The organism is Thioalkalivibrio sp. (genome assembly GCF_041685615.1).
Lineage (GTDB): Bacteria > Pseudomonadota > Gammaproteobacteria > Ectothiorhodospirales > Ectothiorhodospiraceae > Thioalkalivibrio.
Window position 1 is genome coordinate 1 of record NZ_JAWLFK010000011.1, and the last position, 54,576, is coordinate 54,576.

Here is a 54,576-nt window from a genome sequence, read left to right on the forward strand (position 1 = left end):
GGTGAACTGCTGGGGTTGCAGGCGTTCGATCTCTTCGCGGTCGATGATGGTCACCGAAGCGAGCGTCTCGTCCACCGTCTGCGCGATGCGCGCGGCGGTGACCTGGACGGTCTCCAGCGTCTGGGTATCGTCGGTATTCGGTGTGTCCGCCAGGGCGGGACTGGTGGCCAGCAGGATGGCCGCGGAAAGTGCTTTGCGTTTCATGTTGTAGAGTCTCCCGGCGAGCCGCCCGCACGCCGTTGATTCGTCGGGATCGCGCAGAAGGGGGGAGACAGACACGAGGGGGATCGGCCGAGACCGGCGAGCGGCTTGGCACGATCATCCGCCTCGCATGCCCGCCGCATGCCGCGCGATCATTCCCTGGCCGGTCTCCGGGCTGACGAGCGTTCCGGCGCGGCGCCTTCCCGAACCTGGGGTTCAGTGGCACTGGCCGCGACCATCAGAGACCGACTGGCAGTCTCTCGCTCAATCACCGTTGCGGGGGCAGCGTCGGAATCGTCTCCGGGCCTTGCGGCCGCTGGAGGCTCACCGATCTTCCCGTTTAACCCGCCAAGCCAAGCCTGGCCGGGCACCGAGGAACGGAGCGAACCCTACACAATTGGGCGCAAAATTACCAGCCGGGCCCGCCATGCGCGGACGATCCTGACGGGCGCCGTTATGCCCGCGTACACCCCCTATCGCCGGCGGCGACGTTCTTCGGCGTACAGGTAGCGAGCCCCACGCTTGAGCAGCAGGCCCCAGGTCTTGTCCTGCAGCATGGCGTCGAACTCGGGGGAGCGTTCGGCACGCAACGCCACCGGGTGTGACTCGTCTCCGGCATGTGTCGCCAGCATCTCCAGGCGCTCGCGGTTGGCACCGTAGTGATCGACCAGGAAATCGCGCATCGAATCGCTCAGCGGCAGGTGATAGATCCGCGTGAGCCGCAGCGCCAGCCATTCGGCCATGCGCCCGAGGTCCTGCCGCACCTTGCGCACCATCGCCGAGCCCAGACCCGCCTTCGCATCCGCGCTCATGCCCACGTAGAGCCCGCCCAGATAGGCGGCCGGGTTGGCGTAGATCGCGCGCTGGATGCTCGGGTTGGTGAGGTCCACCAGTGGCTCCATGATCAGGGCCAGCTGGATGCCGATGCGCTTCGCCGTCTCGGCGTCCAGTGCCGAGCCGCCAAAGTAGAACAAGTCACCCTCGCGCTGGATCTTCAGTTCCTTGAGGAAGTTGCAGAAATCATTGGCCAGCTTGAGTTTCTGATCGTCGGTCAACTCGATCAGTTCTTCGCTGACACGGATGCCACGCACACTTCGCTTGAACCAGCGCTTCTCGCCCCGCTTCTCCACCTGGGCCCGGCGCAGGGCCTCCCAGCGCTCCACCGCGTTGGCATAGCGGCTTTGCGCCTGCATCAACTGATCGCGGGCCTCGCGCAGATCCTCCACCCGGCGCAGCGCGAGGCCGAGGAGCTGCCCATCCGGCGAGTTTTCCGACGGCGCGTGATCCTCCAGCTGGCGCAGCGCGTCCAGAACCTGGCGGCCCAGGCTGGCGACCGGCTCGCGCAGGGCCTGCGGGTCCAACCCCGAGGCCTCGCTCTGGGAGAGCAGAATGCCGAGCGAACGCAGACGGCTGACCACGCCCGCCTGGGCCACACGAAAGCGGTTGCCCTGGGATTCCAGCCGGTCCAGCGCGGCCCCGAGCTGCCAGCCACCGGACCACTCGAAGCTCAGGCGCTTGATCTGGCGCCCGTTCACCAGCTCGAAGGCGAGCACGAAGATCGCCTGCACATCGTCGAGGGTGCAGCGCGCCAGATCGTCGGCGTCGGCGGCCGAGAACAACCGGTCAAGGAACTGGTCCACGCGCCGCACACCATCCTCCTGGGTGGGCGCCATGCCGCGCAGGCGATCGCGCAACAGGTCGGCGACCTCCGGAGCCTCATGGTGCAGCTTCTCCAGGGCCGCCAACCGGGCATCCTCGGTCGCATCCACCAAGTCACCCACGCGCGAACGCAGCCCCAGGCGACGGTAGATCTCGATCTGCTCCGCTGCGGTCGCCAGGCTGGTGTCCCCGGTCATCTCGCGCACCGCGACCGCGACGCCCTCGGGCGAGATATCCACCTCGTGCAACAGCACTTCGGCGGCCTTGCGCCGACGCATGTCCGGAGCCAGTTGGCCCATGGCCAGGTCGCGGGTCACGAACAGCAGGTCCGGCAGCAGGTCGATGGTGTTGCGCAGCTGGTCGCGCGACTGTTCCTGGCGCTTGCCGCGCGTGGCATCCGCCACGAAGCGCGCCACCAGGCCGATCACCCCGAACAGCAGGGTGTAGACGGCAAAGAAGATGAAATTCTGCGCCGGGGCGGCATGGCCGAACCCGAGGAAGTACCCGCCCTGCATTGCCAGGAACGTGACGGGCCCCGCTGCCCACAATAGCTGCAGGAAGTTCAGCGACCAGGGGACCCGCCGCGCGGTGGCCGCCACCTCGGTGATGCGGCTGCGGCCGGCCGCCTCGATCAGGACGTTTTCCTGCGACGGACCGACGGCCTGCGGGCCTTCCTGGCCCTGTGCCTCCCTGCGTTTACGAAAGCGACCGAACACGCGCCCCTGCTCCGGAATGGACGGTTACCACCGGCATGGCGGAAACGTGCCCATTAGTGTAGGGAAACCGTGTTCGGTTCGCGCGCGCCGGGCGGTATTTTCGCGACCGGTCGCCGCGCGCCTGGTACGCCCTCAGGCGGCGTCGCTGCGCTGTGCCCGCGCGTCGCCGGGCGGGGTGGAAACCACTTCGGGGGCATCGTCACGATAGAGGTAGTCGCGGGTCAGCGGCACCGCGTCCTGCTGCTTGGCCATCTGCACGTGGAAGACCACCTGGCCCCACCAGCGGAAGGTGCCCTCGCAGCTGGCCAGGTAGAACTCCCACATGCGACAGAAGCGCTCGTCGAAGCGTTCCACCGCCTCGGAACGAATCTTCTGGAAGCGTCGATACCACTCGGCCAGGGTCTCGGCGTAGTGCAGGCGCCAGAACTCGATATCGGTGGTGTATAGCGCGGTGGGCTCCAGCGCACTCATCACCTCGGACAAGGCCGGGGTGTAACCGCCGGGGAAGATGTACTTGTTCAGCCAGGGGCTGGATGTACCCGGCGGCCCCTGGCGGCCGATGGTATGCAGCACGGCAATGCCGTCCGGCTTCAGCAGGTCGTGCACCCGCTGGAAGAACGTACCGTAGTTGGGCGTACCGACATGCTCGAACATGCCAACGCTGACGACCCGGTCGTACTGGTCGTCGTGCTCGCGGTAGTCCTGGTAGAGGAATCGCACCCGGTCCTCCAGTCCCCGGCGTCTGGCCTCGTCCCGGGCGACGCGCAACTGCTCCTTCGACAGCGTCACGCCGTCCACCTGCGCACCGGCGTGCTCCGCGAGATGAAAGGCCAGACCGCCCCAGCCGCAGCCAATGTCCAGTACGCGCATGCCGGGTTCCAGCAGGAGCTTCTTGCGCAGCATCGCGCACTTGGCCTGCTGCGCCTCTTCCAGTGTCATGTCCGGGCGCTCGAAGTAGGCACAGCTGTAGAACATGCCCTCGTCCAGGAACTGGCGGTACAGCCACTCGTCGACGTCGTAGTGATGGGCGATATTCTGGTAGGAGCGCGCGACCTTGTTGCCCTGTTCGATCAGGGCACGCAGCATCCGCACGGCCGGGTTGACCCGCTGCTTGAACATCGGCGCGAAATTGCGCATGGCCACGTCGAGAAAGACCTGCAGGCCCTCGGGCCCAGGTGTCCAGAGGCCCTCCATGTAGGTCTCGCCCAGCTGGTACCCCGGGTCGCGGCCGATCTTGCGCAGAGCACTGGAGTCGTGCAGCTGCATCGTGATCTCCGGCGCGCCCTGCCCGAAACGCTGCTCTCGCCCATCCGGGTGCCGGAGCACGAACGTTCCATACCGGATGTACTGCTCGAGTAATCGCTCGACCATCTCTACCCCTGTCCCTGTACTGGTGGTCGGGTCTCGCAGCTCTGTGATGCAATCCCGGCCTGAAATTCGTTATCCCGGATGTAGAATTAGTCTAAAAAGTGGATGGTGGCGTTGTCCACTTGGCCAGAGATGCGGCGTTGTCCGCTCAGCCAGCCCGGCGGCGGCGATTGCACACCCACGAAAAACCCTCTACAGAAAGGGACAGTATCGTATTCCCGACGCGGATGGCAGACCCCCGAAATCCCTTTCCCCAACCTCGAGAAACCGGCTACCCTGCACCCATGACGCTACGACCCACCCAAGCCTGCCAGCACTGCACCCTGCGCCAGCTCTGTCTGCCCGTAGGTCTGCCCCAGGACGAACTCTGGCAGCTCGACGAAATCGTCCAGCAGCGCCGGCCGATCGCCAAGGGTGCGGCCTTGTTCACCATGGGGAGCCAGTTTCTCGCCCTGTACGCAGTCCGCACCGGCGCCCTGAAGACGGTACTGATCTCCGACGACGGCACCGAGCAGATCACGGGATTTGCCCTGGCGGGTGACCTTCTGGGACTGGACGCGATCCATTCCGGCAAGCACCCGGTCAGCGCCATCGCTCTGGAATCCACCAGCGTTTGTGCCGTGCCCTACGGGCACGTGGATGACCTCGCCGGACGCCTGCCGACATTCCGCCAGCACATGATGAGCGTGATGAGCCAGGAACTGGCGCAGGACGACAGCCTGCACGCCCTGCTCGCCCAGCGCACTGCGGAACAGCGCCTGGCGACGTTCCTGATCACACTGTCGGAACGCCATCGAGCCCGTGGCCTCTCCCCCGAACGCTTTTACCTTCCGATGTCACGGGCGGAGATCGCCAACCACCTGGGTCTGACCCAGGAGACCATCAGTCGCCTGTTCACCCAGCTGCGCAACCAGCGCGTGATCAGCCTCCACACCCGCGATCTCGAGATCCTCGAGCCCGACACCCTGCGCAACACCGCCGGGGTCAGTTTCACCCCTGCCGCGAGCAGTGCCTGAACCCGGGGACACTGCGGAGCCGGCCACGGACTTCAACGCCTTCTGGGCATTCGCCAGCGCCCTATGGGCCGATCCCGCCGCCCGCGGACGCCTGATGCACTGGCAGGACAGCTTCGACGTGGACGTGATGCTGGCGCTGTTCGCGCTGTGGTATCCGCACCCCCTGGGCGCGTTGCAATGGCGGGCACTGCGACAAACAGCCCGCCAAGAGGCTACATCCAGGACCGCACGCATCCGCGCACTGCGCCGGCGCCTCCACACCCCCGACCGGAACCCTCTTTACCGCGCGGTGCTGGGACTGGAGTTGCAAAGCGAGCGCCTGGCCGGGCTCCAACTACTCGCACACGCCGGCCGCCTGCCGGGCCCGGCGCACCGAGCCGCGGTGATCAATTCCAAACGCCGGCTGCACAGTCTGTTCCCCGACCTGCCGGCAGCCGAGATCCGCGACGGGCTGCGCGAGTTCAGCTTTGCGTGATCGCCACGTGCTGCATGCAAGGGCGCATTCCGGCTATCCTCTCGGGGAACACTCGTCCATGTACACGCTCGCGTGTTTTCCCCAACCCATTGACCGAACACGGCAGGATTCATGTCGGATGATCTGCGCAGCCAACTCCTGAAGACGGGGCTGGTGGACGAAAAACAGGTTCGCAAGGCCAAGGCACAAAAGCACAAGGCCCAGAAAGGCAACGCGAAAAAGAAGAAGGACCGCAGCAGCGGGCCCGAGCCGGGCGTGGCCGAGGCACGCAAGGCCGAACAGGCCGAGCGTTCGCGACAGAAGAACCGCGAACAGCAGGAGCGCGCCGAGCGCCGGGCCCGCCACGCACAGATCCGCGAGCTGGTCAGCACCCACCTGGCGCCGATCCCCACCGGCGAGGCCGCGCTGGATTATCACTTTCAGCAGGGCGGGCAGATCCGCCACCTCCCGGTGACGGCCGATCTGCAAAAGCGCCTGGCCGATGGCCGGGCCGCGATTGCCGGGCTGGATATCCGGCCCGAGAAGGGGTTCCGGGTCATCCCGCGGGAAACCGCGGACCGCATCCGCGAACGCGACCCCGAGTGGCCACTGGTGATCCCGGACGAAGTCGACGCCGCATCGGCGCCCGACCCGGACGATCCGTACAGGGACTACGTGATACCCGACGACCTCATGTGGTGAAGCCGATCCGGTCGAACCGGAGAACCGCGACGGTTTTCAGTCCGTCGCGCGCTTCACATCCGCGGCGGGCATCCCGCCTTGCTGCGGGCGCCGCGCCTCGTCGCCGGACATGTCCTGCGGTGTGATGCCGCCCTGTTCCAGGCCCTGGACAGGCTCCGCCGACTGCTCCTCGGGGCCGCCGTTTCCGCAACCCAGTGCCAGCAAGCCGACGGCCGTCAGGGCAATCACCAGGGGGGTAGCTCGCTGAATCTCTCGCATCGTCGTCACTCCTGGTCCATACGCAGTGAAAGCCTGCGACCTCCGCGCCCGCGGTGCAAGCTCCGCCCTCCGTGCCGCGGGCTTCAGGCCGCCCCCGTCGGCAGGATCCGGGTCCCGGCCTGGCCGCCAAGGATGGCGGTGGCATCACCCAGCGCACCGATTCCAACCCGGATCCCTTCGCCCGCCGCGCGGCGTGCCGCCTCCATCTTCGGCCCCATGGAGCCGGCCGGGTACGCCGCCGGGTCCACCGCCGTGACGAGGAGCACCTTGAGACGCCGGGCCTCCGCTGTGCCCCAGCCCATGTAGACCCCGTCGACATCGGTCAGCATCAGCAGCCAGTCGGCCTCGACGTGCGCGGCCAGGCGCGCGGCCGTCAGGTCCTTGTCGACCACGGCCTCGATGCCCTGGAGGCGCCCGGCCGCGTCGCGCGCGACCGGCACGCCCCCGCCCCCGGCGCAGATCGCGACCGATCCGCCATTCACGAGACTGCGCACGGCGTCCATGCCCAGCAGCCGCTGCGGCTCGGGCGAGGCCACCACGCGTCGCCAGCCCTCGCCATCCGGCGCCACTTCCCAGCCGCGCTCGTCAGCCAGCGCCCGGGCACGGGCCTCGTCCCAGGTCGGGCCGATGAATTTCTCCGGATGGTCGAAGGCGGGATCGTTGGGGTCGACCTCGGTCTGGGTGAGCAGGCTTGCCACCCCGTCGTGCCCCAGCGCGTTGTGCAGCTCCCGCGCCAGGACATAGCCGATCATGCCGTGACTCTCGGCGCCCACCACGTCCAGTGGCCAGACGATGCGATCGCATTCCGCCTGGTTCGCAAGCAGACCTACCTGGGGGCCGTTCCCGTGGGTGACAACCACCTCGTGCCCGCGGGCCACGGCCGCGATGGCCGCGGCCGCCTGTCGTGCGTTGCGTTGCTGGGCCTCGGCCGACAGGGTCTCGCCGCGTTGCAGCAGGGCGTTTCCGCCCAGTGCGATCACGATGCGCATGGCGGGGCCTCCTCCCGGGGAACGATCAGGTACGGGGCAGTGTGACGCCGCGCTGGCCCTGGTACTTGCCGCCACGATCCTTGTAGGAGGTCTCGCAGACCTCGTCGGACTGCAGGAACAGCATCTGCGCCACACCCTCGTTGGCGTAGATCTTGGCCGGCAGCGGCGTGGTGTTGGAAAACTCCAGGGTCACGTGGCCCTCCCATTCGGGCTCCAGCGGGGTCACATTGACGATGATGCCGCAGCGCGCGTAGGTCGACTTGCCGAGGCAGATGGTCAGCACGTCGCGCGGGATGCGGAAGTACTCGACCGTGTGCGCCAGGGCAAAGGAGTTCGGCGGGATGATACAGACGTCGGACTGCACATCCACGAAACTGCCCTCGTCGAACCCCTTGGGGTCGACGATGCTGGAATTGATGTTGGTGAAGATCTTGAAGTGATCCGAGCAGCGCACGTCGTAGCCGTAGCTCGATGTGCCATAGGACACGATGCGCTGCTCGTCGCGATAGCGGATCTGGCCGGGCTCGAAGGGCTCGATCATGCCCTTCGTCTCGGCCATCTCCCGGATCCAGCGGTCCGCCTTGATGCTCATTGGCCCTGTCCCTGGTGCCCCATGGATCAGCTGTCCTGGATCACGATGTTGGGGAACTTGCTGCTGTAGTCCTTGGACTGCTCGGCCAGCTTGGCCCCGGTGCGCCGCGCAATCTCGCGGTAGATCTCGGTGATGCGGCTGTCGGGATCGGCGATCACGGTCGGCTCGCCACCATCCGCCTGCTCGCGGATGCGGATATCCAGCGGAAGGGCTCCCAGCATGTCCACGCCGTATTCTTCCGCCATGTTCTCCGCGCCACCCTGGCCGAAGATGTATTCCTCGTTCCCGCACTTCGAGCAGATGTGGATGCTCATGTTCTCGATGATCCCGAGCACCGGCACCTCGACCTTCTCGAACATGCGCAGGCCCTTGCGCGCGTCCAGCAGCGCGATGTCCTGCGGCGTGGTCACGATGACCGCGCCGGACACCGGAATCTTCTGCGACAGGGTCAGCTGGATATCGCCGGTGCCCGGCGGCAGGTCGATGATCAGGTAATCGAGCTCCTTCCAGTTGGTCTCGTTCAGGAGTTGCTCCAGCGCCTGGGTGACCATCGGGCCCCGCCAGATCATCGGGGTATCCTCCTCGATCAGGAAGCCGATCGACATGGCCTGCACGCCGTGACGTTCGAGCGGCTCCATGCTCTTGCCATCCTTGGACTCCGGATTGCCCTTGATGCCCAGCATGCGCGGCTGGCTGGGGCCATAGATATCCGCGTCCAGGATACCGACCTGGGCGCCTTCAGCCGCCAGGCCCAGCGCCAGGTTCACCGCGGTGGTGGACTTGCCCACACCGCCCTTGCCCGAAGCGACGGCGATGATGTTCTTGATACCGGCCATCGGCTTCAGGCTCTTCTGCACCGCGTGGGTGGTGACCTTGGTGCCGATCATGACCTCGGACGATTCGAGGCCGGGCACCGCAGCCAGCGCACCCTGGATCGCGGCGCGCAGTTCATCGTGATAGCCGTTCGCAGAATATCCCATCTCGATCGTGATGGAGGCGCGGGCGCCTTCCACCTGGATATCCTTGACCGCGCCGGCGGCCACCAAATCCTGCTCCAGGTACTTGTCCTGAACAGTCTTCAGGGCGTTTTCGATCTGCTCGCGCGAGAGTTCGGCCATGGTGTTCCTTCCATCCAGCAATTGTGGGGTGACCGCGCGATTCTACTGGCCCCGCTGGACCACGCCAATGGCACCACGCACCGCCAGTCCTTTTCCGGACACCTCGGCGCCGGCCGAAGGGGCCGCTATCGGACAGGTGTCAACCCCCTGGCACCATTTTTATGCACAAAGGGCGTGCAGATGGGGCAAACGAGCGGAGATAGGCGCAAAAGCACCCAAGATACTGCACAATAGTTATGTATCCATTTGTTATTTTTACTTTTTTTATAGTTGGACGATTTTTAACCAATCTGTCACGAACCCTTGTGTGGCAAGGCCTGGCAATGGATTCCACCGGGTTTCCCACAGAGTTATCCACAGGTTCTGTGGACAACACGCCGAGGCCCACGGCACGCCTCGACAACCCGCCAGCCAAATCCGACAATAGCGCCCCTGCACCCGCTCCCGGTGCCCCCCCAAACGAGCCAAGCAATGACCGATACCCCGCGCAAGATCCTCGTCACCAGCGCCCTGCCCTACGCCAACGGCCCGATCCACCTGGGCCATCTGGTGGAATACATCCAGACCGATATCTGGGTGCGGTTCCAGCGTTCGCGCGGTCACGAGGTCATCTATGTCTGCGCGGACGACGCCCACGGCACCCCGATCATGCTCAAGGCACGCGCCGAGGGCATCGAGCCGGAGGAGCTGATCGCACGCGTGCGCCAGGAACACGAGGCCGACTTCGGCGAGTTCCTGATCGGCTTCGATCACTATCACTCGACCCATTCGGACGAGAATCGCGATCTGGCCGGCCAGATCTACACCGCCCTGCGCGACGCCGGACATATCGAGACCCGCACCATCGACCAGGCCTATGACCCCGAGGCCGGGATGTTCCTGCCGGACCGGTTCATCAAGGGCACCTGCCCCAAGTGCGGGGCACAAGAACAGTACGGCGACTCCTGCGAGGCCTGCGGCGCCACCTACAGCCCGCTGGACCTGAAGGATCCGGCCTCGGCCATCAGCGGCGCGCGGCCGGAGTCGCGCGCCTCCGAGCACTACTTCTTCAAGCTCGGCGACTTCGAGGCCTTCCTGCGCGACTGGACCCGCTCCGGGCGCCTCCAGGACGCGATCCGCAACAAGCTGGAGGAGTGGTTCGACACCGGCCTGAGCGACTGGGATATCTCGCGCGACGCCCCCTACTTCGGCTTCGAGATCCCCGATGCGCCGGGCAAGTACTTCTACGTCTGGCTGGATGCGCCGATTGGATACATGGCGAGCTTCCGCGCCTATGCCGAGCAGCAGGGCCTGGATTTCGACACCTGGTGGGCGGCGGACTCCGACGCCGAGCTGTATCACTTCATCGGCAAGGACATCGCCTACTTCCACACGCTGTTCTGGCCGGCCATGCTGCACGGCGCGGGCTTCCGCACCCCGTCGGCGGTGTTCTGCCACGGCTTCCTGACCGTTAACGGCCAGAAGATGTCCAAGTCCCGCGGCACGTTCATCCGCGCCCGCGACTACCTGGAGCACCTGAATCCCGAATCTCTGCGCTACTACCTGGCCGCCAAGCTGGGTGACGGAGTGGACGACCTGGACCTGAACCTGGACGACTTCGTGCAGCGGGTGAACTCGGACCTCGTCGGCAAGGTGGTCAACATCGCCAGCCGGTGCGCGGGCTTCATCAACAAGCGTTTCAACGGCGAACTGGCCGCTGCGCTCCCGCGCCCGGACCTGCACGAGACCTTCGTCGCCGAGGGCGAGGCGATCGCACAGGCCTTCGAGCAGCGCGAGTTCGCCCAGGCCATGCGCCGCATCATGGCCCTGGCCGATCAGGCCAACCAGTACATCGACGAGGCCCAGCCCTGGGTCCTGGCGAAACAGGAAGGGCGCGAGGCCGAGGTCCAGGCGATCAACACCCAGGGCCTGGATCTGTTCCGCATTCTGATCGTCTATCTCGCTCCGGTGCTGCCGAGGCTGGCGGCCGATGCCGCCGCATTCCTGAACCTGGACGACACCCACTGGGCGAGCCGCGAGCCGCTGGTCGGGTATTCCATCCAGAAGTTCAAGCCACTGATGACCCGCATCGAGCCGGAGACCATCGACCGACTGCTGGAGGCCTCGAAGGCCACCCTGGCCGCCACCGAGGCATCCAGCGCCCCCGGCGACGCCACCCCCGAAGCGAACGTGGACCCGATCGCCGCGACCATCGACTTCGACACCTTCGCCCAGGTGGACCTGCGCATCGCGCGCATCGCCAACGCCGAGCACGTCGAGGGCGCCGACAAGCTGCTGAAACTGACGCTGGATATCGGTTCCGAGACCCGTCAGGTGTTCGCCGGCATCAAGTCCGCCTATGCGCCCGACGACCTCATCGGCCGGCACACCGTAATGGTGGCCAACCTGGCCCCGCGCAAGATGCGCTTCGGCGTCTCGGAAGGCATGGTGCTGGCCGCCGGGCCGGGCGGTTCGGAACTCTACCTTCTGAGCCCGGACGACGGCGCCCGCCCCGGCATGCGCGTCAAGTAATGCCCGCTCCCGATCGCGTGTTTTGCGCCGAACCGTGACGGCCCATGGATTTGCACCCGAGCCTCGCGTAAGCTGCCGCTCTTTTGTCGACTCCCGGACGCATGGAACAAAGCCCCGAATTCAAAGCGCAGGTCCGCCTGCTGGCCGAAGCCGGACGCGAGCTCGCGAACCGCGGCTGGCTCCCCGCGCGCACCGGGCACTTCTCCGCGCGCCTGGACGACCAGCACATCGCCATTACCGCACCGGGCCGTAGCAAGGACCTGCTGGACGCGCACGACTTCATGGTCGTCGACCTCGAGGGGCAGATGGTCTCCGGCAGCGGCGAGCCCGGCCCCGAGACCTTTCTCCACATCATCATGTATCGCCGCGACGCCAACCTCGGGGCCGTGCTCCACACCCACAGCATTCACGGAACGGTGCTGTCGCGCCAGGTCGCGGGTTCCCTGCTGCTGCGCGACTACGAGGCCCTGCGGGAACTCCCCGGTTGCGAGCACCCCGCGCGCGGTGTCCAGATCCCGGTCTTCGCCAATCACCCGAACATGCAGCAGCTGGCCGCCCGGGTCGATGCCGCCATGGACCGCGATCCGGGGCTCGCCGGCTACCTGATCAGCGGCCACGGCCTCTATACCTGGGGCCAGACCGTCGAACGGGCGATGCAGCGCACCGAGGCCTTCGAGTTCATGTTCGAATGCGAGTCGCTGGCGCGCCAACTGCCCCAATGAACCGCGCCGATACACACCCCGCCCCGCAGGCCGTCATCCTGGCCTTCGAGGGCATCCTCGCCCCGTCCGGCGTGCTGCGCGAGACCCTAGACCCGCATGCCCTGGAGGCGCTGCCGGACTTCCTCGAGCGCCACGCCGACTCCACCGCCGTGCAGCGCACCCTGACGGACATCCTGGCGTATTCCGGGCGCGAACTGGACGTCGACGGGCTGCTCGCCCAGATCGCCGCCTGGATCCGCGGCGGCCAGGACATCACACCGGTGCGCCAGCTCCAGGGGATGGTCTGGGCCGACGCGCTTGAATCCGGGGCCCTGCAGCCCCAGCTCGACGACACCACGGCGGCCATACTGGGCCGGCTCCACCAGTCCGGCGTCACGTTGTACAGCTTCGGCGCGACCCCGGCACCGGTGCAGCGCGACTGGCTGCGCCACGGCCCGCACCCGGAGGTCGAGCAACGCCTTGCCGGATGGTTTGACACCCGCATCGGCGGGCGCCGCGATGCCGGAAGCTACCGCCGCCTGGCGGAGGAGATCGGCCTGACGCCGGAGGCCGTGCTGGTACTGTCCACCCGCGGCGACGAGCTGGACGCCGCCCACCAGGCCTGGCTGCCGACCGCGCGCCCGGCGGCGGACCCGCAGGTCGAGGATGACCATCCGGTCCGATCCTTGGCCTCGCTCATCCCCGACGGCCCCGGCGACCGGTAATCTGTTTCGACGAGCCGGCCCTCATCCGGCTCCCGGACGGGCATTCGCGCCCGGGAAAGGCAATCGCCCCGTAAAGGGCAGGGTTGAGTGCGCCCTGCCCGTCGCCGATACTGTGTCGTTGGCCTGACGACTCGGATTTTTCGTGGAATACGTCCTGATCCTCATCAGTACGATCCTCGTGAACAACTTCGTACTGGTGAAGTTTCTGGGCCTGTGCCCGTTCATGGGGGTCTCGCGCAAGGTCGAGACGGCCACCGGCATGGGCCTGGCCACAACCTTCGTGCTCACGTTGTCCGCGGTCAGTTCCTATGTGATCAATGAATACCTGCTGATCCCGCTCGGGCTCGAGTACCTGCGCACCATCGCCTTCATCCTGGTGATCGCCGCCGTGGTGCAGTTCACCGAGCTGGTCGTGCGCAAGACCTCGCCGCTTCTCTACAACGTGCTGGGCATCTTCCTGCCGCTGATCACCACCAACTGCGCAGTGCTGGGCGTGGCCCTGCTGAACGTCCAGGAGTCGCACAACTTCGTCGAGTCGGCACTGTACGGCTTCGGCGCCGCCGTGGGCTTCTCGCTGGTGCTGATCCTGTTCTCCGCCATACGCGAACGCATCGCTGTGGCCGACGTGCCGGTGATGTTCCGCGGCAGCGCCATCGCCATGGTCACCGCCGGGCTGATGTCACTGGCATTCATGGGCTTCTCCGGGCTGGTGCGGCTGTGAGCGTGCTCTACGCCATCCTTGCGATCGGTGGCCTCGCGGCCGCCTTCGGGATCATTCTGGGCTTCGCCGCCCAGCGTTTCCGGGTGGAGTCCGACCCGGTCGTGGATCAGATCGACGCATTGCTGCCGCAGACCCAGTGCGGGCAGTGCTCCTACCCCGGCTGCCGCCCGTACGCCGAGGCCATCGCCGCCGGCGAGGCGGACATCAACCGTTGCCCGCCCGGCGGCCAGGCAACCGTCCAGGCCCTGGCGGACCTGCTCGACCGCGAACCCACGCCGCTGGAGGAGGAAGAGCAGGAGAAGGCCGTCGCCATCATCGACGAGAACATCTGCATCGGCTGCACCCTGTGCATCCAGGCCTGCCCGGTGGACGCGATCCTCGGGGCCGCCAAGCAGATGCATACCGTGATCGAGGAGGAATGCACCGGCTGCGAGCTGTGCATCGAGCCTTGCCCGGTGGACTGCATCACCATGGTCCCGGTCGGCACCGACATCACCGAATGGCGCTGGTCGGAGCCGGAACCCTCGCCCATCGAGCGGCCCATCCACGCCATCGCGAACGGTTCGCGGCAGTCCGGCTAGACCGGATACACGCGAACCGGAACCGTTAGAATATCCTTATGCAGCTGCATCGCTTCCACGGTGGCCTGAAACTGGCCGACGAGACCGAAGTCAGCACCCGGGATCCGGTGCTGGTGATGGGCGTGCCGTCGCAGCTGACTGTCCCGCTGGGGCAGCACATCGGCGAGGCCGCGGAACCCTGCGTGGCGGTCGGCGACCACGTCACCAAGGGCCAGCGTATCGGCCAGTCGAAGGGCTACATCGCGGCCCACGTGCACGCGCCCAGTTCCGGCGAGGTGATCGAGATCGCCCCGCATGCCGTGCCCCACCCCTCCGGGCTCAGCGCGCCCTGCGTGGTGATCCAGACCGACGGCCGCGACGCCTGGGGCGACACCCGCATGGAGCCCTGGCTGGACTGGGATACCCGCGACCCGCGCAAGCTGCGCCAGCGCATCCGTGACGCCGGTATCGTCGGGCTGGGCGGGGCGGCCTTCCCCACCGCGGTCAAGCTCAACCCGCGGGCGGGGCAGCGCATCCACACGCTGATCGTGAACGGGGCGGAGTGCGAGCCGTACATCAGCGCCGACGACATGCTGCTGCGCACGGCCCCGGAGGCGGTGTTCGAGGGGATCCGCATCGTCGCCCACCTGCTCGGCGTGGATCGTGTCCTGTTCGCGGTCGAGGACAACATGCCGGAGGCCATGCGGGCACTCACCGAAACCCTCCCTGGAGAGCTGCGCGAGCTGATCCAGCTCGTCTCGGTCCCGGCGCTGTATCCCACCGGCGGCGAGCGCCAGATGATCAAGGTCCTGACCGGCCAGGAGGTGCCGAGCGGCGGCCTGCCGGCGGACATCGGCATGGTTTGCAACAACCCCGGCACCTTGAAGGCGGTCTGCGATGCGGTCATCCAGGGGCGCCCCCTACTGTCGCGCATCGTCACCGTCACCGGTCCGGGCGTGCGGCACCCGCGCAATGTCGAGGCCCTTCTGGGGACCCCGTTCGCCGACGTGATCGCCGCAACCGGCGGCTATGCCAAGGGCGTGGACCGGCTGGTGATGGGCGGCCCGATGATGGGCTTCGCGGTCCACGATGACGCCATCCCGGTGATCAAGGGCACCAATTGCCTGCTCGCCACCCGGCCGCAGGACACCCCGCCCCCGGGCCCGGTCATGCCCTGCATCCGCTGCGGCGAGTGCGCGGCCGTCTGCCCCGCCCAGCTGCTTCCACAGCAGCTCTACTGGCAGGCGAAGGCCAAGGATTTCGATGCGATCCAGGACTACGGCCTGTTCGACTGCATCGAATGCGGCTGCTGCGCTCATGTCTGCCCCAGCAACATCCCGCTGGTGCAGTACTACCGCTACGCCAAGAACGAGATCTGGGCACGGGAGAAGGAGCGCCAGAAGTCGGACATCGCGCGCGAACGCTACGAGTTCCGGCAGGAACGCATCGAGCGCGAGGAACGCGAGAAGGCCGAGCGCATGGCCAGAAAGAAGGCGGCAGTCAAGAAGAAGGAAGGCGGCGACAGCGACCAGCAGGCCGCCATCCAGGCCGCACTCGAGCGCGCCCGCGCGCGCAAGGCCGCAAAGGCCGGCGCGAGCGACGAGGGTAACCATACCGAGAAGACCGGCACGGACCGGGATGGAACCGGGGACCCCGCCGGGTCCGGCGAATCCGATCCCACGGACACGGGCCACCGCTGATGCGCTTTCGCACCGAATCCTCGCCGCACATGATTCCGTCGCACTCGGTGGGCGGGGTGATGCAGCAGGTCCTGATGGCGCTGGTGCCGGGCACCCTGGCGATGGCCTGGTTCTTCGGCTGGGGCGTGCTGGTCAACGTGGTCCTGGCGGTCCTGTTTGCCGTGGCCTTCGAGGCCGCGATCGTCGCTGCCCGCAAGCGCCCGGTCATGGCCACCCTGGGCGACAACTCGGCCATCGTGACCGGCTGGCTGTTTGCCCTGGCCATTCCACCCCTCACCCCGATCTGGGTCACCCTGATCGGCATCGCCTTCGCCATCATCGTGGCCAAGCACCTCTATGGAGGCCTGGGTTACAACCCGTTCAATCCCGCCATGGTCGGCTACGTGGTCGCGCTCGTCTCGTTCCCGAGGGAGATGGCCCTGTGGCCGGCACCAGAGACCCTGGCCGACATGTCGCTGGATCTGGGCCAGACGCTGCAGACGGTCGTCACCGGCAGCCTCCCGGGGGGCCACGACTGGGACGCGATCACCCGTGCCACGCCACTGGATACCATGCGCGAGGGCCTGGCCTCCGGGCGCACGGTCAGCGAGATCACCGCGACACCGCTGTTCGGCAGCTTCAGCGAGACCAGCTGGGAGTGGATCGGCAACTTGTTCCTGCTCGGCGGGCTGTACCTGCTGTTCCGGCGCATCATCCACTGGCATATCCCGGTGGCAGTCGTCCTGGGCGTGGCGATCCCCGCCGGCTTCTTCTGGATGCTGGACCCGGACTCCTTCGCGTCGCCCGCATTCCACGTTTTCAGTGGCGCCGTGATCATCGGAGCCTTCTTCATCGCGACCGACCCGGTGTCCGCCTCCACTACCCCGCTGGGGCGGATCCTTTACGGGGCCGGCATCGGCCTGCTGATCTTTGTGATCCGTACCTGGGGTGGCTACCCCGACGCGGTCGCCTTCGCCGTGCTGTTGATGAACATGGTCGCCCCGACGCTGGACCACCTCACACGACCACGCATCTTCGGTCGCTCGCGGCGCGGGCCGCCCCCGGGGGACGGTCATGCTTGACCTGAAGCCCCGCGACATCCTGCTGGCCACGGCCCTGCTCGCCGGCTTCGCCGCGCTCGGGGCCGGGGTCGTCGCCCTGGTACAGGACGCCACCGAGGCGCGCGTCGAAGAAAATCGCATGGCGGTCAACCGCGACCGCATTGCGGAGCTGACCGGCGACCTCGATTACCACAATGACCCGGTGCATGACACCGTCAACCTGGGCCACGAACTGCTCGGCGGCGATCACCTGCCCGCCTGGTTCGCACGCGACGACGATGACGAAGTGGTTGGTATCGTCTTTTCCGCAGTCGCCCCGGACGGCTACAGTGGCGAGATTCACCTGCTGATTGGTGTGGATCGCCACGGCGAGCTCCAGGGGGTGCGCGTCGCAACGCATCGCGAGACACCGGGCCTGGGTGACGCCATCGAGGCCGAGCGCTCCGACTGGATCCACGACTTTGACGGCCGCTCGCTGGGCGACCCGCCAGCGGACGACTGGCGGGTGCGCAAGGACGGCGGCGTCTTCGACCAGTTCACCGGGGCCACCATCACCCCGCGCGCGGTGGTTCGCGCCGTCCACCGCGCGCTGGAATACTTCGACGAACACCGCGAGGAACTGCTGGCCACCCGACCCGACGACACCGGTTCGGTGGCGGAACCGCTCCCGCAATCCGAACCCAACGGGGACGACGAGGCAGACCCATGAATCCGACCCTGACCGACATCATTCGCGACGGCCTGTGGCACAACAACCCCGGGCTGGTGCAGCTGCTGGGCCTGTGCCCGCTACTGGCGATCTCCGCGACCATGGTCAACGCGATTGGCCTAGGCATCGCGACCACCCTGACCCTGTTGCTGTCGAACGTGCTCGTCTCGCTGATCCGCGACCACGCGCGCCCGGAAATCCGCATCCCGGTGTACGTGCTGATCATCGCTTCCATCGTCACCGCGATCGAACTGGCGATGAATGCCTGGTTCCATGGGCTGTACCTGATTCTCGGCATTTTCATCCCGCTGATCGTGACCAACTGCGCCATCATCGGACGCGCCGAGGCCTTCGCCTCGCGCAACTCGGTCCCGCGCGCAGCGCTGGACGGACTCATGATGGGGCTGGGCTTCACCGGCGTGCTGATTGCCCTGGGTGCCCTGCGCGAGGTGCTCGGCCAGGGCACGCTGATGGCCAACGCCCACCTGCTGTTCGGCGAGTGGGGGCGTGGGCTGACCCTGCAGATCTATCCGTCCGAGAACGGCTTCCTGCTGGCCCTTCTGCCCCCCGGCGCCTTCATGGCCATGGGCCTGTTGATCGCCGCGAAGAACTGGATCGACAGCCAGTTCGAGGCGGAACCGGCCGCCACCGGTGACGAGACCGCGGCCGCAACCGAGACCAGCCCCGACAGCGCCTGATGGGGTCCGGCCTTGATTATTGGGTGTCAGCCGGTAAACTTCCGGCGCCACGAATTCGTTCTACCGGGGCCGCACGCCCCGGACACTCAAACGTCCCAGGAGATTGGCATGGCTGGACATTTCCCGTTTGCTGGCAAGCGCGGTACGCGCTACGGCCTCGCCCCGCGCGGCACCATCGCCGCCTTTTTCGAGAACCACGGGTTCAACGACGACCTGCAGGAGAAGTACTACAAGTGGTGGTACGACTGGGCCAAGGACTTCGTCGAGAAGGACAGCGACCTGTCCTACACCATGATCCGCAAATTCGACAGCTACCCAATGGGCACCCATGCCCATCACTCGTTCCATCTGAACGACAAGTACTGGCCGAGCTGCCTGGACGAGCTGGGCTCGTTTATCCGTGACGTCATCTTCCCGAAGCTGGACGAGAAGGCGATGCACGATCTCGAAGACAAGCACGCCAAGCTGATCAAGGACCTGGAGAAGGAAGCCGAGTCCAATCCGCGCGATGCCGCGCCGGATGTCGGCATGTTCCGCCACGTCTGACCGCGATCCTCGCCGCAGCAACCGGCCCCGCCCTGCGGGGCCGGTTTGTTTGGAGCCCCCCTCATGAACGCCGCGAAGCGTGAAGCCATCTTCGAGCGCCTGAAGGCGGCCAACCCCGAGCCCACCACCGAGCTCGAATACGACACTCCGTTCGAACTCCTGATCGCGGTCATCCTGTCGGCCCAGGCCACGGATGTCGGCGTCAACAAGGCCACGCGCCGCCTGTTCCCGGTGGCGAATACCCCCGAGGCGATCCTCGAGCTGGGCCTGGACGGCCTCAGGGAGCACATCAAGACCATCGGCCTGTACAACGCCAAGGCCGAGAACGTAATGAAAACCTGCCGCATGCTGGTCGAACGCCACGGCGGCGAAGTCCCGCGGGACCGGGAGTCGCTGGAGGCCCTGCCCGGGGTCGGCCGCAAGACCGCGAACGTCATCCTCAACACGGCCTTCGGCGTCCCCACCATCGCGGTGGACACCCACATCTTCCGGGTCGCCAACCGCACCGGCCTGGCCCCCGGCAAGACCGTGCTGGAGGTGGAGAAGCGCCTGATGCGCCTGACCCCGAAGGCCTACTTGCAGGACGCCCATCACTGGCTGATCCTGCACGGGCGCTACGTCTGCAAGGCGCGCAAGCCGGAGTGCTGGCGCTGTCCGATCGCGGACCTGTGCGAATACAAGGCAAAGACACCGCCCCCAGTCGGCGCCTGAACGAACCTACCCCCTTCAAGGAACATCCCATGTACGGCAACCGCGACCAGATCCGCACCCAGTTCGTCGACGCCTGGCAGAAGGCGCAGGCCGGCGAGGCCCTGACCGATCTGGAGCAGCAACTGGTGGACGTGATCTCGGAACACCCCGAGTACCACGACTACCTGAAGGACCGCGAGACCGCGCTGACCGGCGAGTTCCCGCCGGAGCTCGGCACCTCCAACCCGTTCCTGCACATGGCGATGCACCTGAGCCTGCGCGACCAGGCCCGCACCGACCGCCCGGCCGGTATCCGCGCACTGCACCAGGGCCTGTGTGGGCGCTTCGGCGTCATGGACGCCGAGCACCGGATGATGGAATGCCTCGGCCAGACCCTGTGGGAGGCCCAGCGCAGCAACGCCGCGCCGGACGAGAACGCCTACCTCGAGTGCCTCAAGCGCCTGGCGAGCCGCTAGCCACCCGTTTGGCGGTCACCGGCGGCCGATCCAGACCCCAGCGATCCAGCAGCACCAGCGCCGACGGCGTGAACAGCAGCGTCAGTGGGGTCGCGAACAGCAGGCCGCCCGCAATCGCGGTCGCCAGCTGGACCCAGAACCCGGTCACCGGCGCCCCCACATAGAAGTCGCGCCCGGCGAAGTCCACGGTCCAGGCCAGGACCATCGGCAGCAACCCGAGGATGGTGGTGATCGCCGTCAGGAGCACCGGCCGCATGCGCTGTGACGCCGCCCGCAGGACCGCCTCCATCGTATCCAGCCCCCGCCCGCGCTGTTCGTTGTAGGTATCGATCAGCACGATATTGTTGTTCACCACGATCCCGGCCAGCGCCAGCACGCCAATCCCGCTCATCACGATACCGAAAGGCTCCCCGCGCACGATCAGGGCCAGCAGCACCCCGGCGGTGGAAAACACGATCGCCGACAGCACCAGCAGGGCCTGGGAGAAGCGATTGAACTGGGTCACCATCATCGCCAGCATCAAGAACAGCGACAGCCCGAACGCCCCCAGCAGGAAGCTTGTCGCCTCGGCCTGTTCCTCGGCCTGACCGCGAAAGTGCAACTGCACCTCGGGGTCCAGCTCCATGTCGGCCATCCGGCTTTCGAGCGTGCGCTGGCGCTCGTCGACCAGATAGCCAGGGGCGGCGTCTGCCTCCAGCGTGTAGGCCCGATCACCATCCCGACGCTTGATCAGGCCGGTCGCCGGTACCGGCACCAGTTCGGCGAAATGCGCAATCGGTACCAGGCCCGCGGCCCCGGGCAGACTGAGCCCGGCCAGTTGCTGCAGATGCCGCTGTTCCGCCGGCAGGCGCAGGCGGATATCGACCTCCTCGTCGCTGTAGTCCGGGCGATAGGTCCCCAGCAGGATGCCGCTGGTGAGCAGCTGCACCCCATCGCCCAGCAGTGGGACGTCCACGCCGAAGCGGGCTGCCTGCTCCCGGTTGAAGCGCACCTCCAGTTCCACCCCGGGCAGGGGGAGATCGTCGGTCACGTCCTCGAACCCGCCGAGCCGATCCATCTCGGCGCGCAGCTGCCGGATTACCGGCACGATTCGGTCGGGATCGGCGCCGGACGCCTCGACGACGATCGGGCGGCCCTCGCTGGGCCCGCGTTCCTGCGCGCGGAACTGCAGGCGAAGCCCCGGGAGATCCCCGGTGCGTCGGCGCAGATCCTCGACAATCTCCCGCGCCGACGGCCGCTGCCGCCAGTTAACGAGTTCCAGCTGGATCAGCCCGATCACGTCCTCGGCGTGGTCGCCCTGCAAACGCCCCAGCTGGGTACCGATGGTCCGCGCGTAGACGTGCCGGATCTCGGGTACATCCTGCAACCTACCCTCCACCCGCCGCATCAGGGCATCCGACTCCCAGACGGAGAGATCGCCGCGCGCCTGCACCTGAACCTGAACAAAATCGGGTTCCACCTGCGGAAAGAACTCCACGCCCCGCCCCTGGCTGGCGTACAGCGCGTAGGCAGCGAAGACCACCGCCAGGGTCCCGAGGAGCGTCCATCCGGGACTGCGCACCAGTGGCTGCAACAGGTGGATATAGGCCCGCGTAACGCCCTGCAGTTCGTCGTAGCGCCCCTCCTCCGCCGCGCGAACGTAGCGCGTCTGGGTCGCATTGATCGGCCGGGTCTGACCGATCATCGATCCGAGCGCCGGGATAAAGACCAGGGCCATCGCCAGCGAGGCGGTCAGGGTCACCATCACGGTGGCCGGCAGGTAGACGATGAACTCGCCCACCATCCCGGGCCACAGCAGCATTGGCGCGAACACCGCCAGCGTCGTGCCGATGGCCGTGGTGATCGGCCAGGCCATGCGCTGGGCGGCGGCGCGGAATGCGTCCGCCCGCGCCATTCCCTCGGCCACATAGCGATCCGCCAGCTCCACCACCACGACCGCGCCATCTACCAGCATTCCGACCACGAGGATCAGGCCGAACAGCACCACCACATTCAGTGTGAAGCCCATCAGGTAGATTGCCAGGATACCGCCCAGGAAAGCGCCCGGGATCGCCAGCCCCACCAGCAGCGCCGCGCGCGCACCCATCATGGCCAGGATCACCAGCGCCACGATCAGCATGGCCGTGATCACGCTGTTCTCCAGGTCCCCCAGCAGGTCGCCGACATCCCGCGCCATATCCTGGAGGTAGGTCACCTCCACCGAGTCCGGCCAGTCGTCGCGCTCCGCCTCGATGGTCGCACGGGCGGCCGCAACCACCTCCAGGATATTGGCCTCCGAGGCCTTGCGGATCTCCAGTGACACCGACGGCTGGCCATCGATCCGGGTGAAGCCCTCGGGGTCGCGGTAGCTCTGGCGCACCTCGGCGACATCGCGCACACGGACCACCGCATCGCCCTCCACCCGGATCGCGGTGTCCAGCACATCGTTGACATCGTCGATGGTGCCCGGCACGCGCAGCGGGATGCGGCCCGCCCCGGTATCCAGCGCACCGGCAGCGACCAGTCGGTTATTACGCTCGATCGCCCGGGTCAGTTCGTTGAAGGACAGCTCGAAGGTCTCCAGTACCAGGGGGTCAACCAGGACCTCCATCTGCTCCTCGCGGTCACCGCCGACATCCGCCTCCAGCACCCCGGGGATCGCCTCGATACGGTCGCGCAGGTCGCGCGCCAGGCGCACCAGCGTGCGCTCGTCCAGAGGGCCCGAAAGGTTCAGCGTCAGTACCGGGAACATCGACAGATCGACCTCGGAAACGCTGGGGGCCTCCGCGCCCGCCGGCAGCTCCGGGCGCACCTGGTCGACCTCCTCGCGCAGATCCGAGAGCGCGCGCCGGTTGTCCCAGCCCGGCTCGAAGTCCAGCCGCACCAGGGCGAAGCCCTCGCCCGCCCAGGAGTGCATCTCGTCCACCCCCGGCAGGGACTGCAGCTCGCGCTCCAGCGGCCGCAGCATCAGCCGCTCGGCATCCTCAGGGCTGACACCGGGATACGGCACCGAGACGAAGAAGATGGGTACGTCGATCTCCGGCGCAGCCTCCTTGGGCACGATGCTGTAGGCCGTCGCACCCAGCACCAGAATCAGCAGCAGGAAAAGCAGCACCGTCCGGGCGTGCGCGACGGCCCAGGCGATCAGGGATTTCACGGCAATGCCCCGTCCACCGCATCCGGCTCCGTCGCGCCCGAGGCTTCGGTCTCCCGGTCCACCGGCTGCGGCTGCACCCGTTCCCCGGTGGTCACGAAACCCTGACCGATGGTGATCACGCGAACGTGTTCCGGCAGACCGGTTACCCAGACGCCGTCGGCCGCGGCCCGGATCACCTCCACCCCGTGGAACACCACCCGGTCATCGTCGTCGACCGTCTTGGCGCCCACTCGGCCATCGTCATCCAGCCCCATCCACGCCGGCGAAAGCTTGTGCGCCAGCACGGTCTCGGTCGGGATCTCCACCCCCGCGCTGATCCCCGAGGGCAGCGCCGCCTCCGGGTTCGGCACGGCGATCTCGACGCGGAAGGTCTGTGTGCCCGGCTCGGCCAGGCGCGCGACAAACCGCACCACGCCATCGGCCCGGCGACCGTCGAGAAACCGGATACGTGCCCGCTGCCCCATCTCGACTCGGCCAATCTGGTGCTGGGCCACATGCACCACCGCCAGCAGCGGGTCGTTGTCCACCACCTCCGCCACTGGATCTCCCCGGCCGACGAATTCACCACGATCCGCCAGGCGTTGATTGACGATACCCGCCACCGGGGCCGTGATTCGCGTATTGCGGATATCCAGCTCGATCGCCTCCAGTTCCGCCCCGGCGGCCTCGCGCTCGGCCTTGCGCGCCTCCAACTGAGTGCGCGACACATGGCCCTGCTCGCGCAGACGCTGCGCGGCCTCGTACTCGCTCTCCGCCCCGCGAAGGCGGGCGATCGCCTGGCGCCGACGTGCCTCGCGGTCGTCCATGCGCAGCTGTGCCAGCAGGTCCTCCGCCGCGACCGTCGCGCCCCGCGCCACGGTCCATTCCGCCACTTGGCCGGCGGTCTCGGCCCGGACCATTACCCGCAGGTCCGGTTCCACCCGACCCTGGAGCACCAGCAGCCGCTCCACCGGTTCGGCATCCAGCTCCGTGACCGCCACGGTCATCGGCCCCGCCTCCGCGGCCTCGCGGGGTTCGTCCGTCTCGCGCCCGACCATCCCGGACGCAATCCAGGCCACCACCAGCACCACCACCCCGAGTGCGACCAGCAACCGGGCCTGCCCGCGCAGGCGGGGCCACAGGGGGCGTGTCATTGCGCGTTCCCCAACAGCCGCTGCCACCAGCGCCGGCGACTGCCGGTCGGGGGTACCGCGACTTCCAGATCTACCGGCGGGACACGCGACACGACCCATCCCGGCAGCACGCGCAGCCCGGAGGAGCCGCAGCTCGAGCCGAGGTTGTTGGGATCGAAGATCTTCACGAACTCCGGGTGTTCGCGGTCGTCGACATAGACGATCCCGCAGTAGTCCTCGTCGTGGTCGCGCCGCAGCAGGGCATCGACCTCGTCGACAAAGCGCAGGAAGGTCTCCTGCGGCGCCGGATCCTCCGGCACAGCGTCTCCCACCGCGTAGACAAACCAGCCGGCGTCCGCGCGCTCGCGTAGCCGCTGCCACAGTTCGTCCAGCTGTTCCCAGTAGAGAATACCGGTGGAGCCGGCCTCGAAACGTTGCAGGAACTCGGACTCGGGGTGTTTTTGCGCGGTGGGCATGCAGGGGTTCCGGGGGTCGCCAGGGTATCGCGCCATCGTAGGGGAAACACCGACCAATGTGCACCTGCGGACCGGTGGAGGACCCCTGCCTCCGGACAACGTGCATCGCCCTTGCACGGAACCCCGGAACAAGGCGAGGCTCTCAGGAAGACACGGACGCCCCGTCACCATCTGCCAGCGAAGACGACCCGATATGCGAACCATCAGCCACGCCACCTGCCTGCGCGCCGAACCGGACCGCGTCTTCGAACTGCTGAGCCACGTCCCCAATTTCGTAGACCTGTGCGACCACGTGGAGCACATCGAGTGTCTCGGGAACGATTGCTATCGCTGGACCGTTCGCGCCGCCGGCATGCGGATGGACTTCGACGTCGAGGTCTGCAGCGCCATCGCCCCCGAGCATTTTGCCTGGCGCTCCATTCGCGGCGTTTATAACCGCGGAAGCTACCGGTTGAGCCCCGACGGCGAGGGCCACACCCGGGTCGAATTCGAGCTGGAGTACAAGCTGAACCCGTTCCTCGACGCCGCGGTGCGGCGCGCGGCCCAATCCCTGGTGGAGCGGATATCGGACCAACTGATGGCCCGCGCCCAGCAGCGGCTGGACGCCGAGGCGGCCCGCCCCTGACGTCCCGTCAGGCCGGACCGGCCACCGCGGCGGGATCGGCGTCGAGATCCAGCAGGTCGCGCAGCGTGCGCCCGTCCAGCCGCTCGCGGCGAGCCGCATCGACCTCCTTCAGGGTCGTCTCGACCGCGGCGCTGCCGCGCAGGCGGCGGATGGCGTGATCGTCGGTGTCCTCGCGCAGGGCCTCCAGGATCGCGTCCACGCGAATGGCATCGAGATCCCGGGCCGGGACCAGCAGCTGCCCGTCTTCGCCCGCCTGCAACAGCAGCCCCGCCTCTTCCAGCCGCCGCGCCGCATCGCCCAGGGCGTTGCCCGGAACCGCCAGCGCGCCGGCGACCTCGTCCAGCGTTGGCGCCGGATGCCCGTCATGGAAATGCTGCGCGACCTGCTGCATCAGGTGCAGCCCCACTCGCTCGCGGGCCGCACCGGACAGGCGCAGGCGGATACCGCGCACGTTCATGTATTCCGGGTGCTGCACGAAGAAGGCGACGTTTGCCCCGATCAGCAGGATCAGCCAGGCGAGGTAGATCCAGATCAGCAGCATGATCATGATCGCGAAGCTGGAGTAGATCGCCGCATAGCGGGTGGACCCCGCCACCATGTTGGCGAACACCCAGCCCACGCTCTGCCACAGCAAACCCGCCACAACGGCCCCGATCAGCGCCGGAATTACCTTCACCCGGGTGTTCGGTACGAACACATAGATGAAGGCGAACGCGGCAATGATCAGGAAATACGGCACCAGCCGCGAGATCTCGGTGATCAGTATGCCCAAGGGCTGGACCCCGGCAATCGCCTGCATGGCCGCGGATGACATCACCGTGGCGGTAATCCCCAGCGCCGAGACCACCAGCACCGGGCCGATCAGAATGACCGAGAGGTAGTTGGAGAAACGTTGCGCCAGGCTGCGGCTGTTCTCCACCCGCCAGATGGTGTTGAAGGCCAGCTCGATCTTCTGCACCAGCGCGATGACCGTGTACAACAGGATCAGCAGGCCCACGAACCCGAGTACGCCCACGCGCATGTTGTCGACAAACTCGAGCACATTGTGAGCGATCTCGACCCCCTGCTCGCCCAGGGGCTCGAGCACGCCCAGCAGGAACGGCTCCACCGCGTTGTGGGCACCGAACGCCTTGAGTACCGAAAACGACAACGCCACCAGCGGCACCATTGACAGCAGCGTGGTATAGACCAGGCTCATCGCGCGCAGCGTCAACTGCCCGTCGGAGACCTCTCGCACCAGAGCGAAAAGACCGCGCACCACCCCGAGCGGAACGGCCTTCCAGCGCGGCAGCGCCGACAGGTCCGTGTCATTGACCAGTTCGGTCAGCTGGCGACGCCGGGCGTCCAGGCGCTCGGCCCAGGCTACACTCGCCACCCATCACTCCCGTGGTTGGGGGTTCCCTTCACGTGGCCCTACTTCTGCTGCCACTGGCCGTTGGGGTCCTGGTACCAGTAGCCCGAGGGGGCCTCTTCCACCCAGACGCGGGCGAAGGTCTCGCGGATCTGGCGTTCCCAGTCCGGGCGGTCGTTGGCGCGGGCGATCTCGCGGTAAAGCGAATCCCGGTCCGAGTTCTCCTCGCTGACCAGGCGCTGTACCGTGCTGCGATCCCGCAGCGGGACCTCGGAGAGGTCGCGAATCACCACATCGGCATTGCTGCCGAAGCCGATCGCCCCGCTACGGTAGTGCGGGGCCAGCTGCGGCGCGCGCTCGCGCATCGACGCCCGGATGCGGTTGATCGCGGGGGTCTCGATCTCCAGGTCCGGGCTTTGCGCCGCGGCCGGGCTCACCAGGCGTTCCAGCACCCACGCCAAAACCGGTGTGGCACCCGCCCTGCCCGCATGCCTTGGCTGTTCCGCCGGCCGCCGGGCCCCCGATTCGGACTCGGACCCAGGCTCGGACTCGGACCCAGACTCGGGATCCGGAACAGCCTCGCCGTCCGGCACCTGCAGCGCGTCGCGTACGATGGCGCGGGCCGCCTCCTCGGCCGCGGCCGTCGGGAAATAGATATTGATCGTCACGCAACCCGCCAGCAGCGCAAACAGAAGCGTCAGTCCCGGAACACTCCACAAAGCCTTCATGCCTGTCTTCCCTTGTTCGGACGGGTTCAACCCGCGTGACACCAATCTACACCATCACCCTGAACCGCACCCAAACGGCGGGGGCCATCATCACTGCACTACCGGGCCCTCCCCCGCCTGGATGGTCGCCAGGCGGTCGATCAGTTCCGGCCAGTCGACCCGGCGGTTGTAGCCGATCACCTCGATTTGCGGCAAACCTCCGCCCTGCACCAGGACAAATCCACCGTCCGGGCGATCCGCAACACCCGAGGCGGTGCAGACGTCCCCACGCAGCTCGCAGCGAAAGCCCAGGCGGCGATAGCCGAAGTTCTCGAAAAAACGCAGGAAGATCGACGAAGCTGCCGCCTGCAGCCCGCCGCCCAGTTCGGTGATGTTTTCTACCGCCCGCTGGCTGATCCGGCGACGTCCCGGATCGTCCGTCGGCGTCATCAGTTCCAGATCCATCTGCACCGGGGACCACTCCACCATGACCAGCTCGTTCACGTGTCCCGACAGTCGGCCCTGAATGCGACCAAAGGCGAAGGCCCGCGTGACCAGCTCCAGGTCCAGGCGCTGGATCTGCGCCGACAGCCCCAGCTCCGGCGCATACCCGAGCAGGTCATGGATGTAGACGTCGCGCAGAACCACGTCGCCATCGAACACCTGTACCAGCAAGCGTCCGTCCATGTTCAGATCGCCGTCGTCCAGACGCACCCGCGGGATCATCCCGGCGACCTGCCCGGAAAACCGGGGCCACCCCAGCACCCCGGTCAGCGACTCCAGGCTGATCGCCCGGATTCCGCCCTGGAACTGCACATCCGGCCCCGTATCCGTCTGCTCCACGCTGAAGGCCCTGACCCGCAGACCACCATCGAAGATTGGAATCTCGGTCGCCTCCAGCAGCTCCAGCCCCTGCGGTCGGGTGCGCACGCGGGCGGTGAAGGCATCGAACGGGAGTCCGTACAGGTGGGCGGCCTCGAAGCCGACCTGACCCGGCCCACCCGGCACCGTGTCCGACCAGTCCAGCTCGCCCTGTGCACCGCTCACACCGAAGCGTCCGCGGCGATCCCGGGCCTCCACCCCGGACCATGCCACCCGGGCGGAGCGCGGCGCGGAGCCCTCCAGCTCGATCTCTCCGTCCAGTCGGCCCGCCGCATCCAGTTCCCCCAGGGCGGTCCCCACCAGCCAGGGGGACAGCAGGCTATCGTAGATCACGCCGAGCGCAGCGACCTCGCCCCGGAACTGTCCGTCGAGACCCCGCCCGGGCGAAAACGCCAGGCCCTGCCCGGTCAACGACGCGGCCTCGCCGTACTCCATCGCCAGCGAACGGGCCCGCAACGCCATGCCGTCGACATCCACCACGACACCCCGGGCCTCCAGATTCACCGGACCCTCGGCATCCAGGTCCACGAACCAGGGATCGACGAAGGCCACGCCATTGGTTACGGTCACATCCACGTCCCAGCCAGCGGCATCCCCCGCGATCCGGAGCTGCCCATCGAGTTCCTCGCCCGCCTGGAGCCCGAGATCGTCGTTGAAGGCGAGATCGTGGACCACGAGTGTGGCCGTCGAGTGCCCGTGCTGGCGCCAGCGCAGCGCGAGATTCCCCGCGCCCTCACCCAGCTGTACGGGCAGCTCCAGCGGCAGGCGGGGGGCAGCAGCCAGGGCCGCCAGGTCGATGCCTTCCAGATCCGCCCGCACGTCCCAGCCTCGCTCGGGATCACGGTGCACGTGAAAGTCGCCCCTCGCTCCGTACCAGCCGGGCCACGCGCCCACGAGCGCAAACTCGCCCGTCTCGCGCCCCCAGCGCAGGCCCACCGTCGCCCCGTGCAGGTGCAGATCCCCCGCATCACCCCACAGTCGCGCCGCGTCGCAGCGGATCTCGGCACGGCCAATCCGCAGATCACCGCATTCCACGCGAAGCTGCCTCAGCGTCCCCAGCGGCTCGGGGAATTCCACGTGCTCCGCGCGCATCTCCAGCGACAACCCGGCAGGCGTCCACTGCAGCCGCGTGCTCAACCCGCTCGCTTCGAGATCCTCACGCAACAGGGATTCGATCTGAAGATCAAGCTCGACACCGCCGGATGCATTCGCGGGATCCGAGGCCGCAGCGACACCCACCAGCAGGATGAGCACCAGCCCGGCCCCCGCGGCAACCCCACCCGGTGGACCGCGCAGCACGTCCATCAGGCCGGACCGTCCCGCTCCGGCAGGCGATCGCGAAGCGGGCGCGCAAGGCGGGCCAGCCACTCGCCCAGGGCAAAGCGGGAGGTCGCGAGGGCCTCCAGGCGCGGCAGGAAGTCCTCGATCCGGAACGGGTCACCGGTGGGGCCACGAAATCCGGCGGGGGCAGGGTCGGCGGCCAGTCCAGCGCGCTCGAAGCAGGCCAGCGCGCGAGGCAGATGCAGCGCCTGGGTCACCACCAGCACCCGCTGCACGTCGCTGTGCTGGAGACGCTGGCGGGTGTGGGTCGCATTCTCGCAGGTGTTGCGCGAGGTGCTCTCCAGCCAGCGCACCGGCACCCCCAGATCCGTCTGTAACGATGCCGCCATCAGCTCGGCCTCGGAACGCCGGCCAGGCAATGCACCTGGACGCCCGCCCGAGACCAGGATCGGCAGGCTGGTATCGCGGTGAAGCCGGGCGGCATGGCGCAGACGCTCGTGGGTCCGCGGGTTCAGGGCGTCGCGTCCGCCGTCCTCCCCCCGTCCGGGCCAGCGTCCCCCGCCCAGCACCACGATGGCATCGGCCCGGCCCACCGCCATCACCGTGTCGCGCAGGTCGCGCTCGATGCTGTGGGCCAGCGGCTGGGCCACGACGTTCAGGCTCGGCAGCACCAGCGCCAGCAGTCCCACGGCCAGCAACGGGCGCCCCCCGCGCCAGTCGGCGCGCCAGAATGCGACCCCGACCAGGGTCAGCGCGATGCCCAGCCCGGGCGGCAGCAACAGGTGCTCGGCGATCGTCTGCAGGGTGGCGAGCACGACGGTCTCCGCCCGCAGTCGGCCCTACTTCTTGCCCGGGGCATAGAGATAGTGGGCGTAAGTGGCCACGTCCTCGGAGACCCGGCGGATCAGGTGATCCAGGCTGATGATGGCGAACTCGAGCAGGTTCACCGCGATGTACGGCTGCTCGACGCGCAGGCGGTCGTACATGGAGCGCGACAGCCGCAGCAGACGGGTATTGTCGCTCAGGGCGCGCATGCGCACGCCCCGCGGCACGCGGTCGAAGAACGACATGGAACCCGCCAGTTCGCCGGTCTGCATGCGACCGACCTCGATCTCCTGGCTGCCGTCGTCATGATAAAGCGCGGCGGTCCCGCTGACCACGAAGAACAGCGACTCCCCGACCTCGCCAATATCGGCGATCACCTGCTTGTGGTGGGTCTCCACCACCTCCAGGTACTCGAGCAGGACCTCGACCTCGGCCGGCGTCAGTGACGCGGAGATCGGGTGCTTGGAGAGGAATTCGGTCAGCAGTTCCTTGGACATGGAGAGGGTTCCTTCTGACGGGTCCGCAATGGCTGTGAAAGTCCTCTAGAGTATAACGAACGCGGCTCCATCCCGGGGCTAGCGGCAATCCCTGGAGAAACACCGATGAATGCACACAGTCGGGTTGGACCCCCGGGGTTTCCGAGGCCCCGCGCAGTCCGTGGCCGGTAGTGGCTCGACCGGCCAGGGCCGTACCGCAGGAGGGTGTAACCCGGCGTCCCGACGCCGCAAGATGCTGAAAGCAGGGGATGCGCCGCTTTTGCGCGGGCACGGCGTTGCCGTTCTCTTGTGGAGGTCGGCTACACTGCCCTCATCGCGCCTTGTTCGCACGCATGAGCGACTCGAACGCGAGTGTGCAGATTCATCCGTGTTTCCCAGAGGTACAACTTGATCGATATCGAGGCCCTGAGGCGCCACCTGCCCCGGCGCCTGCGCGGCGGACGCGCCGTCCTGCTGGTGGCTGACGCCGCGACCACCCAAAGCCCTCCGGGCGCGGAGCTCGAGACCGTGGACGCGTTTCTGCGGGACCCGCCCGGGACGCGCGTACCGCTAGTCCTGCTGCCGGACACGCTCACTGCGCTGGACATCACGACCGGCCAGCAACTGCTGGGCGGGCTGCGCGATCGCTGGGCCGACGAAGTGCTGATCCTGCACCGGCGGGACGATGAGCGCTGGGGCCTGAACGACTTCCTCGCCCTGGGCTTTCGTCACGACCCGGAAGCCGAGTCGGCCGCACCGGACCACGCCGTCTATCGCACCAGCCTGTACGACTACAAGCTGACTCCCGACTGGCTCAACGCCCGCTTCTGGGCCAACCCGGAGATGTGGGACAAGGCGCGCTGGTAGTAGCCGCCTGCGGCGCGCCCGGGCCGGAACACGACCTGTTCAGTCGTCCGGGTTCAGGCGCGGATGGGTCTCCTCCCCCCACCACCAGACCAGGGCACCGGAGAGAAACATCGCGATCACCACGAACCAGAATCCCCAGATCACCGAGCCGCCCAGGTGGGCCACGATGCCCAGCCCAAGCGCACCAACGCCGTATCCGAGATCCCGCCAGAAGCGATATGTGCCGATTGCCGATCCACGCCAGTTCGGGTGGGCAATGTCCGCCACCGCGGCGCTCAGGTTCGGGTACAGCAGCGCCATGCCGAGGCCGGTGACCGCCGCCGCGAACGACCACCACAGTACGCCTTCGCCCAGCAGCGTCAGGGCCACGCCACCGCCGCAGATCCACATCCCCCAGATGATCGGCTGACGGCGCCCGACGTGGTCCGACAGGCGCCCGGTGATGAACTGGGAGCCGCCCCAGACGAAGCCGTAGATCCCGACCACCCAGCCAATCGCCGCCAGGCTGAGCCCCTGCTGGTACAGGAAAACAGGATAGAACACCCACACCAGGGCATCCACGAACTTCTCCACCAGTCCCGCCTGGCTGAATGCGGCCATTCGCCGGTCACGCCACGACATCAGCGTGAACACCTCCCACGTGGTGGGCGTGTCGGGGATGTTCTTCGGATAGCGCGGCACCGGGCCGGTGGACTGCCCGGCCGCATGCCGGGCGCCCTCGGCCTTTGCCCACTCCAGTGTCTCGCGCACGAACACCGCGGTCATCACGATCGCCAGCGCGATCACCACCAGGCCAAAGATCAACAGCCCCATCCGGGGCCCGAAGGCGGCCGCCATGTAGCCCGTCACGATCCCGGCCACGGCGACCCCGACATAGCCGGAGAACTCGTTCATGCCCATGGTGAAGCCACGCTCGTCGGCGCGGGTGATGTCCATCTTGGCGGTCTGGGTCATCGACCACGCCAGGCCCTGATTCACGCCCAGCAGGACCGTCGCGGCCACGATCCAGCTCCAGGATGGCGCATAGAGGATCATGAACGGGATCGGGATCGCCGCCACCCAGCCGAGCATCAGGACGGTCTTGCGGCCCAGTCGTTCCGAGAGGCGCCCGGCGACAAAGTTGAGCGCCCCCTTGACCACGCCGAAAGCGACCACGAAGGCAGTCAGCAGCATGAACGAGCCCTCGGCCACGCCGAACTCGCTCTCCGCCAGCGCCGGCACGACCGTGCGCATCATCCCGATCGTCAGGCCGACGAAGAAGACCTGGATCAGCTGCTGACCGAACTGCCCGAGGTTCTCCCGGATCCCGTGTGTCAGGTGGGCATAGGCCTCCGCGGCCTTGTGATGGTCCGTCATGGCAACTCCCCCTTGTTTCCGGTCAGGCCGCGATGTTCGCGGCAACGTAGGCATCCATTCCCGAAGGGCGCGGCGGGATGTTCTCGGTCAGAAAATCGACGAACGCCTCGCGGTCGCGGATCGCAAGCCCCGGGTTGAAGCGCTTTTCAAAGCCCAGCGTGGACGACGGCTTGCCGGACAGGCCTGCGCCACAGACGCTCCCGGCATAATGGCCCGGATAGATCTCCAGTTCGTCCGGCAGATCCAGCAGGCGCTCATGCAGACTGTCGAACAGGCGCCCGGCCATCTCGCGTTCTCGCCCGGCCAGGTCCGGACGTCCGATGCTGCCGATGAACAACGTATCGCCGGTCAGCACGAACCAGGGCTGATCGCCGCGCCTCTTGTCCGTCACCAGCAGGCACACGCTGTCCTCGGTATGGCCCGGGTATGGATCACCTCGGCCTCGACATTTCCGGCCACGATGCGATCGCCATCCTCCAGCGCGTGGAAGTCGAACTCGACCACCGAGCGATCCGATGCGTGCAGGCAGTACTCCGCACCGGCACGCCTCGCCAGGTCACGGCCGCCGGAATAGTGGTCGGCATGGACGTGCGTGTCGATCACATGGGTGATTGCCACACCCGCCTCACGGGCACGCTCAAGGAACCAGTCCTGGTCCCCGTCCACGACATCCACGGCGATCGCCTTTCCCAGCGAGCCACAGCCGAACAGATAGGACAGCGACGATTCCCGCGTGGGCAACTGATGGAAAAACATGACACGCCTCCTGGACCTTTTTCCGGCCTCTACATGGGTTACTTGGGTTACCTGGATTCCGAGTCCTGGGTAATGGGCAGGCCCTGATAGCGCCACTCGGCCACGCCATCCTCCAGCCGGCTGGCGCGAATACCGTGCGTACCCAGGATCTCGACGGCCTCGCTGGCCATCAGGCAGTACGGACCACGGCAATACGCCACCACCGGGCGATCCGTCGGCAGCTCGCCCAGTCGGTTGCGCAGCTCGTTGATGGGGATGGACCGGGCATACGGCAGATGGGCGTTCGCGTATTCCATGCCCGGACGGACATCCAGGACGATGAGATCGCCGCGTCGGGCTTGCTCGAGAAGCTCCGGCCCGGCCATCGGGGCCAACTCGCCGGGACCCTCGGCCATCTCGCGGGTGGCAGCCTGAAGCTCCAGAAGACGTTCTTCCGCCAGACTGCGCAGCATCACCCAGAAATCGGCGACATGCCGGTCCACCAGGCGATAGAACATGCGCCGACCCTCGCGCCGCGCCTCGACCAGCCGCGCCTGGCGCAACTCCTTCAGATGGGCACTGGCGAGCTTCACGCTGATCTCGGCATCCGCCGCCAGCTGCTCGACGCTCTTCTCGCCCTGCACCAGCACCTCGATCAACTCCAGCCGCTTCGGGCTGGCCGCGGCCCGGGCAATACGGGCCACTTGCTCGTACAGCAGATCCTTGAGTTCTCGTCCGGACACGGCTTACATTCCAATATTCGTTAGAATATAAGTTATAAGATCCAAACCGCTCGCGCAACCCCCGGGTCCGCGCGAGGCCTTCGCGGAGCCACGCCCCTTCCCCGAGGGTCGCCATCGGTCCGTCCCTCCGGTTTTTGGGTGATCCTGGCAGGCAGGTTAATTCCCGAGTACGTTACTCAGGAACTTCGATTAGAAGTTGCTTACTAACTGAATGAGTACCCCGTGCCACCCGGCACCCTTCCCCTGCAAAAGGAGGACGTCATGAGCCAACTGATCAACAACTTCCCGGCCGACGGCGTGGTCACCATCAACCGCGTGATCCTCAAGCCGGAATACACCATCGACGACCTGCAGGAGCGTGTCGCCGTCCTCTGCGAGAACGTAAAGACCTATCACTCGGATACCGGGTTCGTGGGCGGCTTTGTGGCGCTGAACTCCGGGTCCGTCTCCAACGAGGGATCCACCATCGGTCAGGCGGTCGAGAGCCCGATGAAGGACAAGGAAGCGCTGATCATCACGTTCTGGAACAGCTTCGAGGAGCACGAGGCCTCGCACCAGAGCGAGACCTTCCAGCCCCTGTTCCAGCAGGTTCTCGACCTGTGCGAGAACGGGAACGAGGAGATCGCCTACGAGATGCTCTGGTCCGGTGCGGCCTATGATCCGGACCAGGCGAAGGCCGCTCGCGAGGCGAAGGAAACCCACGCGGCCTGAGGGCCGTTCAAGGACTGTCGTCTCTCCAACGACTGTACCCATTGCCGGGGCCTTGCGCCCCGGCTTTTTTGTGGGCTGCGCCCCGGATGCGGTGCGAGCGCAGACTCGGACGCCGCCTCAGGTGCGCGGCGTACCGTCCTCGGAGCGCTCCTGCATCTCCGGAGGCGACTCCAGGGTGTGGGTCTTCTGGTCGTAACGACCCTTCAGTTCGTCGATCTTGCTGCGCTTCCACAGCGGCACACCGACGAAGTAGCCGGCACGTCCGATCGCATGGGCAGCCACCGGCGCGGTCAGCAGCAGGAAGCCAATCACCGCGACCGCGCGGGTGGTCACGCCGCCATCACCGAAGTAGACGGCGACCCCGACCATCATCAGGCCGGCTCCCAGCACCCCCGCCTTGGTCGTCGAGTGCAGGCGCATCGGCAGGTCCGGCATGCGCACAAGGCCCAGCGCCGCCACCATCATGAAGGCCGCACCCGCCACCAGAAACAGTCCAGTGAAGAACTCAGTCATCGTCGCGATGCCCCCCTTTCTCCAGGTAGCGGGCAAAGCCGACCGCCGCAAGGAACGCAGTCAGCGCGAGCACCATGGCCACGTCGATGAATGGCGTCCGCCCGCTGGAGACGACGTAGACCGAGATGAAGCCGATGGTCAGTGACGCGATCAGCTCCAGTGCCACGACGCGGTCCGGCAGCGTCGGCCCCAGGTACAGCCGCCAGAACCCCAGCAGCAGCGCGATACTCAGCAGCCCGTTGGCAGCAATGATGGCGATATCGAACATCGAACCTCCCCGCGACTAGCGCAGGACCTCCAGGGCGCGGTGTTCCAGGTACTTGATCGAACGAATCACCTCTTCCCGGTCCTCGATGTACATCACGTGGATATAGAGCACCTTCTTGTCGGTGGATACGTCCAGGCTCAGCGTCCCCGGGGTCAACGAGATCAGGTTGGCGACAATGGTAATCTCGCCATCGGTCTCGGCATCCAGCGGAAAGGCGATCACGCCCGGCACCATGTGGTGGGTCGGTGTCATCACGTCATACGCCACCTTCAGGTTGGAGACGAACAGCTCCTTGAGGAAGAAGCCCACAAAGCCGATGAACCTCGGCACCCGCTGCGCATAGGTGGCGAATGCCGGTTTATCGCGCAGCGCGAAGGCCAGCAGCACGTAACCGAGAAAGAACCCCGCCAGCAGGTTGCCGGTCGTAAACGTCCCGGTCAGGAAGACCCAGATCAGGGCCAGCGCGATGTTCCAGGTCAAGGCGATCATTCCTGCACCCCCAGCACCGCCTCGATGTACTGCGACGGATCCAGCAGCTGTTCGGCCGACATCGCCGCCATCTGGTAGATCGGCTCGCCGTACAGGCCGATGGCCACGGTCATCAGTGCGAGCATAATGACCGGGATCCACATCCAGATCATCGGGCCGGAGGTCACGTCATCCGTCTCCACGCCTTCCGGCTGCGTCTTCCAGAACACCTCGGCCCAGATCTTGACCATCGAGTACAGGGTCAGCAGGCCCACCACCAGCGCGACGGCCACCACCCAGTACGCCTCGGCCTCGATGCCCGCCCGGATAATGATGAACTTGGCGAAGAAACCCGACAGTGGCGGCAGCCCGGCCAGCGACAGCGCCGGGATCAGAAACAGCACGCCCAGTATCGGATGACTGCGGTAGATGCCACCCATCTGCTTCAGATCGTGGGTGCCCTTCATCACGAAGGTGATCCCGCTGATCAGGAACAGATTCGCCTTCACGATGATGTGGTGCATGATGTAGAACACCCCGCCGACCAGCGCCAGCGGCGTGAACAGCGCGAGCCCCATGATCATGTAGCCGATCTGGCTGATGATGTGGAACGACAGGATGCGCCGGAATTCGTAATGCGCCGCTGCCCCGAGCACGCCGGTCAGCATGGTCGCGGCCGCGACCCACAGCAGGATCTCGTGGGTATAATCCACCTCCTGGTTGAAGAACAGGGTGAACACCCGGAACAGCGCGTACACGCCGACCTTGGTCAGCAGGCCCGCGAACAGCGCGGAGACCGCGACCTTGGGCGTGTGATAGGAGGCCGGCAACCAGAAAAAGAACGGGAAGGCCGCCGCCTTCACCCCGAACGCCACCAGGTACAGCATGGCGATCACGGTGATCAGCCCGGTGTCCTCCACCGTAGACAGCTTGTCGCCGATGTCCGCCATGTTCAGCGTGCCGGTCAGCCCATAGGTCAGGCCGATCGCGGTCAGGAAGATCATCGACGAGAACAGGTTCAGGGTGACGTACTTGATCGCCCCCTCCATCTGCGCCCGCTCACCGCCCAGGATCAGCAGGGCGAACGACGCGACCAGCATCACCTCGAACCACACGTAGAGGTTGAAGATGTCGCCGGTCAGGAAGGCGCCGTTCACCCCCGCCAGCAGCAGGTGCAGCAACGGGTAATAGCCGAATTTCTCCGACATCTTCCCGATGCCCGAAAGCGAATACATCGCCGTGGCAAAACCGATGATGCCCGTCAGCACCACCATGATCGCGGCCAGCATGTCGGAGACCAGCACAATACCGAACGGAGCGGGCCAGGAACCCACTTCCATCACCACATGCCCGTGCTCCCAGGTATCGGCCAGCAGCCAGACGCTGACCGCCAGCATCGCGCCGGTGCCCAGCACACCCAGCGCGCGCTGGGCGAAATGCGAACGCCAGAAAACCACCGACAGCGCGCCGAACAACAGCGGCAGCAGGACCGGCAGGACCACGGACATCATCATCGATCGGTGTCCTTCATCTGGTCCATATCGTCGGCCTGCACCACCTCGTAGGCGCGGTGGATCAGCACCACGGCAAACGCCAGCACGCCGAAGCCGATCACGATCGCGGTCAGGATCAACGCCTGGGCCAGCGGATCGGCGGAGACCCCCTCGGGCACGGTGTCGCCGGGCGAGATCAACGGCGGCGCGCCCGGCATCATCCCGGCCACGGTGAAGATCAGCAGGTTGGCGGCATTCGACAGCAGCACCAGCCCGATCACCAGCTTCACGATCGAGCGGCGCAGCATCATGTACGTGGCCGCAGCGTAGAGGCCGCCGACCACAAAGGCCATGACGACTTCCATTACTCCTCCGCCTCCGCGAGATTCAGCATGATGGTCAGCACCGAGCCGATCACCACCAGGTACACCCCGATATCGAAGATCAGCACGGTGGAGAGCTTCATCTCGCCGAACAGCGGCGCGGTAAACTCCCACCACTGAGCGGTAAAGAAGGCCTGTCCCCGAAACATCCCCGGGATGGCGCTGATCACGGCCAGCAGCATGCCCGTGCCCAGTACGTCACGCGGATCCACCCGCAGCACCTGGCGCGCCGCCTGGACATCCATCGAGAACAGGTACAGCACGATGGCCGCGGCCGCGACCAGCCCGCCGATGAATCCACCGCCCGGCTCGTCATGGCCACGCAGCAGCAGGAACACGGAGAACAGCAGCAGCAGCGGCAGCAGGAAATGTCCCGCCGTGCGCAGGATCAGGGAATGCATGTTCATCGGCGGTCCTCCGCGCGGAAATGCAGCATGGCATACACCCCGATGGCCGCCAGCGCCAGCACGAAGATCTCGCCCAGGGTATCCAGCGCACGGAAATCGACCAGCACGACATTGACGATGTTGCGGCCGTAACCGGAAGGCATCGACTCGTCGATGAAGTACTGCGAAATGGAGTCGAACAGCCGCGCGTCCAGGGTGCTCAGGATCAGCAGCGTGATCATGCCCCCCATCACCAGCGCGATGCCGGCGTCCCGTATGTGCAGCCCGGTGGACGACAGGTTCAGGAAGCCCGGCAGGCGGAACAGCACCAGCACCAGAAGGATCACGGTCAGGGTCTCGACCAGCACCTGGGTGATGCCGACATCCGCCGCGCTGTAGAGCACGTAGATCAGCGCCACGGTAAAGCCCATTGAACCGAGGGCCACCACCGCCCCCAGGCGCGACCGGGTGAGCACCGCGAAGAGCATGGAGGACACCAGGATCGTCAGGATCGCGATCTCGTGGATCTGCAGCGCGGCCCAGTCGATCTGCCCGACGGCAACGTCGAACAGCTGCGCCGTCACCCCGACCAGGCCCGCGGTCATCGTGACAATCACGATCACGTAGTAGCGCAGATAACCATTCTGCAGCACGCGCGTCTGCCATTCGGACAGCGCCACCAGGCCATCCATCATCTTGAAGTAACCCTTCTCCGGGCCGTACTCGGCCGCGCGGTCCACCCAGGCCAGCGCATGCCGCGCCTGTTCCCAGCGCCAGAACAGAACACCACCGGCGACCAGGCTGAACGCGGAGATCGCCAGTGGCCAGTTGAGCCCGTGCCACAGCGCCAGATAGCCGTCTACCGGCGCACCCTGCACGCTGGCTGCCGCGGCGTTGATCAGGCCCTCGTCCGCCAGCCCCGGCCCGAGACCGAAGATCAGGCCCAGGCTCGCGAGCACGGCCGGGCCGGCCAGCATGGCCACCGGTGCCTCGTGATGCGGTGTCCTGGGCGTGTCGACCTTGGCCCCGAACCAGGGGCGGATCCCCACGATTGCGGCCACCGCGACCCCGAGGATCGCCGTCAATACCGCCAGCAGGCCAAGGATGCCGCCCAGGCTCGGGGCGTCGAGTACCGCCTCCAGCATCAACTCCTTGGCGACGAAGCCGAACAGCGGGATCACACCACCGAGCGAAAGCGCAGCGAGGATAGTGAACGCGGCGGTGACGGGCAGCGCGCTGCGAAGCCCCCCGGTTTGCAGGAAGTCCTTGGCCCCGGCCTCGTGATCCAGGATGCCGGCGACCAGGAACAGCGCGCCCTTGTACAGCGAATGCGCCAGAAGGAAGGCCATCGCCGCCATCAAGGCGGTTTCGGTGCCAATCCCGATCAACATGGTCAGCGTACCCAGCGCCATCACGGTGGAATACGCCAGAACCTTCTTCACGCCGGTCGAGCGGAAGGCCAGGAAGACGCCGGTGAACATGGTCACCGCGCCGAACAGTGCCAGTAGGGTGAACCAGATGTCGGTGCCCCCCAGCGAGGGATTCAGGCGCGCCATCAGGTACACGCCCGCCTTCACCATGGTGGCCGAGTGGAGGTAGGCGGAGACCGGGGTCGGCGCCGCCATCGCGTTGGGCAGCCAGAAATGGAACGGGACCTGGGCCGACTTGGTGAACGCCCCCAGCAGGATCAGGATCAGCAATGGCAAGTACAGCGCGTGCTCGCGAACCGCGTCGCCATTGTTGAGGATCTCGGACAGCTCCCAGGAGCCGCCGGCCAGCGCCAGCATGACGATCCCGGCCAGCAGCGCCAGTCCGCCGCCCGCCGTGACAAAGAGCCCCTGCAACGCGTACTTCCGCGCGTCCGCGCTCTCGTGGTTATAGCCGATCAGCAGGTAGGACGTGATGCTGGTCAGCTCCCAGAACACGAACATCGCGACCAGGTTGTCCGCCAGCACCAGCCCCAGCATGGAGCCCATGAAGGCAAGGATGATCACATAGAAGCGCCCGAGGTCCCGGTCTCCCTCAAGGTAACGCCCGGCATAGGTGACGATGAAAAAGCCGATGCCCGAGATCAGCAGCGCGAACAACAGCGACAGCCCATCCACCAGGAACGAAAGCTGAATATCCAGCCCGGGCAGCCACGGCCAGGCGAGCACGATGGACTCGCCGCTGGAGACCGCCGGCAGGAAGCTGAGGAAATAAACGAACAACGCCGCCGGCAAAAGGCCCAGCACCCAGCCACTGGCGCGACCGGTCCGGCGGTGGACCACGGGGGCAAATCCCGCGACCAGGAACGTTGAGAGAATCGCGTAGAGCATCCGGCCAGCTCAGTCCTTTTGGTTCCGGGCCAAGGACGCGGCCAGGGGCCACGCTTAAAGGGTCCTTCCGTCGCGAGCGAGACAGGCCGGACGGGACCTGCACCCGCCCTTCTCGAACGGTCGCGGAAGCCTACTGACTTGGGTGGGACCGCGCAAGAAACTTGATGTTCCTCGCAACGATCCTTATCCGGAGGGCGAAATGCCGGTCAGACCCAGTCGCTGCGGCGCCGGCGTGTCGGGATCCGGGTCAGGATGATGCCCAGGATCACGGAACCCACCGTCACGAGCGCCCCGGTCATGAACCACTTGCGCTGGCTGTCTGCCTGCATCACCTCGACCTGACGACGGTACTCGTCGGCGGAATCACGCGCCTCGATCAACTCCTGCTCCAGCCGCCGGTTCTCGCGCTGGATCTCCTGCGGGCGCTCGGCAATGTCGCGTAACTCCTCCAGTTCCGATTCCATGTCCGTGATCTGTGCCTGAAGTTCATCGCGCTCGGTCGTCAGCTCGTTGCGCTGATCCAGCAGTTCCGCGATCCGGCCCTCCTGGTCATCCGCGCCCGAGCGGATCTCGGCGAGTTCGGCCTCGACCTCCGCCAGGCGTTCGCGGGAATGCGGCTCGTCCTGCAGGTAGCGGGTCAGGATCCAGGCCTCGTTCCCGCTGGGCAGGCGCACCCGGCTCCAGCCGTCATCGGATTGTTCCATCACGGTGACCGGCTGCCCGGAACGCACGGAACTCACAATGCGGTTCTGATTCGACGGACCACCGCGCACCCCGATCTCGAGTTCCTCGCTGACGTATCGTGTCTCCTGCGCGGTCGCGCCGGTCCAGGCCACCATCAGCAACCCGCCCAGGATCAGCACCATCGCACGCATCGGCCACCCATTCATCGTCATGTCTGTTGCCATCTCTTGATTCGTCAGGGAACAATGGCGCTGCATTCTACAGCGGTACAGGTCGGGCGCGCGCCGGGGGGTTGATGCAGTTCACATAACGCCCGGCGAATCCCTCACATGAACTGCTCGCGCACCGCGCGCGCCGGGAACGTGACCAGGTCAAAGGCCACCGGCAACAGCCTGCGGATCTGGACCGCGGCCACCGCCAGCAGGTACAGGATGCCGGCCAGCACAGCAAGAAACAGGCTGACAAGCCCGCCCAGCATCACGCGCGTCGCCTGCATGACACCCACCAGCCAGACAGGGGCCAGCGCTACGATCAGGGGGATAACCAGCCCCAGAAGTGCCCCCACCGACTGCTCGAACAAATCCAGCGTCGCCGGCGGCGCCGGATCACCTGCCAGCAGGGTATCGACCAGCTCCTGACGATAGGCCACCCATTCCAGGTGAAAACCGCCCAGCCCCGACACCAGCGCGACTGTGGCCAGCACGGCCGCAGCCACCACCACCAGGGCACGCCGCACCCCCTCGCTCCCGTCCATCAGGGCCTGCGGCAGGAGCCGCGAGACACCGCGGGCCTCGGCCAGCAACCAGCCACAGACCGCCGCGGCCCCGAGCAGGAGTGCGATCACCAGGCCCGGGAAGGCCACGCCAGCGGTCTCCATCGACTCTGGAAACTGCGTCCCCAGGGCCGGGTCAAACAAGCGCTGGTACACGATCACTGCGACCCCGGTCAGGACCAGTCCGGCCGCGCCCTGCAACCACTGGCTGCCCGCCTGGGCATACGCCGGCAACTGACGCCGCGCCGGATGGTACCCGTTCTCGCAACGGGACAGGCCGTTGTCCAGTCGTTCACCCTGGCGTTGCAAGTCCGCCAGACGGCGGTGCACCTGCTCCAGGCGTCCGGTCAACTCGTGCAGCGGGGCCTCCAGACGCCGACGGGCCGACAACAAGCCCTGCGCCATCTGCCGGTGCTCCTCCATGCCCAGCCGGGCGATCCGCAGGACCGTCTCCTGCATGTCCTGCACCAGGCGCTGCCCCTGCGGGCTGTCGCTGACCGGCGTACGGACCAGGGCCTCCAGCCGGCTGACCCAGCCCGGCTCGGCGGAAAGCCGCCCCTCGTCGCGGGCGTAGGCGTCCTCCAGTTGCCGCAACGTCTCGTGAACCTGCTGGCGCAAATCGGGAATCTCGGCGAGGTCGTGGCCGACCAGGCGGGCATAACGACGTTCCAAGGCATGGACCGCGACATGGACGCGTTCGGCTTCCAGCCGCGCCAGATGGGCATGGTGCCAGCGCAGGGTCGCATCGCGCAGGTGCAGCACCTGGCGGCGCAGGGCACAGACCAGACGGGTCAGTCCGCCCGTTACGCCGACCAGCAAACGGCGCAATGGCCGTCGCGCCAGATCCAGCACCACGATCGCGACAACAACCCCCAGTATCCACAGCAATACAGTGACGGCCACGACTACCCCTTGCTTGTTGTTCTTTGAGGCATGGTCCGTGCCCGCCGCGTCCGGCGCAACTCCGGGCCCGAAAAACCGGCTGCACAATTTTGTCCTATCGTTCCGGTCCCTCCCGCCGAATGCACGGACCGCTCTCAAGTTTGGGCAGCCCACGCCGATACCCCGGTTAAATCCCCGGAGACCCCGCGATGCTCAGCCTCGACCTCCTGCCGGCCCCCGTACCGGCCCGCACAGAGAACCCCGCCTGGCTGGACGCCGGCTTTACGGCCGGCTGGCTCCCGGCCTTCCGCCACCGTCGCACCGGCGAGGTCCACGCCAGCCATCTGGAAGACGGGCGCCTCGCCTGCACCCACATCCTGGACACGGTCCCCGCGTCCTGGGTCGCCGAGCGCGACGCCCAGGGTCGCGCCGGGGCCCTGATTGCCGACATCCAGGCCGGCTACCTGCGCGGCGATCGCTTCTTCACCCTCGCGGAACTGCTAAGGTATCCGTCCGACGCCTGATCCAGTAGACGCTGATCGAATCACGCGTTCGCGGCGGCGCAACGCAGGATCGGAGAACAGGGGGCACCAACCCCACAAGTCATTGTAAGCAGGGGCTCGGCCGCTTTGTCGCGCACACAGTGTTGCGGCTCCCTTGTGCAGAATGACTGCACGGCGGTCACCGCGCCCTGTCCGCACGCCAAAGCGACTCGAGCGCGAACGCGCGATTCGATCAGCGTCTCCCTAGGGTCATCAGCGCGCCGCCGAACCCCGCCGCAATTGCTTTTGCCTGCGGGTTTCGGTCCAATACCGGCCTTTTCCCCGAGCGGCGCTCCCATGCAGAAGAACCAGTACGATCGCGACGAACTCCTGGCCTGTGGCTACGGCAACATGTTCGGCCCGGGCAACGCCCAGCTGCCGGTCCCCAACATGCTGATGATGGACCGTGTCCTCGAAATCAACGGCGACGGCGGCCAGTACGGCAAGGGCGAGATGATCGCCGAACTGGATATCAACCCCGACCTCTGGTTCTTCGCCTGCCACTTCCCCGGTGACCCGGTGATGCCCGGCTGCCTCGGCCTCGACGCGATGTGGCAGCTGGTCGGCTTCTATCTGGCCTGGCTCGGCAACCCGGGCCGAGGGCGCGCCCTCGGCGTGGGCGAGGTCAAGTTCACCGGCCAGGTCCTGCCGACCGCCAAGAAGGTCACCTACCATATCGACATGAAGCGCGTGATCGCGCGCAAGCTGGTCCTCGGCATCGGAGACGGCATCGTCAAGGTCGACGGACGCCCGATCTACGAGGCCCACGACCTCCGCGTCGGCCTGTTCACCTCCACCGAAAACTTCTAGACCCCGCCGGCTTCCGCCACCGCCTGCCTGGTGGAGGCTGGGGCCGAACGAAGGCCCGTAAACACCGGATGGTGAACCCGGACCCACCATCCCGCCGGCCAGAAACCGGGCCGACCAGTCAATCCGGCCCAACAGGCGGGCCGAAGGCCTCGCGCAGCCAGAGGCGCAGGGCATCGAAGCCGTGGTCCGCCTGCTCCGAAGGCGGCTGCATCCCTGGCACGAAACCGCGCGCCCGGAACGGCTCCAGCAACTCCGGATCACCCGAAATCACGTGGACCGGTACCGCCCAACTGGTGTCCTGACCGGTAATCAGCGCGGCCGCCGGGTGATCGCCCAGCATGAAGAACAGCGTTTCCTCGTCGGCAAACCGGGCGGCGTAGGCCCCGGTGGCCTCCAGCGAGTAGCGCACCGACTCCGCGTAGTACTCGCGCACACGATCAAAGTCCCGCCACAGCGTCTCCGGCGCGGGCCTCAGGTCGGCCCACTGGTCAAAGATCGCGCCATCCCCGATCGCATCCCAGTCCTCCAGAACCGGCAGGATCGGCGTCCAGGGTGCATGCGAACTGACCAGCGCCAGCATCGCGAAAACCGGGTCTTCCGAGGCCGGACGCACCTCGCGGTCGAAGAACGACCACGTGTACTGGTCCGGCACCGTGACCCAGAAAAATGGCGGCCCGACGTAGTCGAAGTCGTGCTTGTCCACGATCCGGTCCCAGCCGAACCACCGGCCCTCCGGCCAGTCGAGCTGGATCGCCGGCGCGAGCATGACCGTGCGGTGCCCGGTCGTCTGGAAATCCTGCACCAGGGTATCGCGGGGCTCGGCCTGCAACGCGTCGTAGTGCCCGGCGTAGCGGACCTGCAGGCCCGACAGCAACGATGCCTGCGCCAGCCACGACTGGCCGCCGGCAATCGGCGCCTCCAGCACGCCGGTCACCACGTGCAGGCCGGCCGCGTCGAGTTCCTCGCCAATGGACTCGAGCCCTGGCACGATCACGGGCGCATAGCGCTCGTCGAAAGCAGCGGAGACGCCATAGGACTCCACCAGGCCCAGGATCACATCGACCCCGGCGAGTCCCGGTAGCGGCTGTGCCCCGGCCTGCTTACGGCTTTGCTGCAGCCGCGCCCGAAAGGCGCGATTCTCCGCGAGGGCCGCCTGCCCCGCCGCGATCTGCTGCTGCACCATCCCAGCCGCCGGCGCGACCGTTCCGGCGGGCGCCACGTCGCGCATGCCGACGACCGTACCCACCAGGCCAAGCGCCAGCAGCCCGAGGGCAAGGGGCAGCGGCACCCGCCGCACGCCTGCGAAGCGGCTGCCCAGCGCATACAGCCCCCGAGCCGCTCCCCAGATCACCACGATCAGCCCGGCGATCAGGACGATGGCCAGCAACACCGTGGCCAGCGTACCGAGATTCCCGGTCACCAACTGGTACACCGCATCCAGCAGTATCCAGTCCTGGATCAGGTTGAGCGGCCGGGTGAGACTGGCCCGGGTCAGGGCATCGAACAACGCCAACACCACCAGTGCCAGCAGGAGCCCGCCCGCCAGCCACGCCAACCCCCGCGCCAGCCGGCCCGACGGCAGAAGCGCGAACAGGCCTACCAGCAGCACGGCCTCCCAGGCGAGCCAGTACGGTGCAAGCCCCGCAAAGCGCGGGATTTCCAGACCCAGCAGCACCGTATTCAGCGCAACAAGGGTCAGCAGCAATCGCAGCATCGGTGCCCCGGAATCAGCGCCGGGCCGAACCGAAGGTCATTCGCTGCATCACGCCATCCCGACGCACGCGCCAGTGGAACAGCGCCACCGCAATATGGCCGAGCGCCAGGATCAGGATGGCTATCCCCAGCGCCTGGTGCCAACCGAACAGGTTCTCCGAAAGGGCTTCGTTTTCCGGGAACAAGCCCGGCAGGATCAACGGCCCCAGCTGGACCGGATAGCCGCCGGCCGCGGTCGCCCACCATCCGATCACCGGCATCACGATCAGCAGGACATAGAGCAGCCCGTGCACCGCCTCCGAGCCGATCCGCTGCCACCGGGCGAGCGCCACCGCGTAGGCCGGCTTGCCGTGACGCAGCCGCAGCCTGATGCGCACCAGCATCAGCGCCAGAATCAGCACCCCGAAGCTCTTGTGCCAGGTGTAAATGGTGTTGGTCGCATCCTCACCGAAGCGCGCCTGCAACCCCTCGAAACCGAACCAGCCGATGGTCCCGCCCAGACCCAGCGCGCCCAGCACCAATACCGCCACCAGCCAGTGCACCACCCGCTGGCCCCGGCTGTAGCGCGGCCAGACACCGGAATCGTTGGTCGTTTGCATGTCAAAGACCTCCTCGTCGCTTCCTTCCCAGCCTAGGGAATCCCTGATCAATGTACACGCTCGCGTTGGTACCCCAGGTTTCCCGAGACTAGGCGCGTCGCGCAGCGGGTAGTGGTTCTACCCACAAGCGGCGCAACGCAGGATCGGGGAACCTGGGGTGCCAACCCCACAATTCAATAAACGAAGGGGCTCGGCCGCTTTCGCATGCGCACGGCGTTGCGGCTCCCTTGTGCAGAATGACTGCATGGCGGTCACCGCGCGCAGTGGAGTGCGTCACCCGATGGGGTGCTTATAGCGAGTGCCTCGGGGGTCAGATGCAAGGCGCGGTGGCGCCGGCGTAGTGGTGCTACGTCAAGCAAGCGCAACGCCGCAGCTGGCCCCCGAGACTCTCGCCCGAAAAGGGAGCCTCGTACCGCCGCGATCGCGGCGTTGGCGCTCTTGGAAAGGGCTACGGCCATTCCCGGCGAGCGCCGCCTTGCGCTCGAGGCGGTACGAGGCTCTATAAGCACCCCATCGGGTGACGCACTCCACTCCTTCGCACGCGAAAGCGACTCGAGCGTGTACATTGATCAGGGATTCCCTAGCAGTCCACTCCGACGGCCGAACGCCGCGAGTACCCCCAAGGGGGTTATCCGAATGGTCGCGCCGTCGTGGTTCCACGCTACCCTTGTACGGATGAACCACACACCCCGTCGCGAGCCTGTTCGACCTCGAGCGTTCGAACCCGGCCGTATCCGCTGTCTGACCTTCGACCTCGACGATACCCTGTGGCCGGTGATGCCGGTCATCCACCACGCCGAGGCGCGCTTCTACGCCTGGCTGCGCGAGCATGCCCCTGCGATCTGCGAACGCTTTGATGCCGACTCCCTGATCCAGGCGCGCACGGCCTTCATGCGCGCGGCCCCTGACCACGAACGCCACGACCTGACCCGCCTGCGCAAGCGCTGGCTGCGCGAGCTGGCCGAGACCTGTGGCTGCTGCCCGGACCACCTTTCGAGCGAAGGCTTCCACGTGTTCTGGGAGGCACGCAACGAGGTCACGCCCTATCCCGAAGCCGAAAGTATGCTGACGACGCTGTCGCGTCACTTCCGCCTGGGCGCGATCAGCAACGGTAACGCGGATGTCTTTCGCACGCCCCTCGGCCGACACTTCGATTTCGCCATCGCCGCCGGTGAGGCCGGGGCCGCCAAGCCCGATCCACGCATCTTCCACCAGGCCCGCGAACAGGCGGGCGTAACGCCGGACGCCATCCTGCACGTCGGGGACGACAGCACCGCGGACGTCCTGGGAGCACTACAGGCCGGATTCCGCGCCGCCTGGTTCAACCCCGACTCGCTCCCCTGGGAACACGGTCACCCCCGCCCCTGCCTGACGCTCGGCCGCCTCGGCCAGCTGCCCCGGCAACTCGGCATGGAAGCCTGAGCCAACCCGGCCACGGTCCGGGATTGGCTTTGGTCCGCGATTCTTCCAAACTGCGCCCATGATCCCGACCGCCTCCCCGCGTCCATGAAGCTCCTGTGCGTGGGCGACATCCATCTGGGCCGACAGCCGTCGCGCATCCCGCCCGCGGTGGACGAGGCGCTCGGCACCGCAAACCTCGGCCCAGCCGCTGCGTGGCGCCGCAGCGTCGACTACGCCGTGGAACAGGGCATCGACGCGGTGCTGCTGGCCGGCGACGTGGTCGAACAGGAGGACGACTTCTACGAGGCCTACCGCGACCTGAGGGCGGGTGTCGAGCGCCTGACCGAGGCGGGCATCCGGGTACTCGGCGTCGCTGGCAACCATGACGTCCAGGTCCTGCCACGGCTGGCCGAATCCCTGCCGGCCTTCGAGCTGCTGGGGGCCGGCGGGCAGTGGGAAACCCGCGAGCTGCGCGGCCATGATGATCAGCGTCTACGGATTGCGGGCTGGTCGTTCCCCGACGCGCGCGTCACCACCAGTCCGCTGGAAGGCGATTTTCCCGCCCCCACAGACTGCCCCACCCTCGGGCTCCTGCACTGCGATCGTGACCAGTCCCGCAGCCCGCACGCCCCGGTGCGCAGCAGCGACCTCGAGGCCGCCCCGGTCGAGGCCTGGCTACTGGGCCACATCCACCGCCCCGATCCGCTCGCCGCGCCCCGACCGATGGGCTATCTGGGCTCCCTGAGCGGCATGGATCCGGGCGAGCCCGGCCGCCATGGCCCCTGGTGTCTCGAGATCACCCCGGGCGGCGACCTTGCGATCGAGCAGATTCCCCTGGCACCGCTGTACTGGCATACCCTCGAGATCGCCGTGGATGGCCTGCAGCAAGCGGCCGATATCCACCGCCGGGTGACCGAGGCACTGGGAGCCCTCCATGCCGAACTGGAGACCTGGAGCCACAGGCCTGCGGCCGTCGGCTGCCGCCTGCGCTTGACCGGACGCAGCGATCAGCGCCACGCGCTGGAGCGCAGCCTGTACGCCGACGACCCGCGCGCCACACCGCAGGACCTCGGCGGCCGTTTGTATTTCGTCCATGACTGGCGCCTGGAGGCCCTGCCCGCCCGGGACCTGGCGGAACTCGCCGCGGGCAGCGATCCCGCCGCATTGCTGGCCCGCAAGCTCCAGTTGCTGCAAGGTCCGGACAACGCGGCCCGCCGCGAACTCCTGGAGAAGGCCCGGGGCCCGCTCGCCCAGGTGATTCATGACCCGCGTTATCGCGCCCTCGCCCCGGAGGGCCCCGATGACGAGGCGATCGCCCGCCACCTGGAAGCGGCCGCCCTGCACGCCCTTGACCGGCTGCTGCTCCAGCGCGAGAGCGAGACGTGAGGGCCGCATGAGACTGGACTCACTGGATATCGTCCGACTGCCGGGCATCCATCCTGGGTTCCGCCTGGACGCCCTGGGGCCGGGTGTGAACGTGGCCATCGGGCCCAACGCGTCCGGAAAATCGAGCCTCGTGCGCGCCTTGCGAGCCGCCCTGTATACCCAGGAACTGCGCCAGACCGGAGTCCACATCGAGGCGACCTTCGTCGATGCCCAGGGCCCGTTACAGGCCCATCGGCTGGGGACCGACTTGTCCTGGTCCCGCAATGGCGAACGCGTCGAGGCGCCCCCACTGCCGGATCATCGCTTCATCGACTGCTACACCTTGCGCATCGAGGACCTGCTGAACGCCGACCACGGGACCGAGCAGGAGATCGGCCTGCGCCTGGCCCGCGAACTGGCCGGTGGCTACGACCTCCCCGCCCTGCGCGACGATCCCGCGTTGGCCCTGAAGACGACCCACGCCCGTAGCGAGTCCCAGGCGCTGACGGCCGCGGAACAGGAACTGCGCGAACGCCGTCAGCAGCAACGCGGCCTGCAGCACGACGAACAGCGCCTGACCGCCCTGAATGCGCAACGCCAGCAGGCCCAGCGCGCCGCCCACGAGGCCGATCAGTACGAACGCGCCCTGGACCTGCTGGGGGCCCGACGCGAACACCGGGATCTGGAGACCCGGATGGCGTCCTTGCCTCCCGGTCTGGAAAGGCTCCGCGGCGACGAACTGCAACGCCTCGCCCCACTCCAGGACGAGTTGCGGCGCCTGGGACTCGAACAACAACAGGCCCGTGAACGCCTGGAGGACGCCCGCCAGCGCCGCGAGGAAGCCGGACTGGCGGATCCCGAGCTGGATGCGGATCGCGTGGACGATCAACGCCCCGTGGTTCGCAGGCTGCTGGAGCTGGAGAGGGGGCTGGAGCAGACGACAAGGGAGCTGCACGCGGTCCAGGCGACACTGCGCCAGGCAACCGAAGAACTGGGGGGCACGCCAGAGGCGATTCCCGACCTGGACCCCGCCACGCTCCACTCGGTGGAACAGTCCCTGGAGACCCTGCGTGGGCTGCAGGCCGGCATCGCGCAACGAGAAGACGAACTCGCCTCCCTGCCTCCGACTGAGGACACCCTGCCCACCCCCGACACACTGCGACGCGGCCGCGACGAGTTGCTGCACTGGCTGGGGTCCCCGCGCCCCACCCCCTGGACCGGCCTGCGCCGGGTCGCCGCCGGGATCGCCCTGCTCGCGGCGGGCGGCGCCATCGGCACAGCGACGTTGCTGGTACACCCCGCCTTCGCCGTACTCGCGCTCCCGGTCGCCTGGGGCACCTACATCGCCGCTCGCCCGGCGACCGACAACATACCCCGCGAGGCTGCGAAGGCACGCTTCCGCGATACCGGCCTGGCGCTGCCCACGGACTGGGCGGCCGACGCGGTCCGCGAGCGCCTGGCCCATTTGGAGCGCGAATTGGAAACTGCGGAGGGCGCGCGGCGAACGGCGGAGCGCCGCGCTCAACTCGAACGGGAACTGCAAGAGCGGCGCGCCGCCCGCGACCGGGAAGAGGGGCGCCTGAAGGACATTGCCCGGCAGGTCGGCTTCGACCCCGGCTGCATGGATGCCTCGCTGCAGCGCTGGATCCACCTGACCGCGAACCATGACCGGGCCCGCCAGGCCGTGAACGCGGCCCGGGCGGAGCAGGAACGTCTGACAGCCGATCGGGAGGCGACCCGGGAACCCGTCATGGCCTTTCTCGCCCGGTATGCCGTGGCCCCTCCGGACCCCGACCCTTCGGCGGATACCCTGGCCCAACACCTGGACCGTCTCGCCGCCCGGCTGCAGACGCGGGACACCGCGCAGCGGGAGGAGAAGGCCGCCCAGCGCGAACTCGAACGCCTGCAAGCCGACGCGAACCGCACGCGGGAGCAGATCGCCGCCCTGTACGCGGCGACCGGCCTGGAGGATGACGATGAATCGACCCTGCGCGAGAGGCTGCGCCTGTGGCCCGACTGGCAGGAGCTAAGCGAGCAACTGGGTAATGTGCGCGAACGTGAACGCGAACGCCGCCGCCACCTCGAGGACCGCCCGGACCTGCTCGAGGCGGTCGAGGTCGATGCCGCGGAACCCCTGGAATCGCAGCTTCAGACCCTGCGCGACCAGGCGGCGGAACGCGACCGGCTGAGCGAGGAGATCGCCCGCATCGAAGCGGCCATCGACCGCGCCGGCCATGAACGCCAGCTGGAAACCGCCCGCGCCCGCCGCGAATTCGCCCGCGACGCCCTGACGCAGCGACTCGACCAGGCCCTGTTCGCCACGGCCGGAAACTTCCTGCTCGACCAGGTCGAGATGGAACACGAACAGGCGGTGCAGCCCGCCGCCCTGCGCCAGGCCCGCGAATGGTTCCGGCGCTTCACACGGCATCACTACGAACTTCAGTTCTCACCTCATGCCTCGGCCCGGTTCAGCGCCCGCGAGACCGCCAGCGGGGCCACCCGCTCGCTCACCGAACTCTCCAGCGGGACGCGGATGCAGCTTCTGCTCGCCGTACGCATCGCCTTTGCGCTGGAGGCCGAACGCGGGCGCAGCGCGCTCCCGCTCATCCTCGACGAGGCGCTGGGCACGGCGGACCCGGACCGCTTCCGGGCAGTGGCCGAAAGCCTGCAGGCACTGGCCCACGAGGCCGGCCGCCAGGTCTTCTACCTGACCGCCCAGCCCGAAGACGCGCGTTACTGGCAGGCACAGGAGTCCAGCGTCGAGATCATCGACCTGGCCGCACGCCGCTGGGGACAGCAAGCGCTCGGTAGCCACGAGCAGCTGGGCCTTCCGGAACCCGAAGCGGTACCCGCCCCCGGCAGCGACGCACCCGAGGACTACGCGCAGCGGATTGGGGGCATTCCCCTGATCGACCCCTGGCAGGATCCGGCCGGTATCCATCTGTTTCACCTGCTGCGGGACCGTCTGGAACTGTTGCAGCGCCTGCTGGAGCTGGGGGTGGATCGCCTGGGCGCGCTGGAATCCCTGCTACAAGGCCCCGCCGACTCCCTGCTGGAACCCCCGGAATGCCAGACGCTGCAGGCCCGTAGTGACGCCGCGCGCGCCTGGACTCGCGCCTGGCGCCAGGGTCGCGGCCGCCCGGTAGACCGCGAGGCCCTGGAGGCCTCCGAAGCCGTCAGTGCGACCTTCATCGACGCCGTCTCCGACCTGGCGACCCAGCTGAATGGCAACGGCGAACAGCTCCTGCGCGAACTGGAGAACGGTACGGTCAAGCGCTTCCAGAGCAGTGCCCGCGAACGGCTGTCCGAATGGCTCACCGACAACGGCTATATCGATCCGAACACAATCCTGACCGAGACCGAGCTCGAACACCGCGTGATCGCGACCCTCAAACCGCACCACTCCACACCGGAGCGGGCCATCACCGAAGGCCAGGCCCTGGCCCGCGCCCTGCAAGCCGGCTTGCGCCCGCCCGCCTGAACGGCACAGGGAAGGAAACTCCGGGCACCCCCTTGCCCTGCTTCGTGCGCTCGCCCCCACGACAGTGTTTCGGTGCTATTGTGGAGAGACGACGCTTCGTGAACCCGCCTCGCTGGCGACACCCCGATGGAGACCCTGCTGCCCTATGGCCAAACCGAACTACCAATACGAAAAGCGCCAGCGCGAGCTGAAAAAAGCCGCCAAGCAGGAAGAAAAACGCCAGCAGAAACGGGCACGCAATCAGCCGGATGACCCATCCGACGCCCCAGAGGACCCACCCCATGAAGACCATGGATCGTAAGCGCGACAGCAAGAAGAAGGCCGAAAAGACACTGATGGAGAAACGCGCCGCCCAGGCGGAGAAGCGCAAGCCCAAGGTCTTTCTGCCCTGACCCAACCGTTTTGGAACGCAGACGCCGGCCTCCGGGGTTCTCCCCAGGTCGGCGTCTTTCGTTTCGCCAACCCCGTACGCGCTTATGAAAATCCCCAAGATCCTCCAGCCGCTGGTCGAAGACGGCGTCATTGATACCGTCCTCGGGCAGCTGCAAAGCGGCAAGGAGGCCAACATCTACCTCGTCCGCAGCGGCGGTGCGACACGCTGTGCCAAGGCGTACAAGGAAGCCAAGCATCGCGGCTTCCACAAACTGGCCGAGTATCAGGAAGGCCGCAAGGTCCGCGGCAGCCGCGATGCGCGGGCCATGGCCCGACGTGGGCGTCACGGCCGCGAGGTCGAGGAGACGCAGTGGAAGAACGCGGAAGTCGAGGCGCTCTACCGCCTTGCCGACGCGGGCGTTCGAGTGCCCGTCCCCTACGGCGTATTCGACCGCGTCCTGTTGATGGAACTGGTGCTGGACGCCGAAGGCAACACCGCACCCCAGCTGCACGAAGTCGAACTGGACCTCGAGACGGCTCGCGCGTGGTTCGCATTCATGATCCGCCAGATCCAGCGCATGCTGTGCGCCGGCCTGATCCATGGGGACCTGTCCGAGTACAACGTGCTGGTGGACGCGCACGGGCCCGTCATCATCGACCTCCCCCAGGCTGTCAACGCCGCCGGCAACAACA

At 67.1% G+C, this 54,576-nt stretch carries 51 protein-coding genes, 2 pseudogenes and 1 riboswitch; of the genes and pseudogenes, 24 read left to right on the plus strand and 29 right to left on the minus strand.

All coding sequences use genetic code 11. The features are described 5' to 3' along the window. The 3 genes and pseudogenes from ACESLR_RS03610 to ACESLR_RS03620 form a co-directional block, all read right to left on the minus strand. Window positions 1-204, minus strand: a pseudogene (locus ACESLR_RS03610) (TonB-dependent receptor); the annotation flags it as partial. Between the two features lie 140 nt (window positions 205-344). Further along, window positions 345-591: riboswitch (cobalamin riboswitch) on the minus strand. An 83-nt stretch (window positions 592-674) separates the two neighbouring features. Next, window positions 675-2,576 carry a hypothetical protein gene (locus tag ACESLR_RS03615; RefSeq protein ID WP_373024435.1) on the minus strand — a complete coding sequence of 634 codons (1,902 nt, stop codon included), beginning with the start codon at window positions 2,574-2,576 and terminating at the stop codon, window positions 675-677. Window positions 2,577-2,708: 132 nt separating this feature from the next. After that, window positions 2,709-3,947 (minus strand): class I SAM-dependent methyltransferase, encoded by a 1,239-nt coding sequence (locus tag ACESLR_RS03620; protein ID WP_373024436.1) that lies wholly within the window; start codon window positions 3,945-3,947, stop codon window positions 2,709-2,711. Window positions 3,948-4,228: 281 nt separating this feature from the next. Here ACESLR_RS03620 and fnr point away from each other — a divergent pair, with 281 nt between their 5' ends. From fnr to ACESLR_RS03635, 3 genes are all read left to right on the plus strand, one after another. Next, window positions 4,229-4,960: a fumarate/nitrate reduction transcriptional regulator Fnr gene (fnr, locus tag ACESLR_RS03625; protein WP_373024437.1), complete on the plus strand. Its 732-nt coding sequence runs from the start codon at window positions 4,229-4,231 to the stop codon at window positions 4,958-4,960. Beyond that, window positions 4,953-5,435, plus strand: a complete 483-nt coding sequence (locus tag ACESLR_RS03630; RefSeq protein WP_373024438.1) for a DUF2390 domain-containing protein — start codon at window positions 4,953-4,955, stop codon at window positions 5,433-5,435. Before fnr ends, ACESLR_RS03630 begins: the two co-directional genes overlap by 8 nt. 111 nt (window positions 5,436-5,546) lie before the next feature. After that, window positions 5,547-6,116 carry a DUF2058 domain-containing protein gene (locus tag ACESLR_RS03635; protein ID WP_373024439.1) on the plus strand — a complete coding sequence of 190 codons (570 nt, stop codon included), beginning with the start codon at window positions 5,547-5,549 and terminating at the stop codon, window positions 6,114-6,116. A gap of 36 nt (window positions 6,117-6,152) precedes the next feature. Here ACESLR_RS03635 and ACESLR_RS03640 read toward each other — a convergent pair whose 3' ends face one another. The 4 genes from ACESLR_RS03640 to apbC all read right to left on the minus strand — a co-directional run bounded on the left by ACESLR_RS03640 (window position 6,153) and on the right by apbC (window position 9,073). Then, entirely contained in the window at window positions 6,153-6,374 is a 222-nt protein-coding gene (locus ACESLR_RS03640) for a hypothetical protein (RefSeq protein WP_373024440.1), read from the minus strand. Window positions 6,375-6,457: 83 nt separating this feature from the next. Beyond that, the gene (locus tag ACESLR_RS03645) at window positions 6,458-7,363 is read right to left on the minus strand and encodes a carbamate kinase (protein WP_373024441.1); all 906 of its coding nucleotides are present in this window, start codon (window positions 7,361-7,363) and stop codon (window positions 6,458-6,460) included. 25 nt (window positions 7,364-7,388) lie between these two features. After that, window positions 7,389-7,955, minus strand: coding sequence for a dCTP deaminase (gene dcd, locus ACESLR_RS03650; protein WP_373024442.1), 567 nt, complete (start codon window positions 7,953-7,955; stop codon window positions 7,389-7,391). A 26-nt stretch (window positions 7,956-7,981) separates the two neighbouring features. Beyond that, window positions 7,982-9,073, minus strand: coding sequence for an iron-sulfur cluster carrier protein ApbC (gene apbC / locus ACESLR_RS03655; protein ID WP_373024443.1), 1,092 nt, complete (start codon window positions 9,071-9,073; stop codon window positions 7,982-7,984). 471 nt (window positions 9,074-9,544) lie between these two features. Here apbC and metG point away from each other — a divergent pair, with 471 nt between their 5' ends. The 12 genes from metG to ACESLR_RS03715 all read left to right on the plus strand — a co-directional run bounded on the left by metG (window position 9,545) and on the right by ACESLR_RS03715 (window position 20,150). After that, on the plus strand, window positions 9,545-11,584 hold the full coding sequence (metG, locus tag ACESLR_RS03660; protein WP_373066660.1) for a methionine--tRNA ligase: 2,040 nt from the start codon (window positions 9,545-9,547) through the stop codon (window positions 11,582-11,584). A gap of 101 nt (window positions 11,585-11,685) precedes the next feature. After that, window positions 11,686-12,306: a methylthioribulose 1-phosphate dehydratase gene (gene mtnB / locus ACESLR_RS03665; RefSeq protein ID WP_373024445.1), complete on the plus strand. Its 621-nt coding sequence runs from the start codon at window positions 11,686-11,688 to the stop codon at window positions 12,304-12,306. Then, window positions 12,303-13,010 carry an enolase gene (locus ACESLR_RS03670; protein ID WP_373024446.1) on the plus strand — a complete coding sequence of 236 codons (708 nt, stop codon included), beginning with the start codon at window positions 12,303-12,305 and terminating at the stop codon, window positions 13,008-13,010. The genes mtnB and ACESLR_RS03670 overlap by 4 nt, the downstream gene beginning before the upstream one ends. Window positions 13,011-13,152: 142 nt before the next feature. Further along, window positions 13,153-13,731, plus strand: a complete 579-nt coding sequence (gene rsxA / locus ACESLR_RS03675) for an electron transport complex subunit RsxA (protein ID WP_373024447.1) — start codon at window positions 13,153-13,155, stop codon at window positions 13,729-13,731. Further along, window positions 13,728-14,312, plus strand: coding sequence for an electron transport complex subunit RsxB (rsxB, locus tag ACESLR_RS03680; RefSeq protein ID WP_373024448.1), 585 nt, complete (start codon window positions 13,728-13,730; stop codon window positions 14,310-14,312). The genes rsxA and rsxB overlap by 4 nt, the downstream gene beginning before the upstream one ends. 38 nt (window positions 14,313-14,350) lie before the next feature. Further along, window positions 14,351-15,991: an electron transport complex subunit RsxC gene (rsxC, locus tag ACESLR_RS03685; RefSeq protein ID WP_373024449.1), complete on the plus strand. Its 1,641-nt coding sequence runs from the start codon at window positions 14,351-14,353 to the stop codon at window positions 15,989-15,991. Continuing rightward, the gene (gene rsxD, locus ACESLR_RS03690) at window positions 15,991-17,052 is read left to right on the plus strand and encodes an electron transport complex subunit RsxD (protein WP_373024450.1); all 1,062 of its coding nucleotides are present in this window, start codon (window positions 15,991-15,993) and stop codon (window positions 17,050-17,052) included. Before rsxC ends, rsxD begins: the two co-directional genes overlap by 1 nt. Beyond that, window positions 17,045-17,740 carry an electron transport complex subunit RsxG gene (gene rsxG / locus ACESLR_RS03695; protein ID WP_373024451.1) on the plus strand — a complete coding sequence of 232 codons (696 nt, stop codon included), beginning with the start codon at window positions 17,045-17,047 and terminating at the stop codon, window positions 17,738-17,740. Before rsxD ends, rsxG begins: the two co-directional genes overlap by 8 nt. Further along, window positions 17,737-18,438, plus strand: a complete 702-nt coding sequence (locus tag ACESLR_RS03700) for an electron transport complex subunit E (RefSeq protein WP_373024452.1) — start codon at window positions 17,737-17,739, stop codon at window positions 18,436-18,438. Before rsxG ends, ACESLR_RS03700 begins: the two co-directional genes overlap by 4 nt. Before the next feature lie 108 nt (window positions 18,439-18,546). After that, window positions 18,547-18,984, plus strand: coding sequence for a hypothetical protein (locus ACESLR_RS03705; protein WP_373024453.1), 438 nt, complete (start codon window positions 18,547-18,549; stop codon window positions 18,982-18,984). A 63-nt stretch (window positions 18,985-19,047) separates the two neighbouring features. Continuing rightward, window positions 19,048-19,695: an endonuclease III gene (gene nth / locus ACESLR_RS03710; protein ID WP_373024455.1), complete on the plus strand. Its 648-nt coding sequence runs from the start codon at window positions 19,048-19,050 to the stop codon at window positions 19,693-19,695. Window positions 19,696-19,724: 29 nt separating this feature from the next. Then, window positions 19,725-20,150, plus strand: a complete 426-nt coding sequence (locus ACESLR_RS03715; protein WP_373054188.1) for a DUF1841 family protein — start codon at window positions 19,725-19,727, stop codon at window positions 20,148-20,150. On the opposite strand, the gene ACESLR_RS03720 is transcribed toward ACESLR_RS03715, so the two are convergent. From ACESLR_RS03720 to ACESLR_RS03730, 3 genes are read right to left on the minus strand one after another with little or no spacing between them, the layout of a single operon-like run. Beyond that, window positions 20,128-23,286: an efflux RND transporter permease subunit gene (locus ACESLR_RS03720; RefSeq protein WP_373066664.1), complete on the minus strand. Its 3,159-nt coding sequence runs from the start codon at window positions 23,284-23,286 to the stop codon at window positions 20,128-20,130. The genes ACESLR_RS03715 and ACESLR_RS03720 overlap by 23 nt on opposite strands. After that, window positions 23,283-24,419: an efflux RND transporter periplasmic adaptor subunit gene (locus ACESLR_RS03725; protein WP_373024458.1), complete on the minus strand. Its 1,137-nt coding sequence runs from the start codon at window positions 24,417-24,419 to the stop codon at window positions 23,283-23,285. The genes ACESLR_RS03720 and ACESLR_RS03725 overlap by 4 nt, the downstream gene beginning before the upstream one ends. After that, window positions 24,416-24,874: a hypothetical protein gene (locus ACESLR_RS03730; RefSeq protein WP_373024459.1), complete on the minus strand. Its 459-nt coding sequence runs from the start codon at window positions 24,872-24,874 to the stop codon at window positions 24,416-24,418. Before ACESLR_RS03730 ends, ACESLR_RS03725 begins: the two co-directional genes overlap by 4 nt. Window positions 24,875-25,067: 193 nt before the next feature. Here ACESLR_RS03730 and ACESLR_RS03735 point away from each other — a divergent pair, with 193 nt between their 5' ends. Beyond that, entirely contained in the window at window positions 25,068-25,499 is a 432-nt protein-coding gene (locus ACESLR_RS03735) for an SRPBCC family protein (protein ID WP_373066668.1), read from the plus strand. A gap of 7 nt (window positions 25,500-25,506) precedes the next feature. Here the strand turns inward: ACESLR_RS03735 and ACESLR_RS03740 are convergent, their stop codons facing one another. From ACESLR_RS03740 to ACESLR_RS03760, 5 genes are all read right to left on the minus strand, one after another. Next, the gene (locus ACESLR_RS03740) at window positions 25,507-26,874 is read right to left on the minus strand and encodes a YihY/virulence factor BrkB family protein (protein ID WP_373066671.1); all 1,368 of its coding nucleotides are present in this window, start codon (window positions 26,872-26,874) and stop codon (window positions 25,507-25,509) included. Window positions 26,875-26,912: 38 nt separating this feature from the next. Then, window positions 26,913-27,578: a YdbL family protein gene (locus ACESLR_RS03745; RefSeq protein ID WP_373024462.1), complete on the minus strand. Its 666-nt coding sequence runs from the start codon at window positions 27,576-27,578 to the stop codon at window positions 26,913-26,915. Between the two features lie 90 nt (window positions 27,579-27,668). Then, entirely contained in the window at window positions 27,669-29,744 is a 2,076-nt protein-coding gene (locus tag ACESLR_RS03750) for a hypothetical protein (RefSeq protein ID WP_373054193.1), read from the minus strand. Further along, window positions 29,744-30,535: a YdcF family protein gene (locus ACESLR_RS03755; RefSeq protein WP_373024465.1), complete on the minus strand. Its 792-nt coding sequence runs from the start codon at window positions 30,533-30,535 to the stop codon at window positions 29,744-29,746. Before ACESLR_RS03755 ends, ACESLR_RS03750 begins: the two co-directional genes overlap by 1 nt. Before the next feature lie 24 nt (window positions 30,536-30,559). After that, the gene (locus ACESLR_RS03760; protein ID WP_373024466.1) at window positions 30,560-31,042 is read right to left on the minus strand and encodes a Crp/Fnr family transcriptional regulator; all 483 of its coding nucleotides are present in this window, start codon (window positions 31,040-31,042) and stop codon (window positions 30,560-30,562) included. 387 nt (window positions 31,043-31,429) lie between these two features. On the opposite strand from ACESLR_RS03760, the gene ACESLR_RS03765 reads away from it, so the two are divergent. Continuing rightward, window positions 31,430-31,888 (plus strand): DUF6231 family protein, encoded by a 459-nt coding sequence (locus ACESLR_RS03765; RefSeq protein ID WP_373024467.1) that lies wholly within the window; start codon window positions 31,430-31,432, stop codon window positions 31,886-31,888. A 39-nt stretch (window positions 31,889-31,927) separates the two neighbouring features. Here the strand turns inward: ACESLR_RS03765 and ACESLR_RS03770 are convergent, their stop codons facing one another. From ACESLR_RS03770 to ACESLR_RS03780, 3 genes and pseudogenes are all read right to left on the minus strand, one after another. Then, window positions 31,928-33,244, minus strand: coding sequence for an MFS transporter (locus ACESLR_RS03770; protein WP_373024468.1), 1,317 nt, complete (start codon window positions 33,242-33,244; stop codon window positions 31,928-31,930). Between the two features lie 22 nt (window positions 33,245-33,266). Continuing rightward, window positions 33,267-34,000: pseudogene (locus tag ACESLR_RS03775) on the minus strand (MBL fold metallo-hydrolase). A gap of 47 nt (window positions 34,001-34,047) precedes the next feature. Next, window positions 34,048-34,722 carry an ArsR/SmtB family transcription factor gene (locus ACESLR_RS03780; protein WP_373024469.1) on the minus strand — a complete coding sequence of 225 codons (675 nt, stop codon included), beginning with the start codon at window positions 34,720-34,722 and terminating at the stop codon, window positions 34,048-34,050. 261 nt (window positions 34,723-34,983) lie between these two features. Here ACESLR_RS03780 and ACESLR_RS03785 point away from each other — a divergent pair, with 261 nt between their 5' ends. Next, window positions 34,984-35,433: a ligand-binding protein SH3 gene (locus ACESLR_RS03785; RefSeq protein WP_373024471.1), complete on the plus strand. Its 450-nt coding sequence runs from the start codon at window positions 34,984-34,986 to the stop codon at window positions 35,431-35,433. A gap of 117 nt (window positions 35,434-35,550) precedes the next feature. Here ACESLR_RS03785 and mnhG read toward each other — a convergent pair whose 3' ends face one another. From mnhG to ACESLR_RS03830, 9 genes are all read right to left on the minus strand, one after another. Then, window positions 35,551-35,946, minus strand: a complete 396-nt coding sequence (gene mnhG, locus ACESLR_RS03790; protein ID WP_373024472.1) for a monovalent cation/H(+) antiporter subunit G — start codon at window positions 35,944-35,946, stop codon at window positions 35,551-35,553. Then, the gene (locus tag ACESLR_RS03795) at window positions 35,939-36,214 is read right to left on the minus strand and encodes a cation:proton antiporter (protein ID WP_373024473.1); all 276 of its coding nucleotides are present in this window, start codon (window positions 36,212-36,214) and stop codon (window positions 35,939-35,941) included. Before ACESLR_RS03795 ends, mnhG begins: the two co-directional genes overlap by 8 nt. A gap of 15 nt (window positions 36,215-36,229) precedes the next feature. Beyond that, complete coding sequence (locus ACESLR_RS03800) at window positions 36,230-36,703, minus strand: Na+/H+ antiporter subunit E (RefSeq protein WP_373024474.1); 474 nt, start codon at window positions 36,701-36,703, stop codon at window positions 36,230-36,232. After that, window positions 36,700-38,196 (minus strand): Na+/H+ antiporter subunit D, encoded by a 1,497-nt coding sequence (locus ACESLR_RS03805; RefSeq protein WP_373024475.1) that lies wholly within the window; start codon window positions 38,194-38,196, stop codon window positions 36,700-36,702. The genes ACESLR_RS03800 and ACESLR_RS03805 overlap by 4 nt, the downstream gene beginning before the upstream one ends. Next, on the minus strand, window positions 38,193-38,540 hold the full coding sequence (locus tag ACESLR_RS03810; RefSeq protein ID WP_373024476.1) for a Na+/H+ antiporter subunit C: 348 nt from the start codon (window positions 38,538-38,540) through the stop codon (window positions 38,193-38,195). Before ACESLR_RS03810 ends, ACESLR_RS03805 begins: the two co-directional genes overlap by 4 nt. Further along, on the minus strand, window positions 38,540-38,965 hold the full coding sequence (locus ACESLR_RS03815) for a Na+/H+ antiporter subunit B (protein WP_373024477.1): 426 nt from the start codon (window positions 38,963-38,965) through the stop codon (window positions 38,540-38,542). The genes ACESLR_RS03810 and ACESLR_RS03815 overlap by 1 nt, the downstream gene beginning before the upstream one ends. Further along, window positions 38,962-41,262, minus strand: a complete 2,301-nt coding sequence (locus tag ACESLR_RS03820) for a putative monovalent cation/H+ antiporter subunit A (RefSeq protein ID WP_373024478.1) — start codon at window positions 41,260-41,262, stop codon at window positions 38,962-38,964. Before ACESLR_RS03820 ends, ACESLR_RS03815 begins: the two co-directional genes overlap by 4 nt. A 206-nt stretch (window positions 41,263-41,468) precedes the next feature. Continuing rightward, entirely contained in the window at window positions 41,469-42,170 is a 702-nt protein-coding gene (locus ACESLR_RS03825) for a TIGR04211 family SH3 domain-containing protein (protein ID WP_373024479.1), read from the minus strand. Window positions 42,171-42,271: 101 nt separating this feature from the next. Further along, on the minus strand, window positions 42,272-43,606 hold the full coding sequence (locus tag ACESLR_RS03830; RefSeq protein WP_373024492.1) for a hypothetical protein: 1,335 nt from the start codon (window positions 43,604-43,606) through the stop codon (window positions 42,272-42,274). 203 nt (window positions 43,607-43,809) lie between these two features. Between ACESLR_RS03830 and ACESLR_RS03835 the strand changes: the two genes are divergently transcribed. Both ACESLR_RS03835 and fabA read left to right on the plus strand, forming a co-directional pair. After that, on the plus strand, window positions 43,810-44,124 hold the full coding sequence (locus tag ACESLR_RS03835) for a hypothetical protein (RefSeq protein ID WP_373024480.1): 315 nt from the start codon (window positions 43,810-43,812) through the stop codon (window positions 44,122-44,124). A gap of 315 nt (window positions 44,125-44,439) precedes the next feature. Beyond that, window positions 44,440-44,952: a 3-hydroxyacyl-[acyl-carrier-protein] dehydratase FabA gene (gene fabA, locus ACESLR_RS03840; RefSeq protein WP_373024482.1), complete on the plus strand. Its 513-nt coding sequence runs from the start codon at window positions 44,440-44,442 to the stop codon at window positions 44,950-44,952. Window positions 44,953-45,070: 118 nt separating this feature from the next. Here fabA and ACESLR_RS03845 read toward each other — a convergent pair whose 3' ends face one another. Continuing rightward, the gene (locus ACESLR_RS03845) at window positions 45,071-46,666 is read right to left on the minus strand and encodes a hypothetical protein (RefSeq protein ID WP_373066675.1); all 1,596 of its coding nucleotides are present in this window, start codon (window positions 46,664-46,666) and stop codon (window positions 45,071-45,073) included. 13 nt (window positions 46,667-46,679) lie between these two features. Then, window positions 46,680-47,264, minus strand: a complete 585-nt coding sequence (locus ACESLR_RS03850) for a cytochrome b (protein WP_373024484.1) — start codon at window positions 47,262-47,264, stop codon at window positions 46,680-46,682. 675 nt (window positions 47,265-47,939) lie between these two features. Here ACESLR_RS03850 and ACESLR_RS03855 point away from each other — a divergent pair. The 4 genes from ACESLR_RS03855 to ACESLR_RS03870 all read left to right on the plus strand — a co-directional run. After that, window positions 47,940-48,686, plus strand: coding sequence for an HAD family hydrolase (locus ACESLR_RS03855; RefSeq protein ID WP_373024485.1), 747 nt, complete (start codon window positions 47,940-47,942; stop codon window positions 48,684-48,686). Between the two features lie 84 nt (window positions 48,687-48,770). Then, window positions 48,771-50,051 carry an exonuclease SbcCD subunit D gene (locus ACESLR_RS03860; RefSeq protein ID WP_373024486.1) on the plus strand — a complete coding sequence of 427 codons (1,281 nt, stop codon included), beginning with the start codon at window positions 48,771-48,773 and terminating at the stop codon, window positions 50,049-50,051. Window positions 50,052-50,058: 7 nt separating this feature from the next. Next, entirely contained in the window at window positions 50,059-53,511 is a 3,453-nt protein-coding gene (locus ACESLR_RS03865; RefSeq protein ID WP_373066679.1) for a hypothetical protein, read from the plus strand. Between the two features lie 476 nt (window positions 53,512-53,987). Next, the coding region (locus ACESLR_RS03870) for an RIO1 family regulatory kinase/ATPase (RefSeq protein WP_373024488.1) at window positions 53,988-54,576 on the plus strand (589 nt) is incomplete at its 3' end.

Bases quoted from the DNA above. Each gene is read 5' to 3' on its own strand.
- ACESLR_RS03620 (WP_373024436.1), bottom strand. From the start codon at position 3,947: ATGGTCGAGCGATTACTCGAGCAGTACATCCGGTATGGAACGTTCGTG.
- fnr (WP_373024437.1), top strand. From the start codon at position 4,229: ATGACGCTACGACCCACCCAAGCCTGCCAGCACTGCACCCTGCGCCAG.
- ACESLR_RS03635 (WP_373024439.1), top strand. From the start codon at position 5,547: ATGTCGGATGATCTGCGCAGCCAACTCCTGAAGACGGGGCTGGTGGAC.
- ACESLR_RS03640 (WP_373024440.1), bottom strand. From the start codon at position 6,374: ATGCGAGAGATTCAGCGAGCTACCCCCCTGGTGATTGCCCTGACGGCC.
- ACESLR_RS03645 (WP_373024441.1), bottom strand. From the start codon at position 7,363: ATGCGCATCGTGATCGCACTGGGCGGAAACGCCCTGCTGCAACGCGGC.
- dcd (WP_373024442.1), bottom strand. From the start codon at position 7,955: ATGAGCATCAAGGCGGACCGCTGGATCCGGGAGATGGCCGAGACGAAG.
- apbC (WP_373024443.1), bottom strand. From the start codon at position 9,073: ATGGCCGAACTCTCGCGCGAGCAGATCGAAAACGCCCTGAAGACTGTT.
- metG (WP_373066660.1), top strand. From the start codon at position 9,545: ATGACCGATACCCCGCGCAAGATCCTCGTCACCAGCGCCCTGCCCTAC.
- mtnB (WP_373024445.1), top strand. From the start codon at position 11,686: ATGGAACAAAGCCCCGAATTCAAAGCGCAGGTCCGCCTGCTGGCCGAA.
- ACESLR_RS03670 (WP_373024446.1), top strand. From the start codon at position 12,303: ATGAACCGCGCCGATACACACCCCGCCCCGCAGGCCGTCATCCTGGCC.
- rsxC (WP_373024449.1), top strand. From the start codon at position 14,351: ATGCAGCTGCATCGCTTCCACGGTGGCCTGAAACTGGCCGACGAGACC.
- rsxD (WP_373024450.1), top strand. From the start codon at position 15,991: ATGCGCTTTCGCACCGAATCCTCGCCGCACATGATTCCGTCGCACTCG.
- rsxG (WP_373024451.1), top strand. From the start codon at position 17,045: ATGCTTGACCTGAAGCCCCGCGACATCCTGCTGGCCACGGCCCTGCTC.
- ACESLR_RS03700 (WP_373024452.1), top strand. From the start codon at position 17,737: ATGAATCCGACCCTGACCGACATCATTCGCGACGGCCTGTGGCACAAC.
- ACESLR_RS03705 (WP_373024453.1), top strand. From the start codon at position 18,547: ATGGCTGGACATTTCCCGTTTGCTGGCAAGCGCGGTACGCGCTACGGC.
- nth (WP_373024455.1), top strand. From the start codon at position 19,048: ATGAACGCCGCGAAGCGTGAAGCCATCTTCGAGCGCCTGAAGGCGGCC.
- ACESLR_RS03715 (WP_373054188.1), top strand. From the start codon at position 19,725: ATGTACGGCAACCGCGACCAGATCCGCACCCAGTTCGTCGACGCCTGG.
- ACESLR_RS03725 (WP_373024458.1), bottom strand. From the start codon at position 24,419: ATGACACGCCCCCTGTGGCCCCGCCTGCGCGGGCAGGCCCGGTTGCTG.
- ACESLR_RS03730 (WP_373024459.1), bottom strand. From the start codon at position 24,874: ATGCCCACCGCGCAAAAACACCCCGAGTCCGAGTTCCTGCAACGTTTC.
- ACESLR_RS03735 (WP_373066668.1), top strand. From the start codon at position 25,068: ATGCGAACCATCAGCCACGCCACCTGCCTGCGCGCCGAACCGGACCGC.
- ACESLR_RS03745 (WP_373024462.1), bottom strand. From the start codon at position 27,578: ATGAAGGCTTTGTGGAGTGTTCCGGGACTGACGCTTCTGTTTGCGCTG.
- ACESLR_RS03750 (WP_373054193.1), bottom strand. From the start codon at position 29,744: ATGGACGTGCTGCGCGGTCCACCGGGTGGGGTTGCCGCGGGGGCCGGG.
- ACESLR_RS03760 (WP_373024466.1), bottom strand. From the start codon at position 31,042: ATGTCCAAGGAACTGCTGACCGAATTCCTCTCCAAGCACCCGATCTCC.
- ACESLR_RS03770 (WP_373024468.1), bottom strand. From the start codon at position 33,244: ATGACGGACCATCACAAGGCCGCGGAGGCCTATGCCCACCTGACACAC.
- ACESLR_RS03785 (WP_373024471.1), top strand. From the start codon at position 34,984: ATGAGCCAACTGATCAACAACTTCCCGGCCGACGGCGTGGTCACCATC.
- mnhG (WP_373024472.1), bottom strand. From the start codon at position 35,946: ATGACTGAGTTCTTCACTGGACTGTTTCTGGTGGCGGGTGCGGCCTTC.
- ACESLR_RS03795 (WP_373024473.1), bottom strand. From the start codon at position 36,214: ATGTTCGATATCGCCATCATTGCTGCCAACGGGCTGCTGAGTATCGCG.
- ACESLR_RS03800 (WP_373024474.1), bottom strand. From the start codon at position 36,703: ATGATCGCCTTGACCTGGAACATCGCGCTGGCCCTGATCTGGGTCTTC.
- ACESLR_RS03805 (WP_373024475.1), bottom strand. From the start codon at position 38,196: ATGATGATGTCCGTGGTCCTGCCGGTCCTGCTGCCGCTGTTGTTCGGC.
- ACESLR_RS03810 (WP_373024476.1), bottom strand. From the start codon at position 38,540: ATGGAAGTCGTCATGGCCTTTGTGGTCGGCGGCCTCTACGCTGCGGCC.
- ACESLR_RS03815 (WP_373024477.1), bottom strand. From the start codon at position 38,965: ATGAACATGCATTCCCTGATCCTGCGCACGGCGGGACATTTCCTGCTG.
- ACESLR_RS03820 (WP_373024478.1), bottom strand. From the start codon at position 41,262: ATGCTCTACGCGATTCTCTCAACGTTCCTGGTCGCGGGATTTGCCCCC.
- ACESLR_RS03825 (WP_373024479.1), bottom strand. From the start codon at position 42,170: ATGGCAACAGACATGACGATGAATGGGTGGCCGATGCGTGCGATGGTG.
- ACESLR_RS03835 (WP_373024480.1), top strand. From the start codon at position 43,810: ATGCTCAGCCTCGACCTCCTGCCGGCCCCCGTACCGGCCCGCACAGAG.
- fabA (WP_373024482.1), top strand. From the start codon at position 44,440: ATGCAGAAGAACCAGTACGATCGCGACGAACTCCTGGCCTGTGGCTAC.
- ACESLR_RS03845 (WP_373066675.1), bottom strand. From the start codon at position 46,666: ATGCTGCGATTGCTGCTGACCCTTGTTGCGCTGAATACGGTGCTGCTG.
- ACESLR_RS03850 (WP_373024484.1), bottom strand. From the start codon at position 47,264: ATGCAAACGACCAACGATTCCGGTGTCTGGCCGCGCTACAGCCGGGGC.
- ACESLR_RS03855 (WP_373024485.1), top strand. From the start codon at position 47,940: ATGAACCACACACCCCGTCGCGAGCCTGTTCGACCTCGAGCGTTCGAA.
- ACESLR_RS03860 (WP_373024486.1), top strand. From the start codon at position 48,771: ATGAAGCTCCTGTGCGTGGGCGACATCCATCTGGGCCGACAGCCGTCG.
- ACESLR_RS03865 (WP_373066679.1), top strand. From the start codon at position 50,059: ATGAGACTGGACTCACTGGATATCGTCCGACTGCCGGGCATCCATCCT.